The organism is Kineococcus terrestris, assembly GCF_041020755.1.
Taxonomy (GTDB): domain Bacteria; phylum Actinomycetota; class Actinomycetes; order Actinomycetales; family Kineococcaceae; genus Kineococcus; species Kineococcus terrestris.
In genome coordinates this window covers 110774-168193 of the sequence record NZ_JBEUEI010000003.1, presented here as the reverse complement: position 1 = coordinate 168193, position 57420 = coordinate 110774, and the positions used below count along the sequence as shown (strand labels likewise).

Below are 57420 nucleotides of genomic sequence, written 5' to 3'. Positions count from 1 at the left end.
CGCCGAGGAGGGCCTGCGTGCACTCCAGCTCGCGGGCGAGGTCGCGGGCCTCGGCGGCCGAGCGCAGCGCCCGCCAGCAGGCGCCCGCGACGGCGACCAGGGCGCTGAGGGCAGCCGCGGCGTCCGGGGCGTCGGGCGCGCTCCAGACGGCCAGGCGCGGGCTGGACGCCTCGCCCGGCAGGAGGTCGAGGACGGCCGCGGGCCCCTGGCGGACCAGGTCGGCGCCGGGGAAGCGGCGGCCGGGGACGAGCAGGAGGTCGCCGCGGGCGGCCAGGACCTCCAGCTCGCGCTCGCGGGAGCGGGCGACGGGCTCGACGAGCAGGACCCTGCGGTACCCGGCCCGCTGCACCTCGGCGACGAGGAGGTCGGCGAGCGCGGCGGGCTCGGCGCAGGCCGTGAGGCGCTGGTGCGCGGACGCCGCCGCGCCGGTGGTCCCGGTCGCGCCGGGGGTCCCGGGACCGCCCGCGCCGGGGGTGGTCGCCGTGCGCGGCTGCGCCGCCGCGGCGAGCACCCGTGCTGCGGCCGCCGTCGTCCTGCTCACCGCTCGCCCCCGTCCACCACCGACCCGTGGAACTACTCAACGTCATTGACTGTAACGCCCCGTGCAGGGTCTGCGGTACCCGATCGTCGATGGTTGCCGGTGGCACTTAGCCTGGCTAAGGAGTAGCGTGGCCGGGTGACCACCTCCACCAGCGACCTCCCGGCGGCCCCCGGTGGCGCCGCGGCGGGTGCGGACGTGGGGGCGCTCGCCGCCGACGTGCGCGTCGCCGTGCTGCGCACCGCCCGCCGCCTGCGCGCCACCAAGAGCGACGACGAGCTGTCCGACGCGCAGTTCTCCGTCCTGGCCCACCTGCACACGCACGGCCCGCGCACCCCCGGCGAGCTCGCCGAGGCCGAGCACGTGCGCGCCCCCTCGATGACCCGGACGCTGGCCGCCCTGGAGGGCGCCGGGCTGCTCGAGCGCACCGCCCACCCCACCGACCGGCGCCAGGTGCTCGTGAGCGCCAGCGCCGCCGGCCGCGCCACCGTGGAGGCCACCCGCGCGGCCCGCACGGCCTGGCTGACCGCGCGGCTGCAGCACCTGTCCCCCGCCGAGCGGGAGGTGCTGGCCGAGGCCGCGCGCCTGCTGCGCGAGGTGGTCGCGCCCGCGTGAACCAGACCTTCCGCTCCCTGCGCCACCGCGACTACCGCCTGTGGGCCTCCGGCGCGATCGTCAGCAACACCGGCACGTGGATGCAGCGCGTGGCGCAGGACTGGCTCGTCATCACGGTCCTGACGAACGGCTCGGGCACCGCCGGCGGCATCACCACCGGCCTGCAGTTCGGGCCGATCCTGCTGCTGGCACCGCTGGCCGGCACCATCGCCGACCGCTTCCCCAAGCGCCGCACGCTGATGCTCACGCAGAGCGCGATGGCGCTGCTGGCCGCCGCCCTCGGCGCGCTCGTCGTCTCCGGCGCCGCGCAGCTGTGGCACGTGTACGTGTTCGCCCTCCTGCTGGGCGTCGCCTCCGCGATCGACGGGCCGGTGCGCCAGACGTTCGTCAGCCAGCTCGTCCCGCGCGAGGACCTGTCCAACGCGGTCGGGCTGAACTCGGCCTCCTTCAACGCCGCCCGCCTGCTCGGGCCCGCCGCGGCCGGCCTGCTCATCGCCTGGATCGGCACCGGGCCGGTGTTCCTCGTCAACGCCGCCACCTTCGCGGCGCCGCTGCTGTGCCTGGCGCTCATGCGCCCGGCGGAGGTGCCCGCCGAGGAACGGCCCGGGCGCGGGGCCGGGCGCATGCGCGAAGGCGTGCGCTACGTGCTGGCCCGCCCGGACCTCGTCGCGGTGTTCGCCCTCGTCGGCGTCGTGGGCACCTTCGGGCTGAACTTCCAGCTCACCAGCGTCCTGATGACCGGGGTGAAGTTCGAGCGCGACGCGGCCGCGGCCGGGTTCGCCAGCACCGTGCTGGCCGTCGGCTCGCTGGCCGGGGCGCTGCTGGCCGCGCGCCGCGAACTGCCCCGCTACCGCCTGGTGTTCGGCGCGGCCGCCGCCTTCGGCGTCACGGCCACCGTCGCCGCCCTCATGCCCACCTACGAGCTGTACCTGCTCGTCCTGCCGTTCATGGGCCTGGCCTCGCTGACGCTCATGACGTCGGCCAACGCGACGGTGCAGATGAGCACCGAGCCGGCGGTGCGCGGGCGGGTCGTGGCGATCTACATGGCGCTGTTCCAGGGCGGCACCGTCGTCGGCGGGCCGTTCGTGGGCTGGATGGGCACCCGCTTCGGCGCCGAGTGGTCGATCCTGGCCGGCTCGGTGCCCTCCCTGCTCGTCGCCGTCCTGGCCGCGGCGTACTTCGCCCGCCACGCCCGCGTGCGGGTGCGCTACCGGCTGCGCGAGCGCCCCCACCTGACCGTCGTGCCCGCCGCCGGCCGCGACGAGCGGGACGCCGCGGCCGCCTGAGCGGGCGTCCGGGCGACGCCCCGGGCGGCGTCCCGAGCGGCGTCCCGGGAGCCCCGCGGGCGGGGGGGAGGATGGGGCGGTGCCCGTGTCCGACCTCACCGCCGCCCTCGCCGACGTGCGCGCCCTGCTGCTGGCCCCCGACGACCTCGTGCGGGCCGTGGCCGCCGGGCGCCGCCGCGGCGTCGAGCCGCCCGCCGCCGAGCGCGTCGAGGTGCGCCCCGTCGCCCTGCGCGCGGGCCCGCACCTGCAGCTCGTCTCGCGCACCGGACCGGTCGTCAGCACCGTCAACGCCCCGCTGGGCGAGCGCGCCGCGGCCGCCGTGGACGACCTGCTGGCGCAGCCGTTCGGCAACTTCCACGTCGAGACGTCCTCGCAGGTACTGCAGCTGCGCGTCACCAAGCGCGGCGAGGCGCAGGTGCACCGCTCGGCCACCAGCCGCCGCGCCGTGCAGGCCGGCCCGCAGGCGCACGACCGCACCAAGCAGCGGCTCGTCGACCCCGACGACCCGCTGTTCCGCGTGCTCGGCGCCGGCGGGGACAAGCGCCGCCAGGTCGACGCGTTCGTGCGCCAGCTGGCCCCGCTGGCCCCGCGCGCGCTGGACGCGGCCGCCGGTCGCGAGCTGCGCGCCGTCGACCTGGGCTGCGGCAACGCCTACCTGACCTTCGCCGCGCACCGCTGGCTGGCCGGGCGGGCCGGGGAGGACGGCGCGGCGCTGCGCACCGTGGGCGTGGACGTGCGCCCCGACGTCGTCGAGCGCAGCGAGCGCCTGGCCGGCGAGGCGGGGCTGGCGGGGCTGTCCTTCGCCGTCGGCTCCATCGTCGACGCCGACCCCTTCGACGGCGCGGCGCCCGACGTGGTCCTGGCGCTGCACGCCTGCGACACCGCCACCGACGACGCCCTGGCGCGAGCGGTGCGCTGGGGCTCCCCCGTCGTCCTGGCCGCGCCCTGCTGCCACCGCGACGTGCAGCGGCAGATCGCCGGGGCGCGCGCCGGCGACGGGCTCGGCGGTGGACGCGGGGGCGCGGGCGAGCCGCTGGTGCGGCACCCGATCCTGCGCGAGCGGTTCGCCGACGTGCTCACCGACGCGCTGCGCGCGCTGGTGCTGCAGGTCCTCGGCTACCGCGTGGAGGTCGTGGAGTTCGTCGACTCCCGGCACACCCCGCGCAACGCGCTGCTGCGGGCGGTGCGCACCGGCGGCCCGCGCCCGGAGCACCTGGCGGAGCTGGACGCGCTGCGCGCGCAGTGGGGCGTCGAGCCCGTGCTGGCGCGCCGGCTGGCGCCGCAGCTGGACGCCGTGCGCGCGCTCGCCTGACCCTGCTCGCCCGTGTCAGCCCGGCAGCCGGTCCCGCGCGGCGGCCAGCGCCTGCCGCTCCAGGGCGGCGAGGTCCACGAGCAGGTCCGCGGCTCCGTGCAGGCGGTCGCTGAGGGCGTCCACGCCCGGGGACAGCACCGTCAGCTCCCCGCGCTCGGCCAGGTCGGCGAAGATCCCGTCGTTGCTGACGACGAGGACCTCCACCGGCCCGGGCACGGCCTCCGCGGCGGCCAGCAGCGCGTGGTCGGCGACGTCGGCGCCGTCGGCCACGGCCAGCGCGCGGGCGGCGAACTCCGCCAGCCACGGGCGGGCCCGCGCCACCGCCCCCACCTGCCCGGCCAGGGCGACGTGGTCGGCCTGGCGGGCCAGCTCGACGACCAGCTCCATGCGCGCGCGCAGGCGGCCGCGCTCGGCGCGCAGGTTGTCCAGGTCGACCAGCAGCACCCGCGTCACCCCGCTGCCGGACCACACGGGGTACTCGCGCACCAGCGAGCGCAGGGCCGGGCCCAGGACGCTCGGCTCCGGCTCGGGTTCCGGCGCCGGAGCCGGCTCGGCGGGCAGGTCGGCGAGCCGGACCCACTCGTAGTCGTCCCGCTCACCGCGTCCGCCGCCCAGTCCCACGCGGGGATCGTCCCAGCAGCCGGCGCGGGACGCTCAGCGCGGTCGCGTCAGGCGGCGCTGTAGGTCAGGCAGCGGGTCTCGCCGCCCACGTCGCCGACCTCGACGGCCTGCGCGTGGCAGGTCAGGTCCTCGTTGTGGACGCAGTCGGCGAGCTGGCAGGCGCCCACGTGCCCCTCGGGGGCGGTGCGGTGCTTGGTGGGGATGCCCAGGAACGTCGCGCAGTGGTTCTGCCCGTGGTCGCCGACCGTGATGGCCGGGGCGTGGCAGCTCACGTCGGCGTTGAAGGTGCAGCCGCTGACGGAGCACTGGTGGATGGGGGTGAGGTCCAGGTTCACGGTCGCCATGCGTTCCACGGTATGGACGCGGGGCATTCCCCGCCACCGTCCCGGGCATTTCCGGAAAAGGTAGGGAAGGCGCGCCTCACCCTTTCCCGTGAATCAGGTCAGCCTTTCCTCAGCCCGCCCGCAGCGCCCCCGCGACGTGGTCCACGCACGCCAGCAGGGCCCGCACGTCGTCCGGGTCGACGGCCGGGAACAGCCCGAACCGCAGCTGGTTGCGGCCCAGGCTGCGGTACGGGAAGACGTCCACGACCCCGTGCCGGCGCAGCACCTCCTGCACGGCGCCGGCGTCCACCGAGGCGTCCAGGTCGACGGTGGCCACGACCGCCGAGCGCGCGGCCTCCTCGGCCACGAAGGGGGTGGCGTAGTCGCTGGCCTCGGCCCAGGAGTAGACGGCCCCGGCCGACTCCGCGCAGCGGGCGGTGGCCCAGTCCAGCCCGCCGTTGCCCAGCAGCCAGTCCACCTGCTCGGCCAGCAGCACGAGGGTGGCGATGGCCGGGGTGTTGTACGTCTGGTCGCGGCGGGAGTTGTCCACCGCGGTGGCCAGGTCCAGCGAGGCGGGCACCCAGCGGCCGCTGCGCGACAGCTCCGCCACCCGCTCCAGCGCCGCCGGCGACAGCAGCGCCACCCACAGGCCGCCGTCGGCGGCGAACGCCTTCTGCGGGGCGAAGTAGTAGGCGTCGGCCTGCGCGACGTCCACGGGCAGGCCGCCGGCGCCGGAGGTGGCGTCGACGAGCACGAGCGGGCCGCCGTCGGCGGGACCGGGCCCGTCGGGCCGGCGCACCGGCGCGGCCACGCCCGTGGAGGTCTCGTTGTGCGGCCAGGCGACGGCGTCGACGCCCTCCGCGACCGCGCCCAGCCGCGGCAGCGTGCCCGGCTCCCCGCGCACCACGACCGGCTCGGCCAGGAACGGCGCCGCGGCCGCCGCGGCGGCGAACTTGGCGGAGAACTCCCCCAGCACCAGGTGCTGGGAGCGCTCGCGCACCAGGCACAGGGTCGCCACGTCCCAGAAGGCGGTGCTGCCGCCGTTGCCGAGGACCACCTCGTACCCCTCCGGCAGCGAGAACAGCTGCGCCAGCCCCTCCCGCACCCGGCGCACCAGCGACTTCACGGGCGCCTGGCGGTGCGAGGTGCCCAGCACCGCGCGGCCGGCGCGCGCCAGGGCGTCGACCTGCTCGGGGCGCACCTTGCTGGGCCCGGAGCCGAAGCGGCCGTCGGCGGGCAGCAGGTCGGCGGGGATCGTGGTGTCGGCGCTCACGCGGGCGATCCTGCCGCACCCGCCGCCGGGGGCTCGACGCCCGGACCGCCGCGACCGCCCCCGCCGGTCGCGCGGGCCTACGCTGCCGCGCGTGGCGGGCCGGGACGCTCCAGCGTGGCCGCCGGAGGACGAGGTGCCGCTGGCGCTGCCGTTCACCGGCCCGTGGCGGGTGCGCAACAGCCCGGCCCGGCGGGTGCCCAGCCACGGCACCGACCTGTTCGGCACCCGGTACGCGGTCGACTTCGTGGGCGTGGACGCCCGCGGCCGCGACGCCGCGCACCGGGACTGGCGCACGGCGCTGGCCACCGAGCCGCCGCAGCGCTTCGCCGCCTTCGGCCGGCCCGTCCTCGCCCCCGCGGCGGGTGTCGTCGTCGCGGTGCACGACGGCGAGGTGGACCACGGCGCGCGCCGCTCGCCGCTGACGCTGCTGGCCTACGCGGCGACCCAGGCGGGCCGGGTGCGCGCCGGGACGGCTGCGGTGGCGGGCAACCACGTCGTGCTGCGCCTGCCGGACGGGCGGGCCCACGTGGTCCTCGTCCACCTGCGCCGCGGGTCGGTGCGGGTGGTCCCCGGCCAGGAGGTGGTCGCGGGGCAGCAGCTGGGCGAGTGCGGCAACTCCGGCAACTCCACCCAGCCGCACGTGCACCTGCAGGTGGCCGACGGCCCGGACCCGTGGACGGCGCGCGCCCTGCCGGTGGTGTTCACCGGCTACCGGGAGCGGCTGCGCGGGGCGGAGCGGGTGCGGGTGCGGGGCGTCCCGGCGGAGGACTCGGTGGTGGAGCCGCTCGCCGCGGGTGACCGGGGCGGCTGAGCGGCCGGCTCAGGCGCGGGCGGGCCAGGGCATGCGCGCGGCCAGGCGGTGCCCGCCGGCGTGCGGGCCGTGCTCGAGCCGGCCCCCCGCCAGGTCGAGGCGCTCGGCCAGCCCGACCAGCCCCAGCCCGGAGCCGGGCGGCGCCCCGGCCGGGTCGGCGGGCGCGGGGCCGTCCTGCGCGTCGACGACCTCCACCACCAGCTCCCCGCCCGGCGCGCCCGCGACGGTGACGACGACGCCGTGGCCGGGGGCGTGCTTGCGGGCGTTCGTCAGCCCCTCCTGCACGGCGCGGTAGGCGGTGCGCCCCTGCAGGGCGGGCGGGACGGCGCCGTCGGGCAGGTCGGTGCGCAGCTCGACCCGGGTGCCGCCGGCGCGCGCCTCCGCCACCAGGGCGGGCAGGTCGGCCAGCACCGGCTGCGCGCGCCCGGCGGGGGCCACGTCACCGGCGCGCAGCACGCCCAGCACGCCGCGCAGGTCCTCCAGCGCCTCGTGGGTGCCCGCCCGCACGACGCCCGCCGCGCGGGCCAGGTCCTCGCGCCCCTCGCCGGCGGCCACCTCCAGGGCCCCCGCGTGCATGCTGACCAGGGACAGCCGGTGCGCCAGGACGTCGTGCATCTCACGGGCGATGCGGGCGCGCTCGGCGTCGCGGGCCCGCTCCACGCGCAGCGCGTGCTCGCGCCGCTCGCGCTCGGCCTGCTCGCGCAGCGAGGCGACGAGCTGGTGGCGGGTGCGCGCGTTCGTGCCCCAGGCCACGACGGGCAGCACGAGCAGCGGCGTCAGGAGCGCCACCGCCCACAGCGGGACGACCGGGTCCGGCCACAGCAGCGCCTGCGCGACGGCGGCGGCCACGGTGCCCGCGGCGACCGCCGCCACGACCGGCCAGCGGCGGCGCACCGCCACCGAGAACAGCGCCACGACGGCCGCCGCGCCCGCGACGGTCGACAGTACCGACAGCGCCGTGAGCCCCGCGGCGACCGCGACGGGCCGGCGGCGGCGGGCCAGCAGGGCCAGGGTCGCGGGCCCCCCGAGCAGCACGTCCAGCGCGAGGACCGCGTCGCCGCGGGTGCGCGGGCCCAGCTCGGGGTCCAGCTCGACGCCGACGAGGACCAGCCCGGCCACCCAGACCGCCAGCACCAGGCCCAGGTCGCCCAGCACCCGCAGCGCCCGGCGCGCCCGCCGGGCCCGCCGGGCGGCGCGCTCCGGGCGACCACCGGCACCGTCCGGGGCCGCCGCCGCGCCGGGGTCCTCCGGCCGCCGGTCCCGCGGGCCGTCGGCCGTCACCTGCTCCAGCGCGCTGCTCACCGGTGCAGGTTAGGCGTGACTACCCTGCCGGTGTGGACGATCCCTACGACCTGCAGCGCTTCGTCGACGCGCAGGACGCCGGCGGTCACGAGGCCGCCGTCGCCGAGCTGCGCGCGGGGCGCAAGCGCAGCCACTGGATGTGGTTCGTGTTCCCGCAGGTGACCGGCCTGGGCCGCTCGGCCACCGCGGTGGAGTTCTCGATCGCCGACCTGGACGAGGCCCGCGCCTACCTGGCGCACCCCGTCCTGGGGCCGCGGCTGCGCGGGTGCGCCCGGCTCGCGGCGGGCGCGGCCACCGGCGACCCGGAGGAGCTGCTGGGGCCGACGGACGCGCTCAAGCTGCGCTCGTCGATGACGCTGTTCGCCGCCGCCGACCCGGGCGAGCCGGTGTTCGAGCAGGTGCTGCAGAAGTTCTACGGCGGCCGGCGGGACCCGCTCACCGAGCGGGCGCTCGCCGACCGCGCCTGACGCGGCCGGCGGGCGCTGCCCCGCGGCGGGCTACTCGCCGTCGCCGCCCGTGTCGCCGTCGCCCTCACCGGTGATGTCGACGTCCGAGGCGTCGGTGCTGTCCGGGTCGTCGGAGGTGGTGTCGGGCGTGGTGTCGTCCGCCGCCTCGGCCTCCTCGGCGAAACCGGTGTCGTTGCCGTATCCGGGTTCCGTGGGCGCCTCGGCGGCGCGCGCGGTCCCGGGTTCCTGGCCTGGCTGCGTGGTCACGCGGTTCCTCCTCGATCGACGGTCGTGCAGGTCCCCACCGGACCACCGCGGCGCACCGCCCGCAAGGCGGGGAGCAGCGGGGCGGGCAGCGCGCTCACGGGCGGAACACCGCCCGCAGGCACCCGTCCTCCTTCTCCTTGAAGATGCGGTACCCCTCCACGGCGTCCTCCAGCGGCATCTCGTGCGTGGCCAGGAACGTCGTGTCCAGCTCCCCGGCGGCCACGTGCTCCAGCAGCCGCGGCACGTACCGCTGCCCGTGCTGCTGCGCCGAGCGCAGCGTCAGCCCCTTGTTGAGCACCAGGCCCATCGGGAAGGAGTCGGTCAGCCCGTACACGCCGAGCACGGCGACGACACCGCCCTTGCGGCAGGCCATCACTGCCTCGCGCAGCGGGGTGGCGCGGTCGGTCTCCAGCCGCAGCGCCTGCTTGGCGCGGTCGACGACCTGCTGCACGCCCGTGCCGTGCCCCTCCATGCCGACGGCCTCGATCACCGCGTCGGGCCCGCGCCCGCCCGTGGTGTCGCGCAGCACCTCCTGCACGCTGTCGACGGCCGTGTAGTCGATCGTCTCGGCGCCCACGTGCGCGCGGGCCGCCTCCAGCCGCTCGGGCAGCCGGTCCACGACGATCACGCGCCCGGCGCCCATGAGGCGGGCGCTGGCCGCGGCCATCAGCCCCACCCCGCCGGCGCCGAAGACCGCGACGGTGTCCCCGGGCGAGATGTCGCAGAAGTCCGCGCCCATGTACCCGGTGGGCACGGCGTCGGAGCAGAACAGCGCGGCGACGTCGCCGACGCCCTCGGGCACCGGGAAGCAGTTCACGTCGCCGAAGGGGACGCGCACGTACTCCGCGTGCGAGCCGGCGTACCCGCCGAAGGGGTGCGTGTAGCCGTAGATGCCGCCGCTGGGGTACCCGAGCAGCGGCTGCTGCGCGGCCGCGTTGGGGTTCGTCGTGTCGCACAGCGACCACATGTCGTGCCGGCAGTAGAAGCACTCGCCGCAGCCGATGAAGGAGGGCACGACGACGCGCTCGCCGACGCGGGTGCGCTCCACCTCGGGGCCGACCTCGACGACCTCGCCCGTGAACTCGTGGCCGATGACGTCGCCGGAGCGCATCCCCGGCAGGTAGCCGTCGACGAAGTGCAGGTCGGAACCGCACGTCGTGGTCGCGCGCACCCGCAGCACGACGTCGTGCGGGTTGAGGACGCGGGGGTCGTCGACGGTCTCGACCGACAGGTCGTTCACGCCGTTCCAGCACAGGGCTCGCACGCCGGTCTCCTGGTTCCCGCGCTCAGCGCGACGCGGCGCGGTGCGCCGGCTGGGGGTCGATGGTCGGGATCTCGCCGGTGACGAGGAGGGCGCGCAGCCGGTACAGCAGCGTGAACGCGGCCGCGCCGGCGGCCAGGTCGCCGACGGGGGCCCGCACGCGCAGGCGCACCTCGGTGCCCAGGTCGGCCGGGGCGGGCGCGGTGCCCACCTCCAGCAGGACGGTGCCCGCGGACAGGCCCTCGGCGTCCCGGGTCGTGGTGTGCCGCACCGCGTCCGGCTGCTCCTCGGCGCGGGTGGCGACCTCGCGCCCGCCCAGCGTCCAGACCAGCGCGCCGTCGGCGGCGTCCTGGCGCACCCCGCCGAGCTCGCCCAGCAGGCGCGAGAGCACGTGCGGGTCGCGGCAGGCGGCCAGCACGTCGCCGGCCGGCCGGCCGATCGTCATCACCTGCTGACCGCTGCTCGCGCCGTCCGCACCCAGCACCGCACCCGCGGTGCCCGGGAGCACCTTGCCCGCCGCGGCGCGCACCCCGCGCACCGCCGCACCGGCCACCGCACCCACGTCCACGTCGACTCCGTCCGCCGTCGGTCGTCCTCGCGGCGGACTGCTCCACCGCGGGCGACGCTACGACCGGCCGCGCCGCGCGGCACCTCGGCGCCGCCGCCCCCGACCGGCCCGCGCCGCCGCGGCCGATGAGTCCGGCGGCCCACCCGGGTCCACCGACCACGAGCACCAGCAGCACCTCGCCCCCTCCCCCACCGCACCCGACCCCGACGGAGACCCGACCACCGTGGACACCACCGCTCCCGGCCTCGCCGCCCTCACCGTGTTCGTCGAGGACCTCGACGCCGTCGCCGCCTTCCACCGCGACGTGCTGCAGCTGCCGCAGGTGTTCGCCGACGAGGTGTCCCGCGTGTTCGACCTGGGCGGGACGCTGCTGAACGTGCTCGCGGTCGGGGCGGCCGGCGAGCTCGTCGCCCCCGCGGCCGCCGCACCCGCGGGCGGGCCGGCGCAGGTCCTGCTCAGCCTGTTCGTCGAGGACGTGGACGCCACCTGCGCGCAGCTGCGCGCGCGGGGCGCGACACTGCTCAACGGCCCCGTCGACCGTCCCTGGGGCAAGCGCACCGCCGCCTTCGCAGACCCCTCCGGCACCGTGTGGGAGGTCGCGCAGGACCTGGCGCCCCGCGGCGGCCCGACGGCCGGTCCGGGCTGAGGGACGCCCCGCGGGACGCGCGCCTACCCTGTCGCCGTGGAGGATCCAGCGCAGCGGCGCGTCGACTACGGCGAGCGCGACTTCGACGTCGCCGACCTCGCGCCCACCCCGCTGGAGCAGTTCTCCCGCTGGTACTCGCAGGTGGCCGAGCCGGGCGCGGCGGTCGGCGAGGTGAACGCCATGACGGTGTCCACGGCCGGGCCGGACGGGGTGTCCTCGCGCACGGTGCTGCTCAAGGGCGTCGACGGGCGGGGTTTCGTCTTCTACACCAACCAGCGCTCGCGCAAGGCGTCCGCGATCGCCGCCGACCCGCGGGTGGCGCTGCTGTTCTGCTGGCACGGCCCGCACCGGCAGGTCGCCGTGCGCGGGACGGCGTCGGTGCTGCCGCGCGCGGAGACGGAGGCGTACTTCGCCTCCCGCCCCTACGGCTCGCGGATCGGGGCGTGGGCCAGCGAGCAGTCGCGGCCGATCGCCTCGGCGCGCGAGCTGCACGAGCGCGAGGCGCAGCTGCGCCGGCGCTGGCCGGACACCGGCTCGGCGGACGACGTGCCGGCCCCGCCGCACTGGGGCGGCTACCTCGTCGCCGCCCGCGAGGTGGAGTTCTGGCAGGGGCGCACCTCCCGGCTGCACGACCGCCTCGTCCACGTCAGCCTCGACGGCGGGCCCGCCCGGCTGGACGAGGCCGGCGCCTGGCGCGTCGAGCGGCGCCAGCCGTGAGCGCGGCGAGCCCGTCCGGCGGGGACGCGGCGCACGCGCCGCTGCTGGGCCGGATGGCGCAGGAGGGCGAGACGGCGCTGGCGGTGCTGACGGTCGCCGGGACCGCCGCCGCGCTGGGCGGGGCGGGCGCGCTGGCGGTCAGCGCGCAGCGGCTGTGGCTGGCGCAGCCGCAGCTGCTGGGCGGCCCCGCCGTCGCGTCCGTGCCGGTCGCCTCCGTCGGCGACGTGCGCGCGCGGCCGGTGCGGTTCCCCCGCGGCGCCCAGCGCCTGGAGGTCGTGGTCGACGGCCGGCCGCTGCGGTTCACCACCCGCGCCGAGCCGGGCGCGGTGGACGAGTTCGTCCGGGCCCTCGAGGCCGCGCGCGGGCGCTGACCGCCCCGCGCGCGGGCCGGATCAGCGGGCGGCGTCGGCCGCCTCGTGCTGGCGCCAGGCCCGCAGCGCCAGCAGCAGGACGGCGGCCTGCTCCGGCACCGTGACGTCCAGACCCGTGCACTCGGCGGTGCGCCGCAACCGGTTCAGGACGGTGTTGCGGTGGCAGTACAGCTGCCCGGCCGCCGCGGCCACCGACCCGGTCGCGGCGTAGGCGTCCACGGCCTCCAGCAGCCGCGCTCGCTCGGGCGGCGCCAGCAGCACCAGGTCGGCCAGCACGTCGCGGGCCACGTCCTCGCGCACGGCGCCCAGCTGGTGCGCGGCCACGTCGAGCGCCGCCTCCGCCGGGCGGCGCGGGCCCGCCGACCCGGGGCCCAGGCAAGCCGCGACCCGCTCGGCCACCCGCACGGCGCGCGGGGCGCGCGCCACCCCGGCCGCCAGCGGCCCCACCCCGCACGCCACCTCGCGCAGCGCCGCCGGCACCACGGGGCGCCCGGGGCCCTGCAGCGGCCACGTCCCCCGCCGCCGGCTGCCCAGGACGACGAGGGCCCCGCGCCACTCGTGCACGTGCAGCCCCTCGGCGCGGGCGCGGCGCACGAGCGCGGCACCGTCCGCAGCGCTGTCCGCGGTGCGCGCGGGCAGGACGGCGACGAAGACGTCGTCGGTGCGGGCGGCGCCCAGCACGGTGGCGGCCCGGCCGACGAGCTCGTCGTCCTCCCCGTCGGAGTCCAGCAGGGCCTCGACGATGCGCCGGCGGTCCCGGTCGCGCTCGTACGCCAGCGCCGTGGCCGCCTCGTGGTACCCGGTCTGCACGTCGGCCGAGTGCTCCTCGACCGCCTGCCACAGCTCCACCGGCAGCTGCACGGCCGTCACGAGGGCGTCCGCGGGCAGGCGGTCCGCCAGCTCCTCCCACACCACCCGGAAGTGCAGCCGGGTGCCGGTGACCACGGCCGCCAGGGGCACGTCGATCCCCGCCCGGTGCCGGCCGACGTCGCGGGAGAGCTCCACGAGGCGCTCGGGCACGGGCAGCTGCACGAGCCGGCGCAGGACCCGCTCGTAGGTGGCGACGGCGTCGGCGACCAGCCGGGCGCGCTCGACGGCGCCGTCGGAGTACGGGACCACCTGCACCAGCGCGGCGACGAACCGCTCGGCGAGCTCGTCGACCTCCCCGAGCAGCTCCAGCAGGACCGACCGGACGGCCGCGGTTTCGGCCACGTTTCCCGGGTTGTGCACCTGCACACCGTACGCGGCGGGAACCGCGCGGCGACGGCATTGCCCGCCCCCGGCGGCGACGGCGATCCTCGTGGCTCACCACCCCCCGGACCCCCGAGACGAGGTTCCCGTGTCGATGCTGCGCGTCGCGCTGGTGCAGGCCGCCTGGACCGGCGACAAGGAGAGCATGCTCAGGGCGCACGAGGAGTACGCGCGCCGGGCCGCCGACGCCGGCGCCGGCATCGTGTGCTTCCAGGAGCTGTTCTACGGCCCCTACTTCGGCCAGGTGCAGGACGCCGCCTACTACGAGTACGCCGAGTCCGTCCCCGGCCCCACCGTCGCCCGGTTCCAGGAGATCGCCGCGCAGACCGGCACCGTGATGGTCCTGCCGGTGTACGAGGAGGAGCAGCCCGGCGTCCTCTACAACACCGCCGCCGTCGTGGACGCCGACGGCCGCTACCTGGGCAAGTACCGCAAGCACCACATCCCGCACCTGGACCGGTTCTGGGAGAAGTTCTACTTCCGCCCCGGGAACCTGGGCTACCCGGTGTTCGACACCGCGGTCGGCAGGGTCGGCGTCTACATCTGCTACGACCGGCACTTCCCCGAGGGCTGGCGCGCCCTGGGCCTGGCCGGCGCCGAGATCGTGTTCAACCCCAACGCCTCCAAGCCGGGCCTGTCGAACCGCCTGTGGGAGCTGGAGCAGCCCACCGCGGCCGCCGCCAACGGGTACTTCGTCGCCGTCCCCAACCGCGTCGGGCGCGAGGTGCAGGAGTTCGGCGAGGACGCGGTGCCGTTCTACGGCACCTCCTACGTCGTGGACCCGCGCGGCAACGTCGTCGGCGAGCGCGGCAGCTCCACCGACGACGAGCTGCTGCTGCGCGACATCGACCTGGACCTGATCCGCGAGGTCCGCAGCGACTGGCAGTTCTACCGCGACCGCCGGCCCGACAGCTACGGCGACCTGGTCCGGCCGTGAGCCGCACCCTCATCGCCGGGGGCACCCTCGTCTCGGCCACCGGGGCGACCCCCACCGACGTCCTCGTCGACGGCGAGCAGGTGGCCGCGCTGCTGGTCCCCGGCGGGGGCGACGCCTTCGCGGTCGACCGCCGGATCGACGCCACGGGCCTGTACGTCCTGCCCGGCGGCGTGGACGTGCACACGCACATGGAGATGCCGTTCGGCGGCACCGAGTCCTCCGACACGTTCGAGACGGGGACGCGCGCCGCGGCGTGGGGCGGCACCACGACGATCGTCGACTTCGCGGTGCAGCGCACCGGGGAGGTCGTCGAGGAGTCGCTGGCCCGCTGGCACGCCAAGGCGGAGGGGAACTGCGCCGTCGACTACGGCTTCCACATGGTGCTCGGCGGCGTCGACGAGGACTCCCTCGAGGCGATGGACTCCCTCGTCGCCCACGAGGGCGTCACGAGCTTCAAGCTGTTCATGGCCTACCCGGGGGTGTTCTACTCCGACGACGGGCAGATCCTGCGGGCCATGCAGCGCGCCGGGGACAACGGCGCGACGGTCATGATGCACGCCGAGAACGGCACCGCCATCGACGTCCTCGTCCAGCAGGCGCTGGCGCGCGGGGACGTGGACCCGGTGTTCCACGGCCTGACCCGCCCGGAGGCGATGGAGGCCGAGGCCGTCAACCGGGCGGTGCTGCTCGCCGAGGTCGCCGGCGGCACCCCCCTGTACGTCGTGCACGTGTCCGCCTCGCGGGCGCTGGCCCGCATCGCCGAGGCCCGCGCCTCGGGCGCGAACGTGTTCGCCGAGACCTGCCCGCAGTACCTGTACCTGACGCTGGAGGAGCACCTCGGCGCCGGCGGCCCGGGCAGCTTCGAGGGCGCCAAGTACGCCTGCTCCACCCCGCTGCGCAGCGGGCGCGAGTCCCACGCCGCGGACCTGTGGCGGGGCCTGCGCACCGACGACCTCGCCGTCGTCTCCACCGACCACTGCCCGTTCTGCTTCAAGGACCAGAAGGAGCTGGGGCGCGGGGACTTCTCGAGGATCCCCAACGGGATGGGCGGGGTCGAGCACCGGCTCGACCTGGTCCACCAGGGCGTCGCCGACGGGAAGCTGTCGCTGCAGCGGTGGGTCGAGACGTGCTCGACCACCCCGGCCCGGATGTTCGGCATGTACCCGCGCAAGGGCACGATCGCACCGGGCTCCGACGCCGACGTCGTGCTGTACGACCCGCGCGGCACCACCCGGATCAGCGCGACCACCCACCACATGAACATCGACTACTCGGCGTTCGAGGGTTTCGAGCTGACCGGCGCGGTGCGCACGGTGATGTCCCGCGGGCGCGTCGTCGTCGACGCCGGCCAGTACACCGGCAGCCCCGGCCACGGGCGGTTCGTCCGCCGCGGCCTGTCCCAGTACCTGCGCTGAGCGCCCCGAGGAGGAGGACCACCGTGGACTTCGGTGTCGTGCTGCAGACCACCCCGCCCGCCGCCCGGGTCGTCGACCTCGCGCAGCGGGCGGAGGCGTACGGGTTCAGCCACGTGTGGACGTTCGACTCCCACGTGCTGTGGGAGGAGCCGTACGTGATCCACTCGGCCGTCCTGCAGGCCACCCGCAAGGTCGTCGTCGGGCCGATGGTCACCAACCCCGCCACCCGCGAGTGGTCGGTGACCGCCTCGACGTACGCGACGCTCAACGAGATGTACGGCCCGCGCACGATCTGCGGCATCGGCCGCGGCGACTCCGCGGTGCGCACCCTGTCCGGGAAGCCGACGACGCTGGCGGCGCTGCGCGAGAGCGTGCACGTCATCCGGGAACTGGCCAACGGCCGGCCCGTCGAGCACCGCGGGCGGACCGTCCGGCTGCCGTGGGCGCTCGACCACGGCCCCGCCCACCAGACCGAGGTGTGGGTCGCCGCCTACGGGCCCAAGGCGCTGCAGCTGACCGGGGAGGTCGCCGACGGCTTCATCCTGCAGCTGGCCGACCCGGACATCGCCGCCTGGACCATCAAGACCGTCCGCGAGGCCGCCGAGCGCGCCGGCCGCGACCCGATGGCGGTCAAGGTGTGCGTGGCCGCCCCCGCCTACGTCGGCGACGCCTCCGGCGCCAGCATCGAGCACCAGCGCGAGCAGTGCCGGTGGTTCGGCGGGATGGTCGGCAACCACGTCGCCGACCTCGTCGCCCGCTACGGCGAGGGCGGCTCCGGGGACAACCCCGTGCCGGCCGCCCTCACCGACTACGTCAAGGGCCGCGAGGGCTACGACTACAACCAGCACGGGCGCGCCGGGAACACCCACGCCGCGTTCGTGCCCGACGAGGTCGTCGACCGGTTCTGCCTGCTGGGCGACGCCGCCGACCACGTCGCCCGGCTGCGCGACCTGGCGGCCCTGGGCGTCGACCAGTTCGCCCTGTACCTGCAGCACGACGCCAAGGAGCAGACGCTGCGCGCCTACGGCGACGTCGTGATCCCGGCCCTGGCGCCCGTCGTGGCGGCCGTCTCGTGAGGGGCCGCGCGTGAGCGAGCTGCTCGCCACCGAGGTCGCGCGCGAGGACCAGCAGCGCGAGCTGCCCCGCCCGGCGCGGGTCCCCGCGGCGGTGCGGCGCACCGCGACCGCGCTGCTGGGAGTGGCCGTCCTCCTCGTCGTCTGGGAGCTGTACCGGGCGCTGGGGCCGGTCACCGGCGTCGAGGTCGGCGGCCAGCGGGTCCTGCCCCGCGCCGACCCGCGCTCCATGCCGGGCGTCCTGGACGTGCTGCGCACGCTCGGCGAGCCGGAGGTCGCGGTCCCCGGCTCGCGCACCGTGGGGCAGGCCGTCCTGGCCGCCTGCTGGGGCACGTTCCGCACCGCGGCCGGCGGCTGGCTGCTCGGGGCGGTGGTCGGGATCGCGCTGGCGCTGCCCATGCAGCGGTTCCGCCTCGCCGAGCGCGGGCTGCTGCCGTGGGTGGTCCTCAGCCAGACCGTCCCCGTCATCGCCGTCGCCCCGCTGGTCGCCGCCTGGGGCGGGCGCCTGCAGCTGACGCCGACGCTGACCTGGCAGCCGTGGACGTCGGTCGTCGTCATCTCCGCCTACCTGGCGTTCTGCCCCGTCGCCCTCGGCGCCCTGCGCGGCCTGCAGTCCCCCTCCCCGGCCGCGACCGAGCTGTTCACCGCGTGCGCGGCCACCCCCCGCCAGACGCTGCTGCGGTTGCGGGTCCCGTCCGGCCTGCCGTTCCTGGTCCCCGCGCTGCGGCTGGCGGCCGCGCAGGCCGTCGTCGGCTCGATCGTCGCCGAGATCTCCACCGGTACCCGCGGCGGCGTGGGCCGCCTCGTCCTGGAGTACGCCCAGCAGGCGACCTCCTCCCCCGGCCGGCTGTACGCCGCCGTCCTGGGCGCGGCCCTGCTCGGCCTGGCCGCCGCCGCCCTCGTCTCCGTCCTCGACGTCGCCCTGCTGCGGCGCCACCGACCGCTGGAGGCCCCGCGATGACCGCCGCCGTCCGCACCACCGGCCTCGACGTGCGCTTCGAGACCGAGCGCGGTCCCGTCCAGGCGCTGAGCGGGATCGACCTCGACATCGCCCCCGGGGCGTTCGTCTCCCTCATCGGCCCCTCCGGGTGCGGCAAGTCCACCCTGCTGCGCTGCATCGGCGACCTCGTGCAGCCCACCGCCGGCGAGGTCACCGTCGGCGGCCTGAGCGCGCACGAGGCGCGCCTGGCCCACCGCTACGGCATCGCGTTCCAGTCCGCCGGGCTGCTGGACTGGCGCAGCGTGCAGCGCAACGTGGAACTGCCGCTGGAGCTGCACGGCGTCGGCCGGCGCGAGCGCGCCGCGCGCGCCCGGGAACTGCTGGAGCTGGTCGGCCTGGGCGACGTCGCGCGCTCGCGGCCGGCCGAGCTGTCGGGCGGCATGCAGATGCGGGTGGCGATCGCCCGCGCGCTGGCGGAGGAACCGCCGCTGCTGCTGATGGACGAACCCTTCGGCGCGCTGGACGAGATGACCCGCGAGCACCTGCAGGCCGAGCTGCTGCGCCTGTGCGAGCGCACCGGCACGACGGTCGTGTTCGTCACCCACTCCATCGCCGAGGCGGTGTTCCTGTCCACGCAGGTCGTCGTCATGTCCGCCCGCCCGGGCCGCGTCGTGCGCGTCGTGGACGTGGACCTGCCCGGCCGCGACGAGGACGCCCGCGAGCACCCGGCGTACTTCGCCGCCATCACGGAGGTGCGCGAGGCCCTGCGCGGGCGCTCCGGCCCTCCCGTCGCTCCCTCGACGCCCGCGGCCCGGAGCGCGGAGCGGTGAGCACCCGCGCGCAGCTGCTGCTGCCCCCCGTCGTCGTCGGCGTCGCGCTCCTCGTGGCCTGGCAGGTCGTCGTGGTCGCCGGCCGGGTCGCCACGTTCGTGCTGCCCTCGCCGCTGGCGATCGCCGCGGCGTTCGGGACGGTCGCCCCGGACGTCGCGCGGGCGGCCGCCGCGACGGGCCTGACCGCCGCGATCGGCCTGCTGGCCGGGTCCCTCGCGGGGATCGTCGCCGCGGTCCTGGCCGCGCGGCTGCGCCTGCTCGACGAGGTCCTGACCCCGCTGTCGGCGGCCGCGAACGCCATGCCGATCGTCGCCCTGGCACCGGTGTTCAACGCGCTGTTCGGCTCCACCAGCCCGGTGCCGCGCCGGCTCGTCGTGGCCGTGGCGGTGTTCTTCCCGCTGTTCGTCAACACCGCGCGCGGGCTGCGGCGCGTCTCGCCCGTGCACGCGGAGCTGATGCGCTCGCTGGCGGTCGGCGGGTGGGCCGTGACCCGGCACGTGCGCCTGCCGGGCGCGGTGCCGTTCGTGTTCACCGGCCTGCGCCTGGCCTCCTCGCTGGCCGTCATCGCCGCGGTGGTCGCCGAGTACTTCGGCGGGCGCCAGGACGGGCTCGGCTCGCGCATCACCTCCGCCGCCAGCGCCACCGCCTACCCGCGCGCGTGGGCCTACGTCCTCGGGGCCGTCCTGCTCGGCCTCGCCTCCTACCTCGCGGCCCTGCTCGCCGAGCGGCTGCTGTCCCCCACGACCCCCTCCAGGAGGACCCGGTGACCCGCACCCCGACGATCGCCCGCCGCACCGCCCTGCTGGGCGCCGCCGGCGGCGCCCTCGCCCTCGGCGCCGCCGCGTGCGGCAGCGCCGACCAGGAGCAGCCCGCCGCCGCCGCGCCCGGCGCCGACGGCCTGACCCCGGTGCGGCTGCAGCTGCAGTGGGTCACCCAGGGGCAGTTCGCCGGCTACTTCGCCGCCCTCGACCAGGGCTACTACGCCGACGAGGGCCTGGACGTGCAGATCCTCGAGGGCGGCGCGGACATCGTCCCGCAGACGGTCCTGGCCCAGGGCCAGGCCGACTACGCCATCGCCTGGGTGCCCAAGGCGCTGGCCTCCCGCGAGCAGGGCGCGATGATCACCAACGTGGCGCAGGTGTTCCAGCGCTCGGGGACCCTGCAGGTCTCCTTCGCCGACGCCGGGATCGGCGACGTGGCCGCGCTGCGCGGGCGCACCGTCGGCAACTGGGGCTTCGGCAACGAGTACGAGCTGTTCGCCGCGATGACGGCCGCCGGGCTGGACCCCAGCGGCGACGTCACCCTCGTGCAGCAGCAGTTCGACATGCTCGGCCTGCTGCAGGGCGACATCGACGCCGCGCAGGCCATGACCTACAACGAGTACGCGCAGCTGCTGGAGGCCGAGGACCCCGCGACGGGCGAGCTGTACCGGCCCGAGGACTTCACCGTCCTGGACTGGAACGAGGTCGGCACCGCGATGCTGCAGGACGCGGTGTGGGCCAGCTCCGACCGGCTGGGCGACAGCGCCTACCAGGAGCAGACCGTCGCCTTCCTCAAGGCCAGCCTCAAGGGGTGGGCGTACGCCCGCGACGAGCCGGAGGCCGCCCGCGACGTCGTCGTGGCGCGGGGCTCCACCCTCGGCGCCAGCCACCAGCTGTGGCAGGTCAACGAGGTCAACAAGCTCGTCTGGCCGTCCCCCGACGGCGCCGGGCTCGTCGACCCGGAGGCGTGGGAGCGCACCGTGCGGATCGCGCTGGAGACCCGCAACGCCGAGGGGCAGACCGTCATCAGCGCCGAGCCGGACGAGGAGGCGTGGACGGACGAGTACGTGCGCGAGGCGCTGGACGCCCTGCGCGCCGAGGGCGTCGACGTGACCGGCGAGTCCTTCAGCCCGCTGACGGTGACGCTCGAACCCGGCGGCGCCTGAGCGACGGCCGGCCCGCCGCCCCCCCGGCGTGCGGGCCGGCGCGCGCGGGCGTAGGCAGGGGCCGTGGACACGCGCGACCTGCTGCTGGAGGCCTACGGGCGCATCCCTCCCCTCGTGCGCGCCGCCGTGGACGGCGCGGACGAGGACCTGCTGGCGGCCCGGCTGGACCCGGAGGGCAACACCGTCGCCTGGCTGGTGTGGCACCTGACCCGCGTCCAGGACGACCACCTGTCGGAGCTGATCGGCGCCGAGGACGTGTGGACGGCCGACGGCTGGGCGGGCCGGTTCGCGCTGCCGCTCGACGACGCGGAGACCGGCTACGGCATGGACGCCGAGCGGGTCGGGCTCGTGCGGGCCGGCGCCGACCTGCTCACCGGCTACCACGACGCCGTGCACGAGCGCACGACCGACTACCTGCGCACGCTGTCCGGTGACGACCTGGACCGCGTCGTCGACGAGCGCTGGGACCCGCCCGTGACGCTGGGCGTGCGGCTGGTCAGCGTGCTGGACGACGACCTGGAGCACGCCGGGCAGGCCGCGTTCCTGCGCGGCACCCTGGAGCGCCGCTGACGCCTCACCCGCCGGTCCCCGGACCCGCGCGGGGGTCGACGGCGGAGGACGGCAGCGTCCGCTCGAGGCGCAGCGTCCCCGCGCCCGCGAGCGCGGTGAGGACGGCCAGCGCCAGCCAGGGGGCGGCGGCGTCCACGGCGAACAGCGTCGTGAAGAACGCCGGCGCCACGAGCGAGGCGACGGCGAAGGAGTACTGGAAGCTCGCCAGGTAGCGCCCGCGCGCGGCCGGCGGCGCGGTGGCCGAGGCGAGCGCCGTGGAGGCGGGGGCGTGCAGCAGCTCGGCGGCCGTCGCGAGCAGCGTGACCGCCGCGAGCGCCACGGCCAGCGGGACCGCCGCCGCCGGTCCGAGGACCGCCAGAGCCAGCGCCCACAGCGTCCACAGGGCGGCCGCGAGGGCGACGACGCGGGTGCGCCGGTGCCGCGGCAGGCGGGCGCCCACGGGTGCGGCCAGCGCGGCCACCAGCGCCGCGTTGCCGGCCAGGACGGCCGCCGTCAGCCACGCCGGTCCCAGCAGGTGCCGCTGCACCACCGTCGGCAGGGCCAGCCCGAGCAGCAGGCTGGCCAGCGCGAAGACGGTGTTGAGCACCACCAGGGCGAGGAACGGCCGGTCGCGCACGAGGTCGCGGTACCCGCCCGCGGGCGCCACCGCCCGCCCCGCGCGGCTGCCGGGCGCGCGCACGAACACGGCGATGAGGACGGCGGCCAGCGCGAACCCCGCCCCGGCGGCCAGCGCCACCGCCCGGTACGTGCCGGGGCGCCCGTCGCCGACGACGACGCCGGTGAGCAGGCCGCCCGCGGCCAGGCCCGCGGTGCGGGCGCCGTTGGCCAGGGAGAACCACGCGTCGGCGGAGCGCCCGGACGGGTCGCCGTCGGCGTGGTCGGCGACCAGGGTGAACACCGCCGACCAGAACGCGCGCACACCGACGGCGACGACGGTCGCGGCGGCCAGCACCCCGGCGGCCGAGGTGACGTGGGCGTGCGCGAGGAAGCCCGCGGCCTGGGCCAGCTGGGCGGCCACGACGACCGGGCGGGCGCCGACGCGGTCGACGAGGGCGCCCACCCACACCGGCACCGGCAGGGCGACCGCGTTCGCGACGGTCAGCAGGAGGCCCAGCGGCCCCAGCTCCACGTCGGTCGTGCGCAGGAAGAACACCAGGGACAGGGGCAGGAACAGCCCGTTGCCCAGGGAGTCCACCGTCAGGGCCGCGACCAGGACGGCTCCGCCGCGCGAGCGCCCGGGAGGCGGGTTCGGGACCACGGTCGGGCATCCTGCCCCGGACGCACGACGGCCCCCCACCCGTGCGGGTGGGGGGCCGTCGTCGCGGCTCGGGTCAGAGACGCGTGACCTGGCTGGCCTGCGGGCCCTTCTGGCCCTGCGTGACCGTGTACTCGACGCGGTCGTTCTCCTCGAGCGAGCGGTAGCCGGAGCCGGTGATCTCGCTGAAGTGGACGAACACGTCGGCCGAGCCGTCCTCGGGGGCGATGAAGCCGTAGCCCTTCTCGCCGTTGAACCACTTGACGGTGCCCTGGGCCATGGTGGCCTCCTCTTGGTGTTGGTGCGCTCCCGCGGGGGGAGCTCGTCGTCGAGGGGCCTACCAGGTGGAAAGCTTCGCGAAACCCTCGAGAACATCCTCGGGGTGCTGTGAACACGTCGAGAACTGCGACTCGGCGTCGACGCTAGCACCCCGTGCGCCCCGGTGGCGACCTCGGTGCCGGGCCGGGCCGCCGCCGGTGGTGCTCAGGCGCGCAGCTGCGCGGCCAGCGGGCAGCTGAACGGGTGGCGGGCCGCGAGCCCGACCTCGTTGAGGTACCGCACGATCGAGCGGTAGGAGGAGAGCAGGCCCTCCTCGGTGTAGGCGATGCCGTGCTCGGCGCAGAAGCGCTGCACGAAGGGGCGGGCCCGGCGCAGGTTCGGCCGCGGCATGCTCGGGAACAGGTGGTGCTCCACCTGGAAGTTCAGCCCGCCCATCACCAGGTCGACGAACCAGCCGCCGCGCACGTTGCGGGAGGTCAGCACCTGGCGGCGGATGAAGTCGACCTTCGCCTCCCGCGGCACGACGGGCATGCCGACGTGGTTGGGCGCGAACGCGCCGCCCATCGCCACGCCGAAGGCGGCCATGTGGACGCCGAAGAAGGCGGCGCCGCGGCCGGGGCCGAGCAGCAGCACCAGGGCCGCCAGGTAGACGGACCAGTGGGTGGCGATGAGGGCCACGTCCAGCCAGCGCCCCTTGGCGCGGCGGCTGGAGGACACGAGCGAGCGGGCGCTGGCCGCGTGCAGGTTCAGGCCCTCCAGCAGCAGCAGCGGCAGGAAGAACCAGCCCTGGTGGCGGGTGAACCAGCGCAGCGGCCCGCGGCGGGAGGCGGCGGCCTCGGGGTAGAAGGAGACGACGCCCGACTCCACGTCGCCGTCGGTGCCCAGCTTGTTGGGCGCCTGGTGGTGGCGGGTGTGCTTGCCCATCCACCAGCCGTAGCCCAGGCCGTTGAGCAGGGCGGCGAAGACGCGCGCGGCCCACTCGTTGCCCCGGTGCGAGGCGAAGATCTGCCGGTGCGCGCCGTCGTGGCCGAGGAAGGCGAACTGGGTCAGGACGCCGGCCAGCGCGACCGCGAGCAGCAGCACCAGCCAGGAGTCGCGCAGCAGGACCGTCCCGGTCAGGACGGCCGCGAAGGCGGCGCTCGTGGCGGCGATGCGGACCCAGTAGCGCCCGGTGCGCCGCTGCATGAGGCCGGCGGCCTGCACCTGCGCCGTCAGCTGGGCGTACGGGGTGACGGGGCGCCGGCGCTCGCGGGCGGGGCCGCCCGGCGCCTCGGGGGTGGTGGTCGTCACGGGGCCTCCCGGCCTGGTCGGGGCCGGTGCGTGCACCGGCTCGCGGTGCAGTGCCCGGGGAGGGTGACCCGTGAGGAGCACGGCGGTGCGTCGTGAGCGGACCGCGGAGCCCGCACGCGACCACGCTAACGCCCCGCACGGCCCCGGCGCGCCCGCAGGCGCCCCCCGGCCGGGGGTCACGCGGGTGTCGCGGGGCCCGGCGGGCGCCGCCGACCGGGTCATCCCCCTCCGCCCGCGCCGCCGGGCGTGACTACCCTCGTCCGGTGCCCTTCCCGGGCACGACGACCGTCACGGGGAGAGACCGTCGAGTGAGCCAGTCCACCGCCCACGGCCGCGCCGGGTCCGCGCACGACGGGACCGGGCACGACGGGACCGGTCACGGGGCCGGGCACGGCAGCGGCGACGAGGTGGCCCGCGAGGACGCCCACGTCGGCGAGCTGTACGCGCGGCTGGACGCGCTGCGCGAGCAGACGGCCGAGCAGCTGGCGCAGGTGCGCCGCACGCGGGCCACCGGCACCCACCAGAGCCGCTTCGAGCGCGACGCCTTCGCCACCCTGTACGAGGACCGCCTGTCCCAGCTGTGGTCGGTGGAGAACCGGCTGTGCTTCGGCCGCCTGGACCTGCGCGAGGGCGTGGCCGACCCGCGCCGCTACGTGGGGCGGCTGGGACTGGCCGACGAGCGGGGCAACCAGCTGCTGGTGGACTGGCGCGCGCCCGCGGCGCAGGACTTCTACCAGGCCACCGCGGCCTCCCCGCGCGACGTGGTGCGCCGCCGGCACCTGCTGACGCGCGGCCGGCACGTCACCGGCGTCGACGACGAGGTCCTCGTGGCCGGCGAGGGCGAGCGCACCACGGGCGACGCGGCCCTGCTGGCCGCGGTCAGCGCGCCGCGCACGGGCCGCATGGGCGACATCGTCGCCACGATCCAGGCCGAGCAGGACCGCGTGATCCGCGCCTCCGAGCGCGGCGTCCTCGTCGTGCAGGGCGGCCCGGGCACCGGCAAGACCGCCGTGGCGCTGCACCGCACCGCCTACCTGCTGTACACGCACCGCGACCGGCTGGCGCGCAGCGGGGTGCTGCTGCTGGGCCCGAGCCCGGTGTTCCTGCGCTACGTCGAGCAGGTGCTGCCCGCGCTGGGCGAGACGGGCGTGGTGACGATGACGCTGGGCGAGATGGTCCCCGGCGTCGTGGCGCGCGGGCAGGACGGGCCCGCCGCCGCGGCCGTCAAGGGCGACCTGCGGATGGTGGACGTCCTGGCCGCCGCGGTCGCCGCCCGCCAGCGGGTGCCGCAGCGGGCGGTGCGCCTGGACCTGGACGGCTCCCGCGTCCTGCTGCGCCCGGACGCGGTGGCCTCGGCCCGCACCCGGGCGCGGCGCTCGCGCAAGCCGCACAACGCCGCGCGGGTCGTCTTCGTGCGCGAGGTCCTCGACGGGCTCGTGCAGCAGCTGGCCCGCGCGCGCGGGGCGGACCTGGCCGAGGAGCGCGAGGACCTGCTGGCCGAGCTGCGCGCGTCCGTGGACGTGCGCCGCGAGGTCAACCTGTGCTGGATGCCGCTGACGCCGCAGAAGGTGCTCGCGGCGCTGTACCGCAGCCCGCAGCTGCTGGAGCGGACCGGTCACGGGCTGGGCGCCGACGAGCGCGCCGCCCTGCACCGCGAGGACGCGGCGGCGTGGACGGAGGCCGACGTCCCGCTGCTGGACGAGCTGGCGGAGCTGCTGGGCCCGCTGGAGGAGGCGGGGGCCGCCGAGCAGCAGCGCGCCGCCGACCGCGAGCAGCAGCTGGCCCACGCGCGCCGCGTGCTGGAGGACTTCGAGAGCTCCGGGGTGGGCAACCCGCTGGTGACCCCGGAGCTGCTGGCCGACCGCTTCTCCGCCGACGGGCCGACCGGGACGGTCGCCGAGCGCGCCGCCGCGGACCGCACGTGGGCGTACGGGCACGTGGTCGTCGACGAGGCCCAGGAGCTGTCGCCGATGGCGTGGCGGCTGGTGGAGCGGCGCTGCCCGTCGCGGTCGATGACGCTGGTCGGCGACGTGGCGCAGACGTCGAACCCGGCCGGCGCGCACAGCTGGGCGCAGGCGCTGAAGCCGGTGGTGGACGACCGCTGGCGCCTGGAGGAGCTGACCGTCAACTACCGCACGCCGGCGCGCATCGCGCGGGTGGCCGCGGACGTGCTGGCCGCCGCGGGGATCGACGCCGTCCCCCCGACGCCCGTGCGCGAGGGCGAGCACGACCCCGTCGCCGTCCCGGTGTCCGGCGCCGGCGACGTCGTCGCGGCCGTGCTCGCCGAGCTGGAGCGCCTGGACGAGGGCCGGCTGGCGGTGCTGACCGCGGACGCCGACGGCCCGCTGGGCGCCGACGCGCTGCGCGCGGCGGTGAGCGCGGCGCTGCCCCCCGGCTCGGTGGCGGCCTCGGCGGACGACCTGGACGCGCGGGTGGGCGTCCTGGACGTGCAGCGGGCCAAGGGCCTGGAGTTCGACGTCGTCCTCGTCGTCGAGCCGGCCGCCGTGCTGCGCCGCCCGCGCGGGGCGAACGACCTGTACGTGGCGCTGACGCGCGCCACGCAGCGGCTGCTCCTGCTGCACGCCGAGCCGCTGCCGCCGGGCACGCGCTCGGTGCGGGCGGCCCAGCGGTCGGGTCAGTAGTCGACGCGGAAACCGCCGATCAGCGTCACGGCGTTGCCGTCGGGGTCGTGCAGGGGGCACAGCCGCACACCCCGCGAGGCCTCCCGCACCTCCCCCGGCGCCAGCCCCCGCGCCACCAGCTCGGCGCGGTGCGCGTCGAGGTCGTCGACGGCGAGGTTCAGCTGCGAGCGCCCCGCGCGCTCGGCGTCGGCGAACACCTGCACCCAGCCGCCGGGGACGACCTGCCACTCGGCCAGCGAGGGCATCGGCCGGTTGTCCGGGGGCCGGCCGAGCAGGCGCTCGTACCAGGCGGCGGCGGTGGGCAGGTCGCCGACGGCGACGACGGACAGGACGTGCTGCACACTCACGGGTCCTCCTCGGCCGGGGTCCGGTGCTGGACGCGGTACCGGGTGGTGACCCGCGCGGGCGCCCGGACTCACCGGTGGACGCTCAGCGCCCCGTCCACAGCCGCACGGCCAGCACCAGCCCGGCCAGCGCGATGAGCACCCGCAGCACGCGCGCGTCGACGCGCCGCACGATCACCGGGCCGAGGCGGCCGCCGAGGTAGCAGCCGGCGCCGAGGGCGAGGGCGGCGGCCCACTGCACCGGCCCGAACAGCGCGAACCCCACCGCGGCGACCGTGTTCGCGGCGCCCGTCATGAGGTTCTTCAGCGCGTTGTTGCGGGCCAGCGACTGCTCGTGCAGGACCTCCACCAGCGCGAGCATCAGCACGCCCGCCGCGGCGCCGAAGTACCCGCCGTACAGGCCGACCGCGAACAGCGCCAGCAGCACCAGCGGGTTGCGCGCGGACACCCGGCCGGGCCGCAGGCGCTGCACCCGCGGCTGCAGCAGCAGCACGAGGGAGGCGCCGGCGACGAGGAAGGGGACGACGACCTCGAAGGTGTCCGCCGGCAGCGCGAGCAGCAGGACCGCCCCGGTGGCCCCGCCCGCGGCCGCGACCGGCAGCAGCCGCGCCAGGCGCCGCCCCTGCCCGCGCAGCTCGGGGCGCGAGCCGGCGGCGGCGCCCACGGTGGTCCCGAACAGGGCGACGGTGTTGGTGACGTTGGCCGCCAGCGGCGGCAGCCCGGCGACCAGCAGCGCCGGGTAGGAGACCAGCGAGGCCAGGCCGGCCGTCGACCCGACGAGCCCGGCCCCCGTCCCGGCGAGCAGGAGCAGGAGCAGCTCGGTCGCGGACACGGTGCTCCAGGGTGCCGCACCGCGCGGCGCGTCCCGCGCGAGGTCCACCGGGACGTCGTCACCAGGTCGCCGACAGGTCCTCCTCGGGGTCTCCCGCCGTGTCGGACCTCCGTGCTTGTCTGTGACCGTGACCACATCGACCGCCACCAGCTCCGTGCCCGGCGGGGTCGCGCCCGCCGACCTCGAACCGCGCCTCGCCGCCCACCGCGGCGAGCTCACCGGCTACTGCTACCGGATGCTCGGGTCCGCCTTCGACGCCGAGGACGCCGTCCAGGAGACGCTGCTGCGCGCCTGGAGGAGCATCGACGGCTTCGAGGGGCGCTCCGCGCTGCGCTCCTGGCTGTACCGGATCGCCACCAACGTGTGCCTGACGATGCTCGAGGGCCGCACGCGCCGCGCGCGGCCGATGGACCTGTCCGCCACGGCGTGGGAGCCGGTCGAGGCGTCGCTGGCGGCCCGCCGCCCGGAGGACACCTGGCTGGAGCCGATGGTCGACGCCCGGGTGCTGCCGGAGGCGGGCGACCCCGCCGACGTCGCGGTGGCTCGCGAGTCGGTGCGGCTGGCGTTCGTGGCCGCCCTGCAGCACCTGCCCCCGCGCCAGCGCGCCGTCCTGGTGCTGCGCGAGGTGCTGCGCTGGCGGGCCGAGGAGGTCGCCGAGCTGCTGGGCACGACGACGGCGTCGGTGAACTCCGCCCTGCAGCGCGCCCGCGCCACGCTGGCCACCCGCCCCGACGTCGACGCTCCGCCGGCGCCCCTGGACGAGCGCCACCGGAAGCTCCTCGACGAGTACGTCGCCGCCTTCGAGAGCTACGACATGCAGCGCTTCGTCGCCCTGCTGGCCGACGACGTCACCCAGAACATGCCGCCGTTCGAGCTGTGGCTGGAGGGCGCCGACGACGTCGTGGCCTGGATGCGCGGCCCGGGCCGGCAGTGCGAGGGCTCCGTCCTGAAGCCGGTCGCCCTCAACGGCGGCCCCGCGTTCGCGCACTGGAAGCCGGTGGGGCCCGGCGGTTCCCTCGTGCCGTTCGCGCTGCAGGCCCTGGAGCTGCGCGACGGGCGGATCCACCGGATCACCTCGTTCCTCGACACCCGCCTGTGGGACCTGTTCGGGATCGACCGCACGCCACCCGCCCGGACCTGACACCGGCGGGCGCGGGTGGTGGGACAGTGGGGCACCGTCCCCGCACCCCCGACCCTCAGGAGCGACCGTGCCGAGCCCGAGCGCGCCCACCCTGGAGTCCGTCGCCGCGCGCGCCGGCGTCTCGCGCGCCACGGCGGGGCGGGTGCTGGCCGGGTCGACGAAGGTCAGCCCCGCGGCCCGCGAGGCCGTGCTGCACGCGGCCGCGGAACTGCGCTACGTCACCAACCAGGCGGCGCGGGCGCTGGTGACCCGCCGCAGCGGCTCGGTGGCGCTCGTCGTCGTCGAGCCCGTGGAGCGGTTCTTCTCCGACTCCTACTTCCCGCTGGTGCTCAGCGGTGCGCAGAGCGTGCTGGCCCAGCGCGAGGTGCAGCTGGTGCTCGTGACGCTGTCCACGGCCGCCGAGCGCGAGCGGTTCGAGCGCTACGCGCGCGGCGGGCACGTCGACGGCGCGATCCTCGTCTCGGTGCACGGGCCGGACCCGCTGCCGGACCACCTGCGCGAGGCCGGCATCCCGGTGGTGCTCTCGGGCCGGCCCTACGACGACGCCTCCGCGGTGCCGTGGGTGTCGGCCGACAACGTCGGCGGGGCGCGCGTGGCCGCGCGCCACCTGCTGGAGTCCGGCTGCCGCCGGGTGGCGACGGTGACCGGCCCGATGGACATGCGCGTGGGCCAGGACCGCCTCGCGGGCTTCGAGGAGGAGCTGCGGGCGCACCGGCGCCGGCCCTCGCGCCGGCTGGTCGCCACGGGCGACTTCAGCGTGGCGGGCGGGCGCGCGGCCACCGAGGAGCTGCTGGGGCGCCTGCCCGACCTCGACGGGCTGTTCGTCGCCAACGACCTCATGGCCGCCGGGGCGCTGCAGGCGCTGGCCGCGGCCGGCCGCAGCGTGCCCGGGGACGTGCGCGTCGTCGGTTTCGACGACGCGCCGCTGGCGGCCGCGGCCACCCCGCCGCTGACGACCGTGCACCAGCCGGTCGTGGAGATGGGCCGGGAACTGGCGCGGATGCTGCTGGTGATGGTCGACGGCTCCCCCGCCCCGGCCCCGGTCGTCGTGGGCACCGAGCTGGTGCGGCGCGCCACCGCCTGACCCCACCCGTCCGCCGCCCCCGCCGGACCGTCCGGACGGGGAGCCGCCCGGGTCCGGGTGAGCACTTCCCCCGAGGGTGTTGACACCCGCCGTGGTTCCCGTCACTCTGGTGCGACCCCGTGAGAGCGCTCTCAACTCCACCGCACCACCAGTGAGAGCGCTCTCTCGCACAGACCGATCGACGACGATCAGCCCCGACGGCGGGGCCTGCGAGGAGATCAGCCATGTCCCTGGAGAAGAAGACCCTGGCCGGAGCGGCTGCCCTCGTCTCGGGCGCCCTCCTGCTCACCAGCTGCAGCTCGGCGGGCGCCGACACCGAGAGCAGCGGCACCACCGCCGACGGCAAGACCGTCATCAGCGTCGCGCTGTTCGGCACGATGGGCTTCGAGGAGTCCGGCCTGTTCGACCGGTACGAGGAGCTCAACCCCGACATCGAGATCCAGTACGAGTCGACGCAGGGCGAGTCGAAGTACTGGCCGGCGCTGCAGACCAAGCTGCAGTCCGGCACCGGCCTGGCCGACGTCCAGGGCATCGAGGTCGCCCGCATCGCCGACGTCGTGGCCAACCAGTCCGACAAGTGGGCCGACCTGAGCCAGTTCGAGACCGCCGACCAGGTCCCGAACTACCTGGAGTGGAAGGCCGACGCCGCCACCACCGCCGACGGCAAGGTCCTCGCCCTGGGCACCGACATCGGCCCGATGGGCATCTGCTACCGCAGCGACCTGCTGGAGCAGGCCGGCCTGCCCACCGACCCGGCCGAGCTGGCCACGGCGATGACCGACTGGGACGCCTACCTGGACCTGGGCCGCCAGTACCAGGCCGCCGCCCCGGCGGGTTCCGCCTGGACCGACTTCAGCGGCGGTCTGTACAACGCGATCGTCTCCACCGAGGAGACCATCTACTACGACGAGTCCGGCGAGCCGGTCTGGGACACCAACCCCGCCGTCCGCGAGGCCTTCGACACCGCCGCCGAGGCCGGTCAGGAGGGCCTGACCGCCAAGCTGGAGCAGTTCAACGACCCGAACTGGGACCCCGGCTTCGCCTCCGGCGCCTTCGCCACCATCGCCTGCCCGTCCTGGATGATCGGCTACATCAAGGGCAAGGCCGGTGACGCCGGTTCCGGCCTGTGGAACGTCACCTCGCTCCCCGGCGGCGCCGGCGGCAACTGGGGCGGCTCCTACCTCGCGATCCCGGAGGCCTCCGAGAACAAGGAGGAGGCCGCCAAGCTCATCAAGTGGATGACCGACGCGGAGCAGCAGGCCGAGGTCTTCACCAACGTCGGCAACTTCCCGTCCAACACCCAGGGCATCGAGCTCGTCGGCGACACCACGGACGAGTACTTCCAGGGCGCGCCCATCGGGCAGATCTTCTCCGACTCCGCGCAGGCGGCCCCGACCCAGATCCTGGGCGAGGGCGACGGCGTCATCAAGACGGCCCTGACCCAGGCCCTGCTGTCGGTCGAGGCCAACGGCGTCAGCCCGGACGAGGCGTGGGCGAACGCCGAGTCCGAGATCAGCAACCAGATCGGCTGAGCCGAGCCGGACACGGAGCCGGCCGGCGGGTCCCCCGCCGGCCGGCTCCCCCTCCCCCGCCAGGCCCCGTCGACCAGGAGACGACATGACCACCTCCACCACCACCACCTCACCGCCCGCACCGGCCGGCCCACCGCCGCGGGTGGTCGTGGCGGAGAAGCTCACGTGGAAGCAGCGGCTGTTCCGCGCGGAGGAGAAGGGCGCCCCGTACGCCTACATCGCCCCGTTCTTCCTCCTCTTCCTCGCCTTCGGCCTCTTCCCGCTGGTCTACACGGCGTGGATCAGCCTGTACGAGCAGAAGCTGGGGTCGTCGACCTCGACGTTCGTGGGCCTGGACAACTACCGTTGGCTGTTCGAGAACGAGAAGTTCTGGAACTCGCTGTGGCGGACGCTGACCATCGGCGTCCTGTCCACGGTCCCGCAGCTGATCTTCGCGCTCGTGCTGGCGCACGCCCTGAACTACCGGATGCGCGGGCGCAACTTCTTCCGCATCTCCATGATCATGCCCTACGCCACCTCGGTGGCGGCGGCGACGCTGGTGTTCGCGCAGATCTTCGGCCGCGACGCCGGGTTCGCCAACTGGGTGCTCTCCTTCTTCGGCGTCGACGCGATCGACTGGCGCAACGGCGACTGGACCGCCCAGCTGGCCATCGCGGTCATCGTGACCTGGCGCTGGACCGGCTACAACGCCCTCATCTACCTGGCGGGCATGCAGTCCATCTCGCAGGACCTGTACGAGTCCGCCTCGCTGGACGGCGCCAACCGCTGGCAGCAGTTCTGGCACATCACGCTGCCGGGCCTGCGCCCGACGATCCTGTTCACGGTCGTCGTCTCCACCATCGGCGCCACCCAGCTGTTCGCCGAGCCGCTGCTGTTCGGCGGCGGCACCGCCAACGGCGGCGCGCTGAACCAGTACCAGACCGTGACGCTGTTCATGTACCAGCAGGGCTGGACCTTCGGGTTCCTCGGGCGGGCCGCCGCGATCGCCTGGGTCACCTTCCTCATCATCATCCTGCTCGTCGCGGTCAACACGTCCATCGCCCGGATGCGCGACCGCGACCCCGCGCAGGCCGCCGCCAGGAGGGCCCGCCGGGCCGCCGCGAAGGGAACCCGCTGATGGCCACCACGACCGCCGTGCAGCAGGCGTCGATCGCCGCGCCGATGCCGGAGGGCCGCAAGCGCCGCTACCGGGCGCCCGACCAGGCCGGGCCGTTCACCTACGTCCTGCTGGCCGTGACGGCGTTCCTGTTCATCGTGCCCTTCTACTACATGATCGTCGCGGGCAGCCGGCCCATGGCGGAGATGAACCGGACGCCGCCGCCGTGGCTGCCGGGCCCTGACCTGTGGTCGAACATGGTCAAGGCGTTCCAGCAGCAGAACATCGGCCTGGCCGTGTGGAACTCCTTCCTCGTCTCCGCGGCGATCACCGTCGCCACCCTGCTGTTCTGCACGCTGGCCGGCTTCGCGTTCGCCAAGCTGCGGTTCAAGGGCCGCTCGACGTTCTTCGGCATCACCATCGCGACGCTGATGATCCCGCCCACGCTGGGCGTCGTGCCGCTGTACATGGTCATGGCCGACCTGCAGCTGACCGGCAACCTGTGGTCGGTGATCCTGCCGACGATGGTCACGGCGTTCGGCGTGTTCTTCATGCGCCAGTACCTCGTGCAGACGCTGCCCGACGAGCTGCTGGAGGCCGCGCGCATGGACGGCGCCACCTCCACCCGCACGTTCTTCAGCATCGTCCTGCCCATCGCCCGGCCCGGCATGGCCGTCCTGGGGATGCTCACGTTCATGACGGCCTGGAACGAGTTCTTCTGGCCGGTCATCGCGCTGAACTCCTCCAACCCCACCGTCCAGGTCGCGCTGAACAACCTCGGCAGCGGCTACGTCCCGGACCAGTCGGTCATCATGGCCGGCACCCTCGTCGGCACGCTGCCCGTGATCGTCGTCTTCCTGATCATGGGGCGGCAGATCGTCAACGGGATCATGGCCGGCGCCGTCAAGGGCTGACCCGCCCGCCCGTCCCAGCCCGAGACCCACGACCCGAGAGGAGGCGGGCCGCGCCCCGCGGCCCGACCGGCATGACCACCACCGAAGAACCCGCCACCACCACCGCGGCCGTCCCCGCCGCCCGCCCCCAGCCCCGCGAGGGCGTGCGCGCCTTCCCGCCCGGCTTCGTCTGGGGCACCGCCACCGCCGCCTACCAGGTCGAGGGCGCCGCCGAGGAGGACGGGCGCACCCCCTCGATCTGGGACACCTTCAGCCGCACCCCCGGCAAGGTCCTGGGCGGCGACACCGGCGACGTCGCCGACGACCACTACCACCGCTTCCGCGAGGACGTGGCGCTCATGCAGCGCCTGGGCCTGCGCGCCTACCGGTTCTCCGTGGCCTGGCCGCGCATCACCCCGCAGGTGAGCGCCGACGCCCTGGGCCCGGTCAACCCCGCGGGCCTGGAGTTCTACAGCACCCTCGTCGACGAGCTGCTCGCCGCGGGCATCGAGCCGGCCGTCACGCTCTACCACTGGGACCTGCCGCAGGCCCTGGAGGACGCCGGGGGCTGGACGAACCGCGCCACCGCCGAGCGCTTCGCCGAGTACGCGGGGATCGTCGCCGGCGCCCTGGGTGACCGCGTCAAGACCTTCATCACCCTCAACGAGCCGTGGTGCTCGGCCTACCTCGGCTACGCCTCCGGCGTGCACGCGCCCGGGCGCACCGACCAGGCCGCCGCCCTCACCGCCGTGCACCACCTCAACCTCGCCCACGGGCTGGGCGCCGCCGCCGTGCGCGCCGCGGCCCCCGGCGCGCGGGTGGCGCTGACGCTGAACCTGGCGTGGGTGCGCACGGACCGCGGCACCGACGCCGACCACGACGCGGTCCGCCGCGTCGACGGCCTGCAGAACCGCGTGTTCCTCGACCCCGTCCTGCGCGGCAGCTACCCGGCCGACGTGCTGGCCGACACGGCCTCCGTCACCGACTGGTCGTTCGTGCGCGAGGGCGACCTGGAGCTGGTGCACCAGCCGCTGGACGTCCTGGGCGTGAACTACTACAGCCCCACCGTCGTGCGGCACTGGGACGGCGCGGCGCCGCGCGCCGAGGCCGACGGGCACGGCGCCTCCACGCACAGCCCGTGGCCGGCGTGCGAGGACGTGGAGTTCCCCGAGCTGCCCGGGCACAAGACCGCGATGGGCTGGAGCGTCGACGCCCGCGGCATGCGCGAGCTGCTGCTGCGGATGCACGCCGAGCACCCCGGCCTGGAGCTGCTGGTCACCGAGAACGGCGCGGCCTACCCCGACGTCCTCGTCGACGGCCACGTCGACGACGCCGACCGGATCCGCTACCTGCGCGACCACCTGGGCGCCGTGCTCGACGCCGTGGAGGCCGGCGCCCCGGTGCGCGGGTACTTCCTGTGGTCCTTCCTCGACAACTTCGAGTGGGGCTACGGGTTCTCCAAGCGGTTCGGCATCGTCCACGTCGACTACGACACCCAGGTGCGCACCCCCAAGGACAGCGCCTGGTGGTACTCCGGCGTCATCGGCGCCAACGCCCTGCCCACCGGGGACTGAGCGGCGGGCGAGCGGCGGCGGGCGCCCGTACCCTCGTGCGGTGCCCGCCGCCACCCCGCGCACGCTCGCCGAGGACCTGCGGGCGCGCCCCGACGAGGGGCTGGAGGAGCTGCTCGCCCTCCGGCCCGACCTCGTCTCCCCCCTGCCGACCTCGACGACCGCGCTGGCGGCGCGCGCGACGACCCGCGCCAGCGTCCAGCGGGCCCTGGACGCGCTGGACTCCCCCGCCCTGCAGGTCGCCGAGGTCCTCGCGGTCCTGCCCGGCCCGGTGGGCGTGGGCGCCGTCTCGCGGGCGTGGGGCGCGAAGGCCGGCGAGCAGGTGGACCGGCTGCGCCGGCGGGCGCTCGTGTGGGGCACCGACCGGCGCCTGCACCTCGTGCACGCCGTGCGCGACCTGCTGGGCCCGCACCCGGCCGGGCTGGGCCCGTCGCTGGCCGACGCCCTGGGCCGGCGCTCGCCGCAGCGCCTGGCCGAGCTGCTGGAGGACCTGGGCCTGGAGGTCAGCCACGACCCCGAGACGGCGCTGCCCCGCCTGGCCGCCCACCTCGGCGACGCCGACGTGCTGGCGGACCTGCTGGGACCGGCGCCCGAGGGCGTGCGGGCGCTGCTGGACCGCCTGATGTGGGGCCCGCCCACCGGCGCGGTCGAGCGCGCCGACCGGCAGGTGCGCACGGCCACCTCCAGCACCCCCGTCGACTGGCTCCTGGCGCGCGGGCTGCTGGCCGTGTCCGGGCCGGGCACCGTCGTCCTGCCCCGCGAGGTCGGCCTCGCGCTGCGCGGCGGGCGCGTGCACCGCGCCCCCGACCGCGAGCCGCCGCCGCTGCCCGCGGCGGCGCGCCGACCGGCGCTGGTCGCCGGCGGGTCCGCCGAGGCCGCGGCCGAGGCCGTCCGCCTCGTCGACGCCCTGTGCTCCCTGTGGTCGGACGCCCCGCCGCCGGTGCTGCGCGCCGGCGGGGTGGGCGTGCGCGAGCTGCGCCGCACCGGCACCGCCCTGGAGGTCGACGAGACCACCACCGCGCTGGTGGTCGAGCTCGCCCACGCCGCCGGGCTCGTCGCCGACGACGGCGACGTGGAGCCGCGCTGGCTGCCGACCCCCGCCTACGACGACTGGCGCGAGGAGGACGTGCCGCGCCGCTGGCGCGTCCTGGCCGCCGCCTGGCTGGCGACCACCCGGGTGCCCGGGCTCGTCGGCAGCCGCGACGCCCGGGACGCCCCCCGCAACGCGCTCGGCGCCGACCTGGACCGCGCCGCCGCCCGCGCCGTGCGCCGCGAGGTGCTGGACCTGCTCGCCTCGGCACCGGCCGACCACGCCGTCGAGGCCGACGCGGTCGTGGCGAGGCTGCGCTGGCGGGCGCCGCGGCGCACCGGACGGCTGCGCGAGGACGTGGCCCGCTGGAGCCTGCGCGAGGCCGGCTGGCTGGGCGTGCTGGGCGCCGGGGCGCTGTCCGCGGCCGGGCGCGCGCTGCTGGCCGGTGACGAGGAGGACGCCGAGCGGGCGCTGGCCGCCGCGCTGCCCGTGCCCGTCACCGAGGTGCTGCTGCAGGCCGACCTGACGGCCGTGGCGCCCGGCCCGCTGCGCGCCGACCTGGCCCTCCGGCTCGGCGCGGTCGCGCGGGTGGAGAGCCGCGGCGGCGCGACCGTCTACCGCTTCGACGACGCCAGCGTGCGCCGCGGCCTGGACGAGGGACTGACCGCCGACGACGTCCTGTCCTTCCTGGCCGGGGTCTCGGCCACGCCCGTGCCGCAGCCGCTGGAGTACCTCGTGCGCGACGTGGCCCGCCGCCACGGCCGCGTGCGGGTCGGGCGGGCCGGGGCGTACGTGCGGGCGGAGGACCCGGCGCTGCTGGCCCAGCTCCTCGCCGACCGCCGCTGCGCCGGGCTGGGGCTGCGGCTGCTGGCGCCCACCGTGCTGGCCGCGGCCGCCGGCCCCGAGGAGGTCCTGGCCGCGCTGCGCGCCGCCGGGGTCGCCCCCGCCGCCGAAGGGCCCGACGGCGAGCTGCTCGTGCGCGCCGCCGAGCAGCTGCGCACCCCGCCGCGGCCCGCGCCGCGCCCGGCGGCCGGCGAGCCGGGGCCGCCGGCGCCCGTCCTGCTCACCGCCGCGGTGCGGGCGCTGCGCGCCGGGGACGAGGACGCCGCCGCCGGCGAGCAGCGCCGCGCCGCGCACGCCGACGCCCCGCCGCTGCCGCCGCTGGACCCGGCCACGTCCCTGGCGCTGCTGCGCGAGGCCGCCGGGCAGCGCCGGGCCGTGTGGGTCGGCTACGTCGACGCCGACGGCCTCGGCAGCCGGCACCTCGTCGAACCCGTCGGGGTGGACGGCGGGCGGGTGACCGCCTACGACCGCGCCTCCGGCGCCGTGCGCTCCTTCTCGGTGCACCGCGTCACCGGCGTGGCCGCCGCGAGCTGACCCCGGCGGCCCGGCCCCTGGCCCGCCGGCGGGTGGGGCCGGCGGCCAGCGCGGGCGCCGCGCCCGCCCGCCCCCAGGGCTACCGTCGTCCGGTGACGACGTCCCCGCCGCCCGCGCCGCACCCGCCGCCCGCGCACCCCGCGCACCCCGCGCCACCCGCCCCCGCCCCCGGCGCGGCGCACGCGGTGCTGTGGACGGGCATCGGCTCGCTGGTGCTGCTCGGCACGGGGCTGGGCTGGGTCGCAGCGATCGTCGCGCTCGTCCTGGCCCCCGGCGCGCGCCGCGCCGTGGCCGCCGCTCCCCCGCCGCCGGGGGCGCCGCCGGGCGCACCGCCGGCCGGGCGCGGGCTCGTCACGGCGGGCGTGGCGTGCGCGTGGGCGACCCTGGCGCTGACGCTGCTGCTCGTCCTGCTCGTCGTCGTGTGGGCCGCCGCCCTGTGGCAGCTGCTGCAGGGCGTCGCCCCCGCGCCCCTGGACGTCGGCGGCACCGTGGACGTCTGAGCGCGGCTGAGCGCGGCGGGAAGCCGCGCGCCCGCCGCGCCGTTGCACCCTGGAGCACCCCGGTGAGCACCCGGGAGGACCCGCCCCCGACCCCCTGGAGCCCCGGCCCGTGAACGACGGCCCCCTCATCGTCCAGAGCGACAAGACGCTGCTGCTCGAGGTCGACCACCCCCGCGCCGCCGCCGCGCGCGCCGCCATCGCGCCCTTCGCCGAGCTGGAGCGCGCCCCCGAGCACGTGCACACCTACCGGCTGACGCCGCTGGGCCTGTGGAACGCCCGCGCCGCCGGGCACGACGCCGAACAGGTCGTCGACGTGCTGCTGGAGTTCTCCCGCTACTCGGTGCCGCACGCCCTGCTGGTCGACGTCGCCGAGACGATGGCCCGCTACGGCCGCCTGCAGCTGGTCGCCGACCCCGAGAACGGCCTCGTCCTGCGCGCGCTGGACGCGCCCGTGCTGGAGGAGGTGCTGCGCTCGAAGAAGGCGGCGCCGCTGCTCGGGCAGCGCCTGAGCGGCGACACCGTGCTCGTGCACCCCAGCGAGCGCGGCAACCTCAAGCAGGTGCTGCTGAAGCTGGGCTGGCCCGCGGAGGACCTGGCCGGCTACGTCGACGGCGAGGCGCACCCGGTGGACCTGGCCGAGGACGGCTGGACGCTGCGGCCCTACCAGTCGCAGGCCGTCGACGGCTTCTGGCACGGCGGCTCCGGCGTCGTCGTCCTGCCGTGCGGGGCGGGCAAGACCCTCGTGGGGGCCGCCGCGATGGCCCGCGCGCGCGCCACCACGCTGATCCTCGTCACCAACACGGTCTCCGCGCGCCAGTGGCGCGACGAGCTGCTCAAGCGCACCTCGCTGACCGAGGACGAGATCGGCGAGTACTCCGGCGCCCGCAAGGAGGTCCGCCCCGTCACGATCGCCACCTACCAGGTGGTGACGACCAAGCGGAAGGGCGTCTACCCGCACCTGGAGCTGTTCGACGCGCGCGACTGGGGCCTCATCGTCTACGACGAGGTCCACCTGCTGCCCGCGCCGATCTTCCGGATGACCGCCGACCTGCAGGCGCGCCGCCGGCTGGGCCTGACGGCGACGCTCGTGCGCGAGGACGGCCGCGAGGGCGACGTGTTCTCGCTCATCGGCCCCAAGCGCTACGACGCGCCGTGGAAGGACATCGAGGCGCAGGGCTACATCGCGCCCGCCGACTGCGTCGAGGTGCGCGTCACGCTGCCCGAGCACGAGCGGCTGCTGTACGCCACGGCCGACGACGAGGACCGCTACCGCCTGTGCGCGACGTCGGCGGAGAAGTCGCGGGTGGTGGAGAAGCTCGTCGCCCAGCACGCCGGGGAGCCGACGCTCGTCATCGGCCAGTACATCGAGCAGCTGGACGACCTGGCCGCGCGGCTGGACGCCCCCGTCGTCAAGGGCGACACCAGCGTCAAGGAGCGCCAGCGGCTGTTCGACGCGTTCCGCGCCGGGGAGGTGAGCACCCTGGTGGTGTCCAAGGTGGCGAACTTCTCGCTGGACCTGCCGGAGGCGAAGGTCGCCATCCAGGTCTCGGGCGCGTTCGGCTCGCGCCAGGAGGAGGCTCAGCGCCTGGGCCGCGTCCTGCGCCCCAAGGGCGACCACGGCTCGGCGCGCTTCTACACGGTCGTCTCGCGGGACACCAAGGACCAGGACTTCGCCGCCCACCGGCAGCGGTTCCTGGCCGAGCAGGGCTACGCCTACCGGATCGTGGACGCCGACGACATCGACGGCGGCGTGCCGGACGCGGACGGCGTGCTGCCGGGCTGACCGCCGCCGCCCGCGCCGGGGGTCCCGGCGCGGGCGGTGGTCAGTGGTGTCAGCGGATCGTGTAGCCGCCGTCGACGACGAGGTCGGCGCCGTTGACCATGTCCGCGGCGCCGGAGGCCAGGAACAGGGCGGCGCCGGCGATCTCGCGCGGCAGGGCGAAGCGGCCGGTCGGGATCTGCGCCTTCGCGGCCTCCCCCTTCGGGCCCTCCCACGCCTTGCGGCCCAGCTCGGTGAGCACGACCGTCGGCGAGATCGCGTTGACCGTGATCCCGCGCCCGCCCCACTCGGAGGCCAGCACCCGGGTCAGCCCGAGCACGCCCGCCTTGGAGGCGCAGTAGGCGGCGTGCCCGTCCAGCGCGACCGTGGCCGCCTGCGAGGCCATGTTGACGATCTTCCCGCCCCCGGCGGCGAGCATGTGCCGGCCGACGGCCTGCGAGACGTGGAACGTGCCGCTGAGGTTGATGGCCAGCGTCCGCTCCCACGCCCGCTCGCCCAGCTCCTCGGCGGGTGCCAGGTCCACGATGCCGGCGCAGTTGACGAGGACGTCGACGCGACCGGCGCGCGCGACGGCCTCCTCGACGGCCGTGCGCACCGACTCCGGGGAGGACACGTCGACCTCGACGGCGAAGGCCCCGCCGCCGAGCTGCTCGGCGCGCTCGCGGGCGGCGTCCAGCTTGAGGTCGGCGACGACGATCCGGGCGCCGCGGTCGGCGAACACCTCGGCGATGGCGCTGCCGATGCCGGAGGCCCCGCCGGTCACGAGCGCGACGCGCCCGTCGAGGCGGAGACCGAGGTCGACGTCGGCGTCGGACTGGGGTGCGGTGCTCATGGCGCGCTCCTGGAGTGGGTGGGTGGGCCCGCTGCCCCGCGGGCGGGGGCGGGTGTCACTGCTCCTGGCCGGGGATGCCCTCGTAGGCGATGTTCCCCGACTCCAGGTTCTGCGCGATGAGGTCGGGCAGGTCCGCCAGGAAGGCGTCGCGGCCGGTGACGACGTGCTCCTTCGCCACGGCGACGTTCTCCTGCGTGATGCGCGGCATCACGTACACCGGGTCGCTCGGCACCTCCTCGCCGCGGGCGAGGGCCGCGGCGACGGCCAGGCCGGCGGCGAGCTCGACGGTGCCGTTCTGCAGCATGGTGCCGATGAAGTCGCCGCTCTCGACGGCGTTCAGCCCGTCCTCGATGCCGTCGATGCCGACGACCGGCTTGTCCATCCCGGCCTCCTTCAGCGCCGCCAGGGCGCCCAGGCCCATGTCGTCGTTCTGGGAGACGACGCCGTCGATCTCGTCGCCGAAGCCGGAGATCCAGTTCTTCATCTTGTTGACGGCCTCGTCGCGCTTCCAGTTCGCGGTGTCCTGCGCGAGGACGGTGATGCCGGGGTACTCGGCGAGGACCTGGTCGATGCCCTCCTGCCGGTCGATCTGGCCGGACTGCCCGAGCGGGCCCTGCAGGACGACGATGTTCCCCTCGCCGCCCAGCTCCTCGGCCATCATCCGCATCTCCTCCGCGCCCGCCGCGACGTCGTCGGGCAGGACGCTGGCCGACAGCGCGTCGCTGTTCAGGCTGGCGTTGACGTCGAGGATGGGGATGCCCGCGGCGTTGGCGGCCTCGACCTGCGGGCCGAGGGAGTCGGCCTGCACGGGGACGACGATGATGGCGTCGACGCCGGCGTTGACGTACTGCTCGACCTGGCTGGCCTGGGTGTTGACGTCGAGGTTGGCGGAGTTCCACAGCAGCTCGATGTCGTTGGCCTCGGCGTAGGCCTCCATGCCCTCGCGGCCGGCGGTGATGAACGAGCTCATGTCGTAGACGCTGACGCCGACGCGCAGCCCGCCGCCGCCGTCCTCCCCACCGCCGCCGGCGGTGGGATCGCCCGCCCCGCAGGCGGTCAGGGACAGGGCGAGGCCTGCGGCGGCGATGCCGGTGAACGTCCTGGTGAAGCGCAGCACGGTGGTCTCCTCCGGGGGTGGGGGTCGTGGGTGGGGTCGTGTCGGGGTGGTGGGCCGCGTCAGGTGCGGCGCTTGGTGGACCAGACGTCGACGGCGACGGCCGCGACGATCAGGACGCCCTTGATGACGTTCTGCCAGTACGCCGGGACCAGCAGCAGGTCCAGGCCGTTGTTGAGGGTCTGGATGAGCAGCAGGCCCAGGGCGGTGCCCCACACGGTGCCGCGCCCGCCCATGAGGCTGGCGCCGCCGATGACGACGGCGGCGATGGCGTCCAGCTCGTAGCCCTGCCCCAGGTTCGGGGGCCCGGAGATGACGCGGGAGGCGAGCATCACGCCGGACAGGCCGGCCAGCAGGCCGGAGATGGCGTAGACGCTGAACAGGGTCCGGCGCGCGGGCACGCCGGCGATCTCGGCGGCGGTGCGGTTGCCGCCGACGGCGTAGATGCGCATGCCGTAGGCGGTGCGGCGCATCATGACCCCGAAGCCCACGATCCCGACGATCATCACGATGACCGGGATCTGCAGCCCGGCCACGGTGGTGTTGGCGATGCTGCCGAACTCCGCGGGCAGGCCGTTGATGGGCGCGCCGCCGCCGATGACGTAGGCGGTGCCGGAACCGGCGGTGAGCATGCCCAGGGTGGCGATGAAGGGCGGGACGTCGATCCGGGAGACGAGGAACCCGTTGACCGAACCGGCCAGCAGCCCCACGAGCATCGCGGACAGGACCGTCAGCCACACCTGACCCGGGTTGGCCTTGGCGACGGCGGCGGCGGTCATCCCGGAGACGGCGATGACGCTGCCCACGGACAGGTCGATGCCGCCGGTGAGGATGACCAGCGTCTGCCCCAGCGCGATGAGCGCGAACGGCGCGGCGGCGATGAGGATGGTCTGCAGGTTGTCCGGGCTGGTGAAGCGCAGGCTGCGGTAGCTGAAGAAGGCGATGACCAGCAGCATCACGATGAGCATCGCCCGCCGGATCAGCTGGGCCACGATCCACTCGCGGCTGAAGCGGCGCCTCGCCTCGGGCGCCGGCGTGGCCGGTGCCTGGTTCACGTCGGTGGTCATCGCGGTCCGTCCTCTCGCGGGGTGGTGGCGGCGTCGGCCGCCGGGGTGCCTCGGCGCTGCTCCAGGCCGGAGCTGAGGCGGAAGATGAGGTCCTGCACGTCGGAGCGGTCGAGGGCGTCGCGGTCGAGCTCCCCGACCACCTGCCCGCCGCGCACCACCAGCGCGCGGTGGGACAGCCCCAGGACCTCGGGCATGTCGGAGGAGGCCATCACCACGGCCATCCCCCGCGCGGCCAGCTCGGTGATGATCCGGTAGATCTCCGAGCGGGCGCCGACGTCGACGCCGCGGGTGGGTTCGTCGAGCAGGAGGACCTGGACGTCGCCGGTGAGCCAGCGGGCCAGCACGACCTTCTGCTGGTTGCCGCCCGAGAGGGTGCCGACGTCCTGGCCCAGGCCGCGGCTGCGCAGCCGGACCGAGCTCATCGCCTCGCCCACCGCCTCGCTGCGGGCGCGGCCCCGCAGCCACCCGGCGACCGAGAACGCGGACAGCCGGGGCAGGGACCCGTTGTCCAGCACGCTCATGCCGAGGACGGCACCGGCGTGCTTGCGGTCCTCGGGCACGAGGGCGGCCCCGGCGGCGATGGCCGCCGCGGGCGCGTTGCGCCGCACCTCGCGGCCCGCGACGCGCACGGTCCCGCCGTTCGTGCGGCGCACGCCGAAGAGGGCCTCGAGCAGTTCGGTGCGCCCCGCGCCGACCAGTCCGGCCAGCCCGAGGACCTCGCCGCGGCGCACCTGCAGCGACACCGGCGCGGGCGCGCCGGCGACCTCGAGGTCGCGCACGTCGAGCACCACGTCGGCGTCGGCGGGGACGGTGCGCACCGGGGGGAACAGGTCCTCCAGCTCGCGGCCGATCATCGCCGTGACGATGTCGTCGTCGCCCGTGGCGCTCATGGGCGCGTCGAGCACGAGACCGCCGTCGCGCAGGACCACGACCCGGTCGGCCAGGGCCCGGATCTCCTCCATCTTGTGGGTGGTGAACACCATGGCCACGCCCTCGTCGCGCAGCTTGCGCACGACCCGGTAGAGGCCCTCGACCTCGCGCTCGGAGATGGCGGAGCTGGGTTCGTCGAGGAGCAGGACCCGCGCGCCCCAGCTGGAGTTCTTGACGATCTCGACGATCTGCTGCACGCCGACCGGGAGCGTGCCGACGCGCGCGCCCGGGTCGATGTCCACGCCGAACCCGTCGAGCAGCCGGGCGGCCTCGCGCGCCATGGCGCGGCGGTCCAGCGTTCCCAGGCGGGTCTTCAGCTCGCGGCCCACGAAGAGGTTCTCGTAGACCGTCATGTGGGCGATGGAGGCCAGTTCCTGCGGCACGATCGCGACCCCGAGGCGGCGCGCGGCCCGCAGGTCGCCGGGGTGCAGCTCCTCCCCCCGCACCGCGACGGTGCCGCCGTCGGCGCGGTACTGCCCCGAGGCGATCTTCATCATCGTCGACTTGCCGGCGCCGTTCTCCCCGGCCAGGGCCGTGACGGTGCCCGGTTCCAGGGCGAGCGAGACGCCCTTGAGCACGGGGACGCCGCCGAAGGACTTGCGCAGGTCCCGGCACTCCAGGACCGCCGGTGCGGCGCCGCTCACCGCGGGCCGCCGGGGGTGCGGCGGGGGGTCCGGGACGTGCGGCGGAGCGGGTGCTCCGGGCTCATGGGTCCTCCGTCGGGGCGTGGGGGGACGTGGGAGGGGACGGCGGACGCGCGCCGCGGGGGTGTGCTGCGGGGGTGTGCTGCGGGGGTGTGCTGCGCCGGGCGGCGGCCGGGTGCGGGCGGTGCGGCCCACCTTCGGACCGCGCCGGTGCCTCACCGCGGCCGGTGCGTCCGCCCCGGCGAGACGTAACATCACACACGTTCCAAACCACGTCAAGCGCGTGGGATGTAACATCCCGGGCACGTTCCCCGCGCCCCCGCCGTTCGCTCCCGCGGAACCCCGCGCCGCGGGGCCGGGCCGTCCGCGCGGCGGCGGGCGGGAGCACGGAGGGAGGGCACGTGGACCGGGACAGGAGCGGCGCGAGCGGCCGGGGCGGCGGCGCGGGCGCGCGCCGGCACGGCCTGCGGCAGGCCGAGCGGCACGAGGCCATCACGGACCGGGTGCTGGGCGCGGGCTCGGTGCGCATCGAGGACCTGGCCGAGGAGTTCGGCGTCAGCTCGATGACGGTGCACCGCGACCTCGACGCGCTCGCCGCGCAGGGCCTGCTGCGCAAGTCGCGCGGCGTCGTCACCGCCGAGGCCACGAGCCTGTTCGAGGCGAGCACCGAGTTCCGCACGCGCCAGCAGGAGCGCGCCAAGCGGGCGGTCGCCGAGGCGGCGGCGGCCTTCGTCGAGCCGGGCCAGGCGGTGATCCTCGACGACTCCACCACCGGGGTGCACCTGGCGCGCCTGCTGCCGCAGCGCCAGCCGCTGACGGTCATCACGAACTTCCAGCGCGTCCTGGACGAGCTGACCGGCCAGCGGGGGATCAACCTGATCTCCACCGGCGGGCAGTACTTCCAGTGGTGCGACGCCTACATGGGCAGCGTCAGCATCGGCGCGCTGCGCGGCATGCGCGCCGACGTGTCGTTCATGTCGACGTCCGCCATCACCGACGACACGTGCTTCCACCAGCACCACGACACGGTGCTGGTCAAGCGGGCCATGCTCGAGGTGGCGCGCAAGCGCGTCCTGTACGTGGACTCCACGAAGTTCCAGCGCCGGGCCCTGCACGCCCTGGCCCCGCTGAGCGACTTCGACGTCGTGGTGGTCGACGGGAGCACCCGCGCCGAGGACGTCCAGCGGCTGCGGCAGGCCGGGATCGAGGTGGTCGTCGCCCCGCCGCCCGGCACCGCGCAGGCCCCCGGCGCGGCCCCACCGCGCCGGGGGTGATCGACGGGAGTCCGGGACGGTACCGGGCTAGCATCCGCAGGGCCCGCGCGGTCCCGGCCGCCCGTCCCGTCGAAGGCAGCGCATGTCCCGTTCCGCCGGCCCGGTCGTGCTGGCCGTGGACTGCTCGACGACCGGCGCCAAGGCCGTCGCCTTCGACGCCGCCGGCAGGACCGTCGCCGAGGCCCGCGTCCCCTACCACCGCACCTCCCCGCGACCGGGGTGGCAGGAGCAGGACCCCGCCGACTGGTGGGGGGCGACCGCCGGCGCCCTGGCCGGCGCGGTCCGGGCCCTGGGCCCGGACCACCGGCCCGCCGCCCTCGCGGTCACCCACCAGCGCGAGACCTTCGTGTGCCTGGACGCCGACGACCGCCCGCTGCGCCCGGGCGTGCTGTGGCTGGACACCCGCGCCGGCGAGCAGATCGCGCGGCTCGGCTCCGCGCGCGTGCACGAGCTGTCGGGCAAGCCGCCCTCGACGGCCCCCAGCCTGTACAAGCTCGCCTGGCTGGCCGAGCACGAGCCGCGGGTGCTGCGGCGCACCGCCCTCGTGCTGGACGTGCACGGCTACCTCGTGCGCCTGCTGACCGGCACCCGGTCCACGAGCTGGGCCAGCGCGGACCCGCTGTCGCTGCTGGACATGCAGCACCTGCGCTGGTCGCCGGAGCTGGTGGCCGCCGCCGGGCTGGCGGTGGACCAGCTGCCCGCCCTGGTGGCGCCCGGCGCCTCCCTCGGCGGCCTGGGCGCCGCGGCCGCCCGCCGCACCGGGCTGCCCGAGGGCCTGCCCGTGGTGGCCGGCGCCGGCGACGGCCAGTGCGCCGGGCTGGGCTCGGGTGCGCTGGTGCCCGGCCGGGCGTACCTGAACCTGGGCACGGCGCTGACGCTGGGCGTGCACTCCCCCGGCTACCGCTGGGCCGCCGCCTACCGCACCCTGGCCAGCCCGCTCGCCGGCGCGTACGTGCTGGAGGCGCTGCTGCCCTCGGGCGCCCTGTCGATCGGCTGGTTCCGCGACGCGCTGTCCGGGCTGACCGGCGAGCGGCGCGAGGAGCGCCTGGAGCGGCTGGCCGCCGACGTGCCCGCCGGCGCGCGCGGGCTGCTGTTCCTGCCGTACCTCAGCAGCGCCGAGACGCCCCACTGGGACCCCCACGCGCGCGGGGCGTTCGTCGGGCTCGCCGAGGAGCACGGGCGCGCCGAGATGTACCGGGCGGTGCTGGAGGGCCTGGCCTACGAGGAGCGGGCGAACCTGCACCTGCTGGAGCAGGACACCGGCACGGCCGTGGAGGAGGTCGTGGTCACGGGCGGCGCGGCCCGCTCGCCGCTGTTCACGCAGATCCTCGCCGACGTCCTGCAGCGCCGCGTCCTCGTCGCCCGCGAGCCGGAGACGACGGCGCTGGGCGCGGGCGTGCTGGCCGCGGCCGCGGTGGGGCTGACCGGCTCGGGCGACCTGGGCGACGTCGTGGGCGCCATGACGGGCACCGGCGCCGTCCTGGAGCCCGACCCGCGCCCGCGCGCGGTCTACGAGGAGGCCGCCGGGCTGCACGCGCAGCTGTACCCCCGGCTGCGGCCGCTCTTCCCGGGCCTGTCCCGCCTGCGCACCGGGACGGCCGGCGACGGGGCCGGCCCGGCCACCTGACCCGTCCACGCCGCCCACCGGCCGCGGCGCCCCCGCGCGGCTACGCGGACCGGAGCGCCGGCACGGGCACCGGTACCGGCGGGGGGCACCCACCGCGGTCGGCGCGCGAGCGCTGCGCCAGGGCGGTCAGCAGCAGGGCGGACGGGTCCGCCGGCCGCTCGTCGCGCGGGCGCCGGGCCTCCAGCCAGCCGCGCAGCCCGTCGGGGCGGTTGGTGATGACACCGTCCACGCCGAGCCCGACGACGTGCTCCCACAGCGCGGGCGCGTCCACCGTCCAGGGCCAGACCTGCAGCCCGGCCCCGTGCAGGTCGGCGACCAGACCCGGCCGGGTCACCAGCGCGGCCGCGCCCGGGTTGCACGCCACGACGCCGAGGTCGCGGCGCAGGACCCGCGCCCGGGCGGCGGCGTCGGCCGGCAGGTCGTCCACCAGGACGGCGAGGCGCACCCGCGGGGCCTGGTCGCGCACCCGGCGCAGGGTGAGCAGCTCGAAGCTCTGCAGCACCACCCGGTCCGCGGCCCGCGCGCGGTGCACCTGCCGCAGGACGGCGGCGACCTGCTCGGGGGTCCACACCTCCTTCAGCTCCAGCAGCAGCCGGGCGCCGGGGTGCTCGGCGAGCAGGTCGAGCAGGTCGGCCAGCAGCGGCAGGCGCTGGCCGCGGTAGGCGCCGGAGAACCACGAGCCGGCGTCCAGGTGGGCCAGGTCGGCGGCGGTCAAGCCGCCCACCGGCCCGCGGCCGTCGGTGGTGGCGTCGACCTCGGCGTCGTGGACGAGCACGACCTGGCCGTCGGCGGCCGGGCGCAGGTCGGTCTCGACCACGTCGGCGCCGGCGCGCAGCGCCGCCTCGAACGCGGCCAGGGTGTTCTCCGGCGCGACCGCGGAGTAGCCGCGGTGGGCGATGACGAGCGGCGGCGCGGTGGTGTCCCGGCGCTCTCCCACGGTGACCTCGGATCGTCTCGGTCCGGCGCTGCGGGGAGCGCCGGAGGCGGGTACCGGCGCGGCGGGCGGGCCGGTGACGTACCCGTGCGGCATCGGCACGCCCGGCCCGGCGCTGGAGCCGCGCCGCCGGCGCCCGTCATCCGGACGGGTGCCGTGAGAGCGCGCGCTGTCAACTCCCCGACCCGGCCCGCCGATGACGCTCCCGTGACCGCAGACCGCTGGGTGTCCGTCAGCTCCGCCCGCGCCGTCGCCGGCGACAGCGCCGGCACCGCCGCCGCGACCGCGCGCGCCGTCGAGGAGGCCCGCGCCGGCCGCCCCGCCGCGCTGCTGCTCGTCATGGCCCGCTGGGACCTGGACCTGCGCGCCGTGGCCCGCGGCGCGCAGGAGGCCGCGGGCGGTGCCGTGGTCGCCGGCACCAGCACCACCACCACGTTCGCGGGCCGGGCGGACGCGCCCGCCGACGTCGTCGTCACGGCGCTGGGCGGCCCCGGCCTGGAGGCGCGGGCCGCGGCCAGCACCGCCGCCGACCCGTTCGCGCGCGGCGCCGAGGTGGCCGCCGCCTGCCGCGGGGCCGAGCGCGCCCACGCAACCCACGTGCTGCTGCCGGCCGGCACCGACGGCCAGCAGCAGGCGGTCGTGCGCGGCGCCTACTCCGAGCTGGGCCCGGGCGTGCCGATCGTCGGCGGCGGCTCCGACGGCGACCTCGTCGCCTTCCGCAGCTGGCAGCTGCTGGGCGGTCAGGTGCTGGAGAACGCCCTCGTGGGCGTCACCATCGCCACCGACCGCCCGCTGGGCGTGGGCGCCGCGCACGGCCTGCACCGCGTCGGCGACCCCCTGGTCGTCACCGACTCCGACGGCCTGACCGTGCGCGCCCTCGACGGCCGCCCCGCCCTGGACGTCTACCTGGAGCGCCTGTCGGCGCTGCTCGGCGAGGACTGCGCCGCGGCGTCGCTGGCGCCCGGGCGGCTGGCCGCGCTCGGCTACGCGCACCCGCTGGGGCTGGTGCGCCGCCGCCGGGAGGAGGTGCGCACGGTCACGGGCACGGACCCGGTCGCGCGCACGCTGTCGTTCGTGTCCGAGGTGCCGCTGGGCAGCCTCGTGCACGTCATGGCCGGCGACGAGGAGCAGATGGTCGCCGGTGCCGGCGAGGCCTGCGAGCAGGCGGTCGCCGCGCTGGAGGGGGCGGACCCGGTGGGCATGGTCGTCTTCAGCTGCGTGGCCCGGCGCGAGCTGCTCAGCAGCACCGGGCACGTGCGCGAGGCCCGCTCGGCGCTGACGGCCGCCGCCACGGACGACGTCGTCCTGTCGTACAGCTGTGGGGAGATCGCGCGGGTCTCGGGCGCGGCGGGCTGCCACAACCAGACCGTCGTCGCCCTGGCGCTGTGAACGGCGCGCGCAGCGCCGCCGAGGGCGCCGCGGTCGCGGCCGGTCTGCAGCAGGGCCTGCAGCTGGTCGAGCTGCTGGCCGCGCTGGCGCACGCCGGCGGCCCGGAGCGGATGGCGCAGCGCGCGGTGCAGTGGATCGCCGAGCAGCTGGACTGCGAGGTGGCCGCCGTCGTCGAGGGCGACCGCGTCCTGGCGGCGCTCGGCGTGGTCGCCGGGCCGGCCGGCGAGGCCGTCGTCACCGCCCTGGGCGTGGACCCCGCGGCACCGGCGCGGCTGGCCGGGATGAGCGACGTGGACGTGGCCTCGGCCCCCGTGCCCACCGAGGCGGCCGGACCGGACACCGCCCCCGGGACCGCCCGGCTGGTCGTCGCGCGCGCCGAGGAGCCCCTCGACGCCGCCGAGCGGCTGCTGCTGCTGGGCACCGGCCGCCTGCTGGGGCAGGCGGTGCAGGCCGCGCGGGCCCTGCTGCGCGAGCGGGAGGCGCGCCGGCGCGGTGAGGAGCTGGCCCTCGAGCGCGAGGAGCTGCTGCGGACCCTGCGCGAGCGCGAGCTGGTCCTGAGCACCCTGCTGACGCTGCAGCGGGCCGTGTCGCACCGGTGGGCGCTGGAGGAGCTGCTGGACCTGCTGTGCGACGGCGCGCAGACCGTGCTGGGCGGGGACGCCGTCGCCGTCGTGCTGGAGAACCCGCTGCGCGCCGCGGCCGGGCGCCCGGACGAGCGCCCGCAGGAGCGCCTGGAGGTGCGCGCGGTGCGCCGCGGGGACGGCGCCCCCGACTGCCCCGACGTCCTGGAGCACGCCGCGCGGGCCGTCGAGGCCGGCAGCGAGGTCTCCGGCGAGCACGGCGGGTGCCGGTGGCGGGCCGCGCCCGTGCGCGCCCAGGGCCGCCCCGTGGGCGCTCTGCTGCTCCTCGACGGCCCCGGCACCGCCGAGCCGGCGACGCGGCACCTGCTGACCACGTTCACCGAGCAGGCCAGCGTGGCCCTCAACGACGTCTACACCGAGCGCAGCCTGCAGGAGTCCTACTACGACCAGCTGACGCGGCTGCCCAACCGGGCCCTGTTCCTGGACCGGCTGTCGGCGGCGCTGGCGGCGCACGAGCGCGACGGCGGGGCGCTGGCCCTGCTGTACCTGGACCTGGACGGGTTCAAGGCCGTTAACGACCGCTACGGCCACGAGGCCGGCGACGCGGTGCTGCGCGCGTGCGCGGACCGGGTGCGCGACTGCCTGCGCCAGGACGACACCGCCGCCCGGCTGGGCGGCGACGAGTTCGCGGTGGTGCTGCGCGGGGCGGACCTGGCCGCCGCGCAGCAGGTGGCCGAGCGGCTGGTGGCCCGGCTGCGCCAGCCCGTCGAGCACGAGGGGCACGCGCTGAGCGTGGGCTGCAGCGTGGGCGTGGCCGCGCCCGGGCACGAGGGGACGGTGGGCGCCACGCTGCTGCGCGACGCCGACACCGCCATGTACGAGGCCAAGCACGGCACCTGCCGGCCCGCCGAGCCCGGCCGCGCCCGCGTCGAGGTGTTCCGGCGCTCGCTGCACGAGGCGCGCGCGGACCGGCTGGAGCTGGAGGCCGACCTGGAGGGGGCGGCCGCGCGCGGGGAGCTGGTGCTGCACCACCAGCCGGTCGTGCGGCTGGCCGACGGGCGCACCACGGGCGTGGAGGCGCTGGTGCGCTGGCAGCACCCGCGCCGCGGGCTGCTGGGCCCCGACCGGTTCATCGGCGCCGCCGAGCGCAGCGGCGCCATCGCCGAGGTGGGCCGCTGGGTGCTGGCCACGGCGTGCGCGCAGGCCGCGGCCTGGCGCGCCGGGCCGGCCGGGCACCCCGACCTGACGGTGGCGGTGAACCTGTCGGTGGCGCAGCTGGCCCCCGGGCTGGTCGAGGAGGTGCGCGCCGTGCTGGCGGACACCGGCCTGCCGGCGACCGCGCTGGTCCTGGAGATCACCGAGACGGTGTTCGTGCAGGAGGGCGACACCGCCCGCGAGGTGCTGGCGGCGCTGCGCGCCCTGGGCGTGCGGATCGCCGTGGACGACTTCGGGACGGGGTACTCCTCGCTGTCGTACCTGCGCCGGCTGCCGGTGGACGTGCTGAAGATCGACCGCTCGTTCGTGCGGGCGATGGGCCGCGACGAGGACACCGCCGTCGTGCGCACGGTCATCGGCCTGGCGCAGGCGCTGGGGCTGGAGACGGTCGCCGAGGGCGTGGAGAGCGCCGAGGAGGGGGCGCTGCTGCGCCGGCTCGGCTGCGACCAGGCACAGGGCTACCACTGGTCCCGGCCGGTGCCGGCCGCCGACCTGCCCGCCGCCCTCAGCCCGCCGGTCCCGGCGGCGGTACCGGCGGGCTGAGGGCGAGCGGGCTCAGGCCGCGTCCAGGCCCCGCCGGCGCAGCAGCGGCTCGATGCGCGCGTCGCGGCCGCGGAACTCCCGGTAGGCGGCCAGCGGGTCGACGCTGCCGCCGCGCGAGAGGACGGTGCGGCGGAACCGCTCGCCGTTCTCGCGGCGCAGCCCGCCGTTCTCCCCGAACCACTCCACGGTGTCGGCGTCCAGGACCTCGCTCCACACGTAGGAGTAGTAGGCGGCCGCGTACCCGCCGCCGAAGACGTGGTGGAAGTAGGTGCTGCGGTAGCGCGGCGGGACCTCCTCCAGCGCCACCCCGGCCTCCGCGAGGGCGGCCGCCTCGAACTCCTGCACCTGCTCCGGGCGCGGCGGGTCCAGCACGTCGTCCAGGGCGCCGGCGCTCAGCCGGTGCCACGCCTGGTCCAGCAGCGCGGCGGCCAGGTACTCCAGCGTGGAGAACCCCTGCCCGTAGCGGCGCGCGGCGCGCAGCCCCTCGACCGCCTCCTGCGGCAGCGGCTCGCCCGTGACGTGGTGGCGGGCGTAGCGGGCCAGGACCTCCGGCTCGAACCCCCAGAACTCGTTGACCTGCGAGGGGAACTCCACGAAGTCGCGCGGTACGGACGTGCCGGAGAACCGCGGGTAGCGCACGTCGGACAGCAGCCCGTGCAGGGTGTGCCCGAACTCGTGGAACAGCGTCTCCACCTCGTCGACCGTCAGCAGCGCCGGGTCGCCGGGGGCGGGCGCCGGCACGTTCAGGCAGTTCACCACCACCGGCGCGGTGCCCAGCAGCCGCGACTGGTCGGCGAAGGAGCTCATCCACGCCCCGCCGCGCTTGGAGGCGCGCGCGAACGGGTCGAACAGGTACAGGCCCAGGGGCCGGCCGTCGTCGGTGACCTCGAACACCCGCACGTCCGGGTGGTAGGCGGGCAGGTCGGGGCGCTCGGAGAACCCCAGCCCGTACAGGGCGGTGGCGGTGGCGAACACGCCGTCGACGAGCACGCGCTCCAGCTCGAACCACGGCCGGAGCGCCTCGGTGTCCACGGCGAAGCGCTCGCGGCGCAGCCGCTCGGCGCAGTGCGCCCAGTCCCACGCCCGCAGCGGACCCTCCTCGCCGTCGGCGCGCAGGACCTCCTCCAGCTCGGCGGCCTCGGCGCGCGCGTTCGCGACGGCCGCCGGGGCCAGGCGCCGCAGCATCCCCACGGCGGCCTCGGCGTCGCCGGCGGTCTCGTCGGCCACCACCCACGCCGCGTGGTGCGCGAACCCCAGCAGCTGCGCGCGCTCGGCGCGCAGGGCGGCGGTGCGCTGCAGCAGGACCCGCGTGTCGTGCGGGCCGCCGCGGCCCCCGCGCGCCAGCGACGCCTCGTGCACGCGGCGGCGCACGTCGCGCCGGCGCAGCGCCTCCAGCACCGGCTGGCCCGAGGGCAGCACGAGCGGCAGCAGCCAGCCGTCCAGGCCGCGCGCCTGCGCCGCCTCCCGCGCCCGGGCGACGCCGGCGGCGTCCAGGCCCTCCAGCTCCGCCTCGTCCTCGAGGTGGACGGCCAGGTCGTTCGTGTCGTCCAGCAGGGCGGTGTCGAACGCGGTCGTCAGCCGCGACAGCTCGGCGTTCAGCTCGCGCAGCCGCCGCTGGCCGGCCTCGTCCAGCAGCGCGCCCTCGCGGGCGGCGTCGGTGTGCAGGCGCTCCAGCAGCCGGCGCGCCTCGGCGTCCAGGCCGGCCGGCGGGTCGGCGTGGTGGCGGGCGACCTGCGCGACCAGCCGCGGGTCCAGGCGCACCGCGTCCTCGTGCGCGGCCAGCCGCGGGAACCACTCCGCCTGCACCGCGCGCAGCTCGTCGTCGGCGTCCGTGCCGACGAGGTTGGCGAACACCGCCACCGCGCGCCGCAGCAGCTGCCCCGAGCCCTCCAGGCCGTCCAGCAGCTCCTGCGCGCCCGGCTCGGCGTCCAGCAGCGCGTCCAGCTCGGCCAGGTGCTGCGCCGTGCCGGCCGCGAACGCGGGCGCGAAGTGCTCCGCGCGCACCCGGTCGAAGGGCGGCAGCCCGAACGGCAGGTCGCTGGGCGCGGCGAACGGGTTGTCGGCGGCCAGCTCGGACGTCGTGTCGGCGCTCATGGACCCATGATGGACCCGCGGTCGCCGCCGGTCCCGGGAGCGGACCGGGTGAGGCGAGGCTCACCGTGCTTCGCGACCCTCACCGACGGTTCACCGCGCGCTCACCCGGACGTCGTCGGCAGACCCCCGCGGCGTCCCTAGCGTCCGGCGCGGACGACCGCCCCCCGCGGTCGGAGGACCCGCGAGGAGAGAACCGCGTGAGCACCACGGACACCCCCCGTCCCGCCCTGCCCCTGCTGCCCTACGTGCCCGCCGGGCGGCGCAGCTCGATGACCTGCCACTACCGCTGCGGCAGCCAGTGCGCCGCGCCCGTGGCCAACCGCTCGCAGAACGCCTACTTCGGCGACGTCGTGCGCGGGGTCGTCTCGCGCCGCGGCGTGCTCGCCGGCCTGGTCGGCCTCGGCGTGGCCGGCGCCGCCCTCGGGCAGGCCCCCGCCGCCCGCGCCGCCGCCGGCGACCCGACCCCGCTGGCCGCCCCCTTCGACCCGGGCCACCAGGTCGACTTCTCCGCCATCGCGCCCGTGCCCGCGGGCTCGGACTCCTTCGACGTGCCGGCCGGTTTCGCCTGGGCGGCCGTCCTGTCGTGGGGCGACCCGATCCTGCCCGGTGCGCCGGAGTTCGACTTCGACGCGCAGACCCCCGAGGCGCAGGCCGGGCAGTTCGGCTACAACAACGACTACGTCGCCGTGCTCCCCCTCGCCGGGGACGAGCACCGCGCCCTGCTCGTGGCCAACCACGAGTACACCAACGAGGAACTGATGTTCCGCGGGTTCACCGGCAGCGACGAGGCCACCGACGAGCAGCTGCTGACGGCGATGGCCGCGCACGGCGTGTCGGTCGTGGAGCTGCGCCGCTCCTCGGCCCGCGCGCCGTGGGGCTACGTGCGCCACTCGGACCACAACCGCCGCGTCACCCCCGCCACCCCGTTCCGCGTCACCGGCGCGGCGGCCGGGTCCGCCCTGCTGCGCACCAGCGCCGACCCCGAGGGGCGCACCGTCCTGGGCACGCTGAACAACTGCGCCGGCGGCACGACGCCGTGGGGCACCGTGCTGTCCGGGGAGGAGAACTTCCACCAGTACTTCGCCGTCCCCGAGGACCTGGAGGACCCGGCGCTGGCCCGCTACGGCGTCACGGGTTCCGGGCGCGGCTGGGAGCGCGTCGACGAGCGCTTCGACGTCGCCGTCGAGCCGAACGAGCCGAACCGCTTCGGCTGGATCGTCGAGGTCGACCCGTACGACCCGGCGTCCACGCCGCGCAAGCACACCGCGCTGGGCCGCTTCAAGCACGAGGGCGCGACGGTCTCCCTGGCCGCCGACGGGCGCGCCGTGGCCTACATGGGCGACGACGAGCGCTTCGACTACGTCTACAAGTTCGTCTCCAAGGAGCGGTTCCGCGAGGGCGACCGCGCCCACAACCTCACCCTGCTGGAGGAGGGCGACCTGTACGTCGCGGCCTTCGACGGGGACGGCACCGAGGACGGGCGCCACGACGGCACCGGCCGCTGGATCCCCCTGGTCACCGACGGCGTCTCGCGCGTGCCCGGGTTCTCCCTCGAGCGCGTCCTGGTGCACACCCGCCTGGCCGCCGACACCGTCGGCGCGACGAAGATGGACCGCCCCGAGGACGTGGAGCGCAACCCCGTCAACGGCCGCGTCTACGTCGCCTGCACCAACAACACCCAGCGCGGCACCGAGGGGAGGGCCGGCGTCGACGAGGCGAACCCGCGCCCGGAGAACAAGGACGGGCACGTCGTCGAGATCACCGAGTCCGGTGACGACGCCGCGGCGACCTCGTTCTGGTGGAACCTCGTCCTCGTCTGCGGCGACCCGGCCGACGAGACCACGCACTTCGGCGACGTGGACCGCTCGCTGGTCTCCCCGATCTCCTGCCCCGACAACGTCGCCTTCGACAGCGTCGGCAACCTGTGGATCTCCACCGACGGCAACGCGCTGGGCTCCAACGACGGCCTGTACGAGGTCGCCGTCGACGGCCCGCGCCGCGGCCTGGTCCGGCAGTTCCTGTCCGTGCCGGCCGGGGCGGAGACGTGCGGACCGGTCATCGCGCCGGACGGCAGCGTGTTCGTCGCCGTGCAGCACCCGGGCGAGGACGACGAGGCCACCCCGGAGGCCCCGGCCTCGCTGTTCCCCTACGACGGCAGCGGCCAGCCGCGCCCGTCGGTCGTGCAGGTCTACCGGGCCTGATCCCCGGCCGGGTCCCCGGGCGGCGCGCCGCCGCAGCGGAGGCGGTCGGTCACGAGAGCACCCGTGAGCGACCCCGCCGCCGCGGCGGCGACGTCGCGCAGCGAGCCGTCCACGCCCGGCAGGACGGCGTGGCGGACCAGCTCCCCCACCACGGCCCACAGCAGGACCGCGGCCAGGACGGCGTCGCGCCGGCCCGTCCACCACAGCGCCGCACCGGCCAGGGCGGCGAACACCGCGGCGCGCAGCGCGAGCCCGAGCCAGCCCCCGACGGACCCGCCGGGGGTGAACAGGACGACGACGCTCGCGGCGAACGCGGCGTGGACGGCCAGCGCCCGCTCGTTCACCCCCGGCTCACCCCCGGCCCGGCTCCCCCGGCACGAGCGCGGCGAGCAGCCGGCGCACCTCGGCCGCCGGGTCGGCGGTCAGCCCGCAGTGCACCGGCGAGGTCTGCACGACCGTGCTGCGGGGGGCGGTCAGCCAGCGGAACCGCGCCCCGGGCGCCTCGGCGGCCGCGGCCCCGGCCGCCGGGTCGCCGCTGCACAGCCCCTCCAGCGCGGCCACGTGCCGGGCCACCGCCGCGGCGTCCACGTGCGGGGCGAACGCCCGCAGCCGCACGAGGTCCAGGCGGACGCGGGCCTCCAGGTGCTCGCGGGCGCGGCACCACAGCAGCACCCCGGCGTTGAGGAACTCCGCGCGCTCCACCCGCGGCACGACCCGCACGACGGCGTACTCGTAGACGTCCAGCGCGGGGGCGTCCGGGCCCGGCTCAGCCACGGCGGGCCCCCCGCTGCGCCTCGGCCAGCGCCGCCACCCACGGGCGCTCGCCCGCCAGCCGGGCGGTGAACCAGTCGCGGTAGGCGGCGCGCACCTCCTCGGCCGCGCCGAAACCCGGTTCGCCCTCCAGCCACACCCCCGGCACGTCCGCGACCGCCGCGGCGAGCACCTGCGGCGTCAGCGCCGCCGCGCAGTCCGCGTCCACGGCGGTGACGTCGTCGGCCGCGGCCAGCAACAGGTGGTCCTCGGCGTGGC

At 76.6% G+C, this 57420-nt stretch carries 54 protein-coding genes (2 of these 54 only partly in view); 31 read left to right on the top strand and 23 right to left on the bottom strand.

Features of this window, described 5'->3' with window-relative positions; all coding sequences use genetic code 11:
• Positions 1-541, bottom strand: partial view of a putative bifunctional diguanylate cyclase/phosphodiesterase gene (locus AB8M62_RS03435; protein WP_369052406.1) — the 5' end (the start) only. It extends 1640 nt beyond the left edge of the window; only the first 541 of its 2181 coding nucleotides appear in the window; it begins with the start codon at positions 539-541; the stop codon falls past the left edge of the window.
• A gap of 135 nt (positions 542-676) precedes the next feature.
• Between AB8M62_RS03435 and AB8M62_RS03430 the strand changes: the two genes are divergently transcribed.
• The 3 genes from AB8M62_RS03430 (at position 677) to AB8M62_RS03420 (ending at position 3751) form a co-directional block, all read left to right on the top strand.
• A complete protein-coding gene (locus tag AB8M62_RS03430) occupies positions 677-1153 on the top strand; it encodes a MarR family winged helix-turn-helix transcriptional regulator (RefSeq protein ID WP_369052407.1) in 477 nt (158 codons plus the stop codon).
• The gene (locus AB8M62_RS03425; protein ID WP_369068644.1) at positions 1150-2439 is read left to right on the top strand and encodes an MFS transporter; all 1290 of its coding nucleotides are present in this window, start codon (positions 1150-1152) and stop codon (positions 2437-2439) included. Before AB8M62_RS03430 ends, AB8M62_RS03425 begins: the two co-directional genes overlap by 4 nt.
• Before the next feature lie 79 nt (positions 2440-2518).
• Positions 2519-3751, top strand: a complete 1233-nt coding sequence (locus tag AB8M62_RS03420; RefSeq protein WP_369052409.1) for a class I SAM-dependent methyltransferase — start codon at positions 2519-2521, stop codon at positions 3749-3751.
• Between the two features lie 15 nt (positions 3752-3766).
• Here AB8M62_RS03420 and AB8M62_RS03415 read toward each other — a convergent pair whose 3' ends face one another.
• The 3 genes from AB8M62_RS03415 to serC form a co-directional block, all read right to left on the bottom strand.
• Entirely contained in the window at positions 3767-4372 is a 606-nt protein-coding gene (locus AB8M62_RS03415) for a hypothetical protein (RefSeq protein ID WP_369052410.1), read from the bottom strand.
• Positions 4373-4419: 47 nt separating this feature from the next.
• Positions 4420-4716, bottom strand: a complete 297-nt coding sequence (locus AB8M62_RS03410) for a DUF1540 domain-containing protein (RefSeq protein ID WP_369052411.1) — start codon at positions 4714-4716, stop codon at positions 4420-4422.
• A 109-nt stretch (positions 4717-4825) separates the two neighbouring features.
• Positions 4826-5977 carry a phosphoserine transaminase gene (gene serC, locus AB8M62_RS03405; protein ID WP_369052560.1) on the bottom strand — a complete coding sequence of 384 codons (1152 nt, stop codon included), beginning with the start codon at positions 5975-5977 and terminating at the stop codon, positions 4826-4828.
• Positions 5978-6059: 82 nt separating this feature from the next.
• Between serC and AB8M62_RS03400 the strand changes: the two genes are divergently transcribed.
• Complete coding sequence (locus tag AB8M62_RS03400; RefSeq protein WP_369052412.1) at positions 6060-6779, top strand: M23 family metallopeptidase; 720 nt, start codon at positions 6060-6062, stop codon at positions 6777-6779.
• A gap of 9 nt (positions 6780-6788) precedes the next feature.
• Here AB8M62_RS03400 and AB8M62_RS03395 read toward each other — a convergent pair whose 3' ends face one another.
• Positions 6789-8081 carry a sensor histidine kinase gene (locus AB8M62_RS03395; protein WP_369052413.1) on the bottom strand — a complete coding sequence of 431 codons (1293 nt, stop codon included), beginning with the start codon at positions 8079-8081 and terminating at the stop codon, positions 6789-6791.
• Between the two features lie 32 nt (positions 8082-8113).
• Here AB8M62_RS03395 and AB8M62_RS03390 point away from each other — a divergent pair, with 32 nt between their 5' ends.
• The gene (locus AB8M62_RS03390) at positions 8114-8548 is read left to right on the top strand and encodes a DUF1810 domain-containing protein (RefSeq protein ID WP_369052414.1); all 435 of its coding nucleotides are present in this window, start codon (positions 8114-8116) and stop codon (positions 8546-8548) included.
• Positions 8549-8578: 30 nt separating this feature from the next.
• On the opposite strand, the gene AB8M62_RS03385 is transcribed toward AB8M62_RS03390, so the two are convergent.
• From AB8M62_RS03385 to AB8M62_RS03375, 3 genes are all read right to left on the bottom strand, one after another.
• On the bottom strand, positions 8579-8794 hold the full coding sequence (locus AB8M62_RS03385) for a hypothetical protein (protein ID WP_369052415.1): 216 nt from the start codon (positions 8792-8794) through the stop codon (positions 8579-8581).
• Positions 8795-8888: 94 nt separating this feature from the next.
• Positions 8889-10058 carry a zinc-dependent alcohol dehydrogenase gene (locus AB8M62_RS03380; protein WP_369052416.1) on the bottom strand — a complete coding sequence of 390 codons (1170 nt, stop codon included), beginning with the start codon at positions 10056-10058 and terminating at the stop codon, positions 8889-8891.
• A 22-nt stretch (positions 10059-10080) separates the two neighbouring features.
• Positions 10081-10623 carry a hypothetical protein gene (locus AB8M62_RS03375; RefSeq protein ID WP_369052417.1) on the bottom strand — a complete coding sequence of 181 codons (543 nt, stop codon included), beginning with the start codon at positions 10621-10623 and terminating at the stop codon, positions 10081-10083.
• Between the two features lie 223 nt (positions 10624-10846).
• On the opposite strand from AB8M62_RS03375, the gene AB8M62_RS03370 reads away from it, so the two are divergent.
• Genes AB8M62_RS03370 through AB8M62_RS03360 form a run of 3 tightly spaced genes read left to right on the top strand, consistent with a single transcriptional unit; the run spans position 10847 to position 12357 of the window.
• Positions 10847-11269: a VOC family protein gene (locus tag AB8M62_RS03370; RefSeq protein ID WP_369052418.1), complete on the top strand. Its 423-nt coding sequence runs from the start codon at positions 10847-10849 to the stop codon at positions 11267-11269.
• A gap of 36 nt (positions 11270-11305) precedes the next feature.
• Positions 11306-11986: a pyridoxamine 5'-phosphate oxidase gene (gene pdxH / locus AB8M62_RS03365; RefSeq protein WP_369052419.1), complete on the top strand. Its 681-nt coding sequence runs from the start codon at positions 11306-11308 to the stop codon at positions 11984-11986.
• Positions 11983-12357: a hypothetical protein gene (locus AB8M62_RS03360; protein WP_369052420.1), complete on the top strand. Its 375-nt coding sequence runs from the start codon at positions 11983-11985 to the stop codon at positions 12355-12357. Before pdxH ends, AB8M62_RS03360 begins: the two co-directional genes overlap by 4 nt.
• Before the next feature lie 21 nt (positions 12358-12378).
• Here AB8M62_RS03360 and AB8M62_RS03355 read toward each other — a convergent pair whose 3' ends face one another.
• Positions 12379-13587 (bottom strand): helix-turn-helix domain-containing protein, encoded by a 1209-nt coding sequence (locus tag AB8M62_RS03355; RefSeq protein ID WP_369068643.1) that lies wholly within the window; start codon positions 13585-13587, stop codon positions 12379-12381.
• Positions 13588-13702: 115 nt separating this feature from the next.
• Here AB8M62_RS03355 and AB8M62_RS03350 point away from each other — a divergent pair, with 115 nt between their 5' ends.
• From AB8M62_RS03350 to AB8M62_RS03315, 8 genes are all read left to right on the top strand, one after another.
• Positions 13703-14545 (top strand): nitrilase-related carbon-nitrogen hydrolase, encoded by an 843-nt coding sequence (locus tag AB8M62_RS03350; protein WP_369052561.1) that lies wholly within the window; start codon positions 13703-13705, stop codon positions 14543-14545.
• Positions 14542-15960, top strand: coding sequence for a dihydropyrimidinase (gene hydA / locus AB8M62_RS03345; protein ID WP_369068642.1), 1419 nt, complete (start codon positions 14542-14544; stop codon positions 15958-15960). The genes AB8M62_RS03350 and hydA overlap by 4 nt, the downstream gene beginning before the upstream one ends.
• Positions 15961-15983: 23 nt before the next feature.
• Complete coding sequence (locus AB8M62_RS03340) at positions 15984-17036, top strand: TIGR03842 family LLM class F420-dependent oxidoreductase (RefSeq protein WP_369052423.1); 1053 nt, start codon at positions 15984-15986, stop codon at positions 17034-17036.
• A gap of 10 nt (positions 17037-17046) precedes the next feature.
• Positions 17047-17994, top strand: a complete 948-nt coding sequence (locus tag AB8M62_RS03335; RefSeq protein WP_369068641.1) for an ABC transporter permease — start codon at positions 17047-17049, stop codon at positions 17992-17994.
• Positions 17991-18803: an ABC transporter ATP-binding protein gene (locus AB8M62_RS03330; RefSeq protein WP_369052425.1), complete on the top strand. Its 813-nt coding sequence runs from the start codon at positions 17991-17993 to the stop codon at positions 18801-18803. Before AB8M62_RS03335 ends, AB8M62_RS03330 begins: the two co-directional genes overlap by 4 nt.
• Positions 18800-19570, top strand: coding sequence for an ABC transporter permease (locus AB8M62_RS03325; protein WP_369052426.1), 771 nt, complete (start codon positions 18800-18802; stop codon positions 19568-19570). Before AB8M62_RS03330 ends, AB8M62_RS03325 begins: the two co-directional genes overlap by 4 nt.
• Positions 19567-20730 carry an ABC transporter substrate-binding protein gene (locus tag AB8M62_RS03320; protein WP_369068640.1) on the top strand — a complete coding sequence of 388 codons (1164 nt, stop codon included), beginning with the start codon at positions 19567-19569 and terminating at the stop codon, positions 20728-20730. The genes AB8M62_RS03325 and AB8M62_RS03320 overlap by 4 nt, the downstream gene beginning before the upstream one ends.
• A gap of 63 nt (positions 20731-20793) precedes the next feature.
• Entirely contained in the window at positions 20794-21300 is a 507-nt protein-coding gene (locus AB8M62_RS03315) for a mycothiol transferase (RefSeq protein ID WP_369068639.1), read from the top strand.
• Between the two features lie 4 nt (positions 21301-21304).
• On the opposite strand, the gene AB8M62_RS03310 is transcribed toward AB8M62_RS03315, so the two are convergent.
• The 3 genes from AB8M62_RS03310 to AB8M62_RS03300 form a co-directional block, all read right to left on the bottom strand.
• Positions 21305-22558 carry an MFS transporter gene (locus AB8M62_RS03310; RefSeq protein WP_369068638.1) on the bottom strand — a complete coding sequence of 418 codons (1254 nt, stop codon included), beginning with the start codon at positions 22556-22558 and terminating at the stop codon, positions 21305-21307.
• A 73-nt stretch (positions 22559-22631) separates the two neighbouring features.
• Positions 22632-22835: a cold-shock protein gene (locus tag AB8M62_RS03305; protein ID WP_369052430.1), complete on the bottom strand. Its 204-nt coding sequence runs from the start codon at positions 22833-22835 to the stop codon at positions 22632-22634.
• 203 nt (positions 22836-23038) lie between these two features.
• The gene (locus AB8M62_RS03300) at positions 23039-24124 is read right to left on the bottom strand and encodes an acyl-CoA desaturase (protein WP_369068637.1); all 1086 of its coding nucleotides are present in this window, start codon (positions 24122-24124) and stop codon (positions 23039-23041) included.
• 308 nt (positions 24125-24432) lie between these two features.
• Here AB8M62_RS03300 and AB8M62_RS03295 point away from each other — a divergent pair, with 308 nt between their 5' ends.
• Complete coding sequence (locus tag AB8M62_RS03295; RefSeq protein WP_369068636.1) at positions 24433-26766, top strand: ATP-binding domain-containing protein; 2334 nt, start codon at positions 24433-24435, stop codon at positions 26764-26766.
• Here the strand turns inward: AB8M62_RS03295 and AB8M62_RS03290 are convergent.
• Both AB8M62_RS03290 and AB8M62_RS03285 read right to left on the bottom strand, forming a co-directional pair.
• Complete coding sequence (locus AB8M62_RS03290; protein WP_369068635.1) at positions 26760-27113, bottom strand: VOC family protein; 354 nt, start codon at positions 27111-27113, stop codon at positions 26760-26762. The genes AB8M62_RS03295 and AB8M62_RS03290 overlap by 7 nt on opposite strands.
• Before the next feature lie 82 nt (positions 27114-27195).
• Positions 27196-27942 carry a sulfite exporter TauE/SafE family protein gene (locus AB8M62_RS03285; RefSeq protein ID WP_369068634.1) on the bottom strand — a complete coding sequence of 249 codons (747 nt, stop codon included), beginning with the start codon at positions 27940-27942 and terminating at the stop codon, positions 27196-27198.
• 121 nt (positions 27943-28063) lie between these two features.
• On the opposite strand from AB8M62_RS03285, the gene AB8M62_RS03280 reads away from it, so the two are divergent.
• The 9 genes from AB8M62_RS03280 (at position 28064) to AB8M62_RS03240 (ending at position 39949) form a co-directional block, all read left to right on the top strand.
• Positions 28064-29083 (top strand): sigma-70 family RNA polymerase sigma factor, encoded by a 1020-nt coding sequence (locus AB8M62_RS03280; protein WP_369052434.1) that lies wholly within the window; start codon positions 28064-28066, stop codon positions 29081-29083.
• A gap of 67 nt (positions 29084-29150) precedes the next feature.
• Positions 29151-30167 carry a LacI family DNA-binding transcriptional regulator gene (locus tag AB8M62_RS03275; RefSeq protein WP_369052435.1) on the top strand — a complete coding sequence of 339 codons (1017 nt, stop codon included), beginning with the start codon at positions 29151-29153 and terminating at the stop codon, positions 30165-30167.
• A gap of 224 nt (positions 30168-30391) precedes the next feature.
• Positions 30392-31699 (top strand): ABC transporter substrate-binding protein, encoded by a 1308-nt coding sequence (locus tag AB8M62_RS03270; protein ID WP_369052436.1) that lies wholly within the window; start codon positions 30392-30394, stop codon positions 31697-31699.
• 85 nt (positions 31700-31784) lie between these two features.
• The gene (locus tag AB8M62_RS03265) at positions 31785-32816 is read left to right on the top strand and encodes a carbohydrate ABC transporter permease (RefSeq protein ID WP_369052437.1); all 1032 of its coding nucleotides are present in this window, start codon (positions 31785-31787) and stop codon (positions 32814-32816) included.
• Positions 32816-33709, top strand: coding sequence for a carbohydrate ABC transporter permease (locus AB8M62_RS03260; protein WP_369052438.1), 894 nt, complete (start codon positions 32816-32818; stop codon positions 33707-33709). Before AB8M62_RS03265 ends, AB8M62_RS03260 begins: the two co-directional genes overlap by 1 nt.
• A gap of 71 nt (positions 33710-33780) precedes the next feature.
• Positions 33781-35262 carry a GH1 family beta-glucosidase gene (locus AB8M62_RS03255; protein ID WP_369052439.1) on the top strand — a complete coding sequence of 494 codons (1482 nt, stop codon included), beginning with the start codon at positions 33781-33783 and terminating at the stop codon, positions 35260-35262.
• 40 nt (positions 35263-35302) lie between these two features.
• Complete coding sequence (locus AB8M62_RS03250) at positions 35303-37666, top strand: helicase-associated domain-containing protein (protein WP_369068633.1); 2364 nt, start codon at positions 35303-35305, stop codon at positions 37664-37666.
• A 92-nt stretch (positions 37667-37758) separates the two neighbouring features.
• Positions 37759-38166: a hypothetical protein gene (locus tag AB8M62_RS03245; protein WP_369052441.1), complete on the top strand. Its 408-nt coding sequence runs from the start codon at positions 37759-37761 to the stop codon at positions 38164-38166.
• A 109-nt stretch (positions 38167-38275) separates the two neighbouring features.
• Complete coding sequence (locus AB8M62_RS03240; protein ID WP_369052442.1) at positions 38276-39949, top strand: DNA repair helicase XPB; 1674 nt, start codon at positions 38276-38278, stop codon at positions 39947-39949.
• A gap of 49 nt (positions 39950-39998) precedes the next feature.
• Here AB8M62_RS03240 and AB8M62_RS03235 read toward each other — a convergent pair whose 3' ends face one another.
• The 4 genes from AB8M62_RS03235 to AB8M62_RS03220 all read right to left on the bottom strand — a co-directional run bounded on the left by AB8M62_RS03235 (position 39999) and on the right by AB8M62_RS03220 (position 44533).
• The gene (locus AB8M62_RS03235; protein WP_369052443.1) at positions 39999-40778 is read right to left on the bottom strand and encodes a GolD/DthD family dehydrogenase; all 780 of its coding nucleotides are present in this window, start codon (positions 40776-40778) and stop codon (positions 39999-40001) included.
• Positions 40779-40833: 55 nt separating this feature from the next.
• Positions 40834-41892: a substrate-binding domain-containing protein gene (locus tag AB8M62_RS03230; protein ID WP_369052564.1), complete on the bottom strand. Its 1059-nt coding sequence runs from the start codon at positions 41890-41892 to the stop codon at positions 40834-40836.
• Between the two features lie 62 nt (positions 41893-41954).
• Complete coding sequence (locus AB8M62_RS03225) at positions 41955-42959, bottom strand: ABC transporter permease (RefSeq protein ID WP_369052444.1); 1005 nt, start codon at positions 42957-42959, stop codon at positions 41955-41957.
• The gene (locus tag AB8M62_RS03220; protein WP_369052445.1) at positions 42956-44533 is read right to left on the bottom strand and encodes a sugar ABC transporter ATP-binding protein; all 1578 of its coding nucleotides are present in this window, start codon (positions 44531-44533) and stop codon (positions 42956-42958) included. The genes AB8M62_RS03225 and AB8M62_RS03220 overlap by 4 nt, the downstream gene beginning before the upstream one ends.
• Before the next feature lie 401 nt (positions 44534-44934).
• Here AB8M62_RS03220 and AB8M62_RS03215 point away from each other — a divergent pair, with 401 nt between their 5' ends.
• Both AB8M62_RS03215 and AB8M62_RS03210 read left to right on the top strand, forming a co-directional pair.
• Positions 44935-45807 (top strand): DeoR/GlpR family DNA-binding transcription regulator, encoded by an 873-nt coding sequence (locus AB8M62_RS03215; RefSeq protein ID WP_369068632.1) that lies wholly within the window; start codon positions 44935-44937, stop codon positions 45805-45807.
• Between the two features lie 82 nt (positions 45808-45889).
• A complete protein-coding gene (locus tag AB8M62_RS03210) occupies positions 45890-47434 on the top strand; it encodes a xylulokinase (RefSeq protein ID WP_369068631.1) in 1545 nt (514 codons plus the stop codon).
• Positions 47435-47474: 40 nt separating this feature from the next.
• Here AB8M62_RS03210 and AB8M62_RS03205 read toward each other — a convergent pair whose 3' ends face one another.
• The gene (locus tag AB8M62_RS03205; RefSeq protein WP_369068630.1) at positions 47475-48371 is read right to left on the bottom strand and encodes a glycerophosphodiester phosphodiesterase; all 897 of its coding nucleotides are present in this window, start codon (positions 48369-48371) and stop codon (positions 47475-47477) included.
• A gap of 204 nt (positions 48372-48575) precedes the next feature.
• Between AB8M62_RS03205 and AB8M62_RS03200 the strand changes: the two genes are divergently transcribed.
• Both AB8M62_RS03200 and AB8M62_RS03195 read left to right on the top strand, forming a co-directional pair.
• The gene (locus tag AB8M62_RS03200; protein ID WP_369068629.1) at positions 48576-49757 is read left to right on the top strand and encodes an FIST signal transduction protein; all 1182 of its coding nucleotides are present in this window, start codon (positions 48576-48578) and stop codon (positions 49755-49757) included.
• Positions 49754-52096 carry a putative bifunctional diguanylate cyclase/phosphodiesterase gene (locus AB8M62_RS03195; protein WP_369068628.1) on the top strand — a complete coding sequence of 781 codons (2343 nt, stop codon included), beginning with the start codon at positions 49754-49756 and terminating at the stop codon, positions 52094-52096. The genes AB8M62_RS03200 and AB8M62_RS03195 overlap by 4 nt, the downstream gene beginning before the upstream one ends.
• 12 nt (positions 52097-52108) lie before the next feature.
• On the opposite strand, the gene AB8M62_RS03190 is transcribed toward AB8M62_RS03195, so the two are convergent.
• Positions 52109-54190 carry a M3 family metallopeptidase gene (locus AB8M62_RS03190; protein WP_369052451.1) on the bottom strand — a complete coding sequence of 694 codons (2082 nt, stop codon included), beginning with the start codon at positions 54188-54190 and terminating at the stop codon, positions 52109-52111.
• 269 nt (positions 54191-54459) lie between these two features.
• Between AB8M62_RS03190 and AB8M62_RS03185 the strand changes: the two genes are divergently transcribed.
• Positions 54460-56391 (top strand): PhoX family protein, encoded by a 1932-nt coding sequence (locus tag AB8M62_RS03185; RefSeq protein WP_369068657.1) that lies wholly within the window; start codon positions 54460-54462, stop codon positions 56389-56391.
• Here the strand turns inward: AB8M62_RS03185 and AB8M62_RS03180 are convergent.
• The 3 genes in view from AB8M62_RS03180 to AB8M62_RS03170 are tightly spaced (at most 7 nt apart) and all read right to left on the bottom strand, a layout consistent with a single transcriptional unit that may run on beyond the window.
• The gene (locus AB8M62_RS03180; RefSeq protein ID WP_369068627.1) at positions 56379-56735 is read right to left on the bottom strand and encodes a hypothetical protein; all 357 of its coding nucleotides are present in this window, start codon (positions 56733-56735) and stop codon (positions 56379-56381) included. The genes AB8M62_RS03185 and AB8M62_RS03180 overlap by 13 nt on opposite strands.
• A gap of 7 nt (positions 56736-56742) precedes the next feature.
• Complete coding sequence (locus AB8M62_RS03175; RefSeq protein WP_369052452.1) at positions 56743-57165, bottom strand: DUF3037 domain-containing protein; 423 nt, start codon at positions 57163-57165, stop codon at positions 56743-56745.
• A protein-coding gene (locus tag AB8M62_RS03170) for a HipA family kinase (protein ID WP_369052453.1) crosses the window boundary here: on the bottom strand, positions 57158-57420 show its final stretch. Its footprint extends 523 nt past the window's final position; only the last 263 of its 786 coding nucleotides appear in the window; its start codon lies beyond the right edge, outside the window; its stop codon occupies positions 57158-57160. Before AB8M62_RS03170 ends, AB8M62_RS03175 begins: the two co-directional genes overlap by 8 nt.

Coding starts and splice junctions, on each gene's coding strand:
- AB8M62_RS03410 (WP_369052411.1), bottom strand. CDS start 4,716: ATGGCGACCGTGAACCTGGACCTCACCCCCATCCACCAGTGCTCCGTC.
- AB8M62_RS03350 (WP_369052561.1), top strand. CDS start 13,703: ATGCTGCGCGTCGCGCTGGTGCAGGCCGCCTGGACCGGCGACAAGGAG.
- AB8M62_RS03330 (WP_369052425.1), top strand. CDS start 17,991: ATGACCGCCGCCGTCCGCACCACCGGCCTCGACGTGCGCTTCGAGACC.
- AB8M62_RS03305 (WP_369052430.1), bottom strand. CDS start 22,835: ATGGCCCAGGGCACCGTCAAGTGGTTCAACGGCGAGAAGGGCTACGGC.
- AB8M62_RS03270 (WP_369052436.1), top strand. CDS start 30,392: ATGTCCCTGGAGAAGAAGACCCTGGCCGGAGCGGCTGCCCTCGTCTCG.
- AB8M62_RS03265 (WP_369052437.1), top strand. CDS start 31,785: ATGACCACCTCCACCACCACCACCTCACCGCCCGCACCGGCCGGCCCA.
- AB8M62_RS03260 (WP_369052438.1), top strand. CDS start 32,816: ATGGCCACCACGACCGCCGTGCAGCAGGCGTCGATCGCCGCGCCGATG.
- AB8M62_RS03255 (WP_369052439.1), top strand. CDS start 33,781: ATGACCACCACCGAAGAACCCGCCACCACCACCGCGGCCGTCCCCGCC.
- AB8M62_RS03235 (WP_369052443.1), bottom strand. CDS start 40,778: ATGAGCACCGCACCCCAGTCCGACGCCGACGTCGACCTCGGTCTCCGC.
- AB8M62_RS03225 (WP_369052444.1), bottom strand. CDS start 42,959: ATGACCACCGACGTGAACCAGGCACCGGCCACGCCGGCGCCCGAGGCG.
- AB8M62_RS03210 (WP_369068631.1), top strand. CDS start 45,890: ATGTCCCGTTCCGCCGGCCCGGTCGTGCTGGCCGTGGACTGCTCGACG.
- AB8M62_RS03190 (WP_369052451.1), bottom strand. CDS start 54,190: ATGAGCGCCGACACGACGTCCGAGCTGGCCGCCGACAACCCGTTCGCC.
- AB8M62_RS03185 (WP_369068657.1), top strand. CDS start 54,460: ATGACCTGCCACTACCGCTGCGGCAGCCAGTGCGCCGCGCCCGTGGCC.